Raw genomic sequence first — 57,671 nt, 5'->3', positions numbered from 1 at the left:
GGCGGTAACTGTTCTTTTCCAGGGCCAGGTCCCGGGCATCGCTATTTCATCACTATCGATTCACGAAATAATAACGCGGTTTATGTTCGTGTGGATCGTCTGGTGAATGGCAATATGCAGACAGTTATCGATTGGTTTAATGTGCTATCGAATCCTAATCAAGGTGCGACACCTGAAGAGTTTTTACTTTCTCTTGCAGGCTCAACAGGGGCTTCTGTTAATAACCATGAGATTGAAAACTTTAAGGTTTGTGCCTTGAAGTCTCGTGACGTGGGGGAGCAGGTTGATCATTTTCGTTTTACTTTACCATCGTCAGATGGGCTAACTTGCAACGCCGCTGATGTACAAATACAAGCTTGTGCAAATAGCAGTTGTAGTGAGCTTTACCAACAGCCGATCACCGCGACTTTACTACCAAATTCATTGCCTTCTGCTGGCGGTGGATGGCAAGGTGGCTCCCAAGTTAATATGACGAATGGTATTGCTAATCTGAAGCTTCGTAAAAATAGTGCAGGGAATGTAACTGTGGGGGTTCAGAGCTCAGTACCTAGTGCGAAACCTTTTTCGACCAATCTTTGTCGATATGGTAGTGGGGGGTATTCTGCCCAAAATTGTACACTTAATTTCGTTGATAGTGGCTTCATTTTGGATGTGCCTAATTCCTATGCCAATCAATCGGTAACTGGGACCATTAAAGCGGTACGAAAAGATAACGCTTCACAACTGTGTTTGCCTAGTTTTAAAAATGTACAAAAACCCGTTTCCTTTTGGAGTGATTACTTGAGCCCTAATGGGGGGCAAGGTTTTAGAGCTTTATCGGTTGGTGTGAATAGTGTGGCGGTAGGGCAGTCATCCAATACTGCGACGCCAGTGGTGCTCAATTTCAACCAAAATGGTGAGGCGAGTATTAACGTCTCCTATCGTGAGGCTGGCAGCCTGGCTTTGAATGCCCGTTTAACGGGAAGTGGTGATGAGCAAGATTTGCAACTAACAGGTCAAACGACTTTTATACGAGTTCCTCGTGCTTTAGTACTCAGCGCGACCAGTTATTATGGTGTTAGTGGAGCGTGTCCTAATGCCGATATTAGCTGTGATATTTTTGCTAGGGCGGATGAAAACTTTAATCTCAATATCAAAGCGGTTGCGGAGGCACCGATTGAGGATAATGATTTCACTAACAATTTAGTAGTGACAAATTATCAACAAGCAAACATTGAGCTTAAACATACTCTAATCGCACCAGCGACAGGCGTGCCCGGTGCTCTCGGTGAAGTTGAATATGATCACCAATTAGGTAGCTCGACGACTGTACAACAAAGAGTGAGTGAGGTTGGGGTGTTTGATTTCTCGCTGAACGCGCCAACGACGTATCTTGGACTCGATTTAGCGAGTGAGAATCTGCCGATTGCCGTTGCCTCAACGGGCCCGATAGGTCGTTTTATCCCAGCCTATTTTTCTCCTTCTTCGGTGGTGACCAGCTTACAGGCTGAGTGTGAGGTGACTTCTCCGAATGACGAATCGTTCAGTTATTTAGGACAACCGTTTGGATATAAAGAAAATCCGGGTATTTACTTACACCCAAAATCCGCGTCAGGCAGTGAAACGGTCAATTATTTCGACAGTGCTTGGTGGCGTTATGATCGGCAGTGGGACAATCGAATATATAACGATACTGTGAATAGTTTACCAATCAGCTTTGATAGCGATTTGACGAGTGTGAACCGAGCCAATGGCGTTGATTCTCGCATTGAACTCTCTGGGGAGATATTGATCTACCAAAAGCCACCACAACCAATAGTGCCTTTTAACAGCAAGTTAGATCTTACCCTCTTGGCATCCGATCTTACAGATCTTGATGGAGTTTGCTACCGCGAAACGGCCAGCAGTCCTTGCATAGACTATACGATTACAGATATTGATGATGAGATGAAATTGCGCTGGGGAAAACTGGTGATCCACGACACTTACGGCCCAGAAACGAGTGCGTTAAGTCAGCCAATCACGAGTGAATACTTCACTGCCAATGGCTTTGTTACTAATAGCTTTGATAGCTGTACAAGGTTACCAGATCTTACGAATTTCACTTTAACGCCGACCGATCTAACTTTAGGTTCCGGTGGGGCTCCTGAAGTCTATCCTACTTTAGTCAGTCAAACGCTCGCCTTGGGTGCCGCTAATATCAACTTTACGGCTCCGGGAGCGGGTCATCAAGGATTCATTGATACTTTGCTTGATCTCAATGCTCATGGGTTGCCTTGGTTGCGTCCCTACAATGATCAAAATAGCGCGTTTGAAAATGAAGTCTCAGGCCGAGTACAGTTTGGATTGTACCGAGGCAGCGACCGGGTAATCTGGTGGCGTGAAAAAAATTAACCGGATAATTCACACAAATTCATGGAGATTTTTCTACCTAAGTTAGGAATCTGTTAGAAATTGCGTGTTTCAGTCCATGTTTATGCGTCAACGCCTTGCTGTGATCGCAAGGCATTGGTACATTTAGTGCAATTTTCTATCTTCTAATTCTTGCAGGACGAGCGAAGAATATGTTCAAAAAACTGCGTGGCATGTTTTCCAACGATCTATCGATCGATTTAGGTACCGCCAATACTCTTATATACGTTAAAGGACAAGGTATTGTCCTCGACGAGCCTTCCGTTGTTGCTATTCGCCAAGATAAAGGTCGTGGTGGAAAAAGCGTTGCTGCTGTCGGTCATGCCGCTAAGCAGATGCTTGGTCGTACGCCGGGGAATATTTCTGCAATTCGTCCTATGAAAGACGGCGTGATTGCGGATTTCTACGTGACCGAAAAAATGTTGCAACATTTCATCAAGCAGGTGCATGACAACAGTGTCCTCAAACCAAGCCCTCGCGTTCTAGTGTGTGTGCCTTGTGGCTCAACCCAAGTTGAACGCCGTGCGATTCGTGAATCAGCACTCGGTGCTGGCGCGCGTGAAGTGTATTTGATTGATGAGCCTATGGCGGCGGCCATCGGTGCTGGTCTGCGTGTTTCTGAACCAACGGGTTCAATGGTGGTCGATATCGGTGGTGGTACGACTGAAGTTGCCGTTATTTCCTTGAACGGTGTGGTTTACTCTTCCTCTGTGCGTATCGGCGGTGACCGTTTTGATGAAGCGATCATCAATTATGTGCGTCGTAACTACGGCAGCTTAATCGGTGAAGCGACCGCAGAGAAAATCAAACATGAAATTGGCTCGGCTTACCCCGGCGATGAAGTGATGGAGATTGAAGTTCGTGGTCGTAACCTTGCTGAAGGGGTTCCTCGTAGCTTTACTCTTAACTCCAATGAAATCTTAGAAGCACTGCAAGAACCGCTTTCCGGTATTGTTTCTGCGGTGATGGTTGCGCTTGAACAGTGTCCGCCAGAGCTTGCTTCTGATATCTCAGAAAATGGTATGGTATTAACCGGTGGTGGAGCGCTGCTCAAAGATATCGACCGCCTCTTGACCGAAGAAACGGGAATACCAGTCGTGGTTGCCGATAATCCTCTAACCTGTGTTGCCCTTGGTGGCGGTAAAGCGTTGGAAATGATCGATATGCACGGTGGCGACCTATTTAGCGAAGAATAATGGCTTTGGGAGCCGTAAAGCTCCCATCATGACATCTAGGATTTTTATAGAATGAAGCCAATATTTGGTCGAGGACCATCTCTTCAGCTACGTCTCTTTTTTGCCGTGATTTTATCAGCCAGTCTTATGCTGGCTGATAGTCGTTTAGGTGCTTTTTCCAACGTTCGTTTTTTTCTTAATAGCTTAGTGGCTCCCATTCAATACATGGCGGATTTACCGCGCAGTATGTTTGATGATCTGTATGAGCGATTCGCCACTCATCAAAAACTGATTGAATCGAATCAACGTTTAAAACGAGAAGCGATCACCTTGAAAAGTGATTTGATCTTGTTTGATCAATACCGCGAAGAGAACCAGCGGTTACGTAAATTGCTTGGATCTTCTTTTGTTCGTGATGAAAAGAAGGTTGTCACTGAGGTGATGGCGGTCGATACCTCACCTTATCGTCACCAAGTTGTGATTGATAAAGGGCGAACAGATGGCGTTTACGAAGGGCAACCCGTTATTAACGACAAAGGTATTGTTGGCCAAGTGACTTTTGTGGCGGCTCATAACAGCCGGGTGTTGTTGTTGACTGACACCAATAGTGCGATTCCAGTGCAGATTATTCGTAATGATATTCGAGTGATTGCTTCAGGGAATGGCCAGGTGGATCGTATTCAATTGGAACACATTCCCACCAGCACCGATATTGAAGTAGGTGACTTGCTCGTCACATCAGGTTTAGGGGGCGTATATCCTGAAGGTTATCCTGTCGCACACGTTTCGGTGGTCGACAAAGATACCCAGCGTGAATTTGCGTCGATCACCGCCGATCCCGTGGTGGATTTTGATCGTCTACGCTATTTGCTGTTGATCTGGCCTAACGAAGATAGGCAGCAGAAAGTATTGCAAGTTACGCCAGAGAAAATGTTAGAGGAAGCAACCGATGGCCAGTAGTGTCGTGAAAAGTAAATTGGTGATTGGTGCATCATTTCTCTTTGCTCTGGTTTTACAAACTATCCCTTGGCCGGGTGAGCTGGATCTATTGCGCCCATCGTGGTTACTGCTGGTGACATGCTATTGGGTTTTAGCGTTGCCGCATCGAGTCAACGTAGGGTCGGCTTTGATCCTTGGTTTGTTATGGGATCTGCTGCTTGGTTCAACATTGGGCATTCGTGGCATGATGATGGCCATTGTTGTCTACTTAGTGGCGATTAACTTCTTAGTGCTGCGTAATATGGCGTTATGGCAACAAGCCGTAATTATTGGCGTGTTATCTATGTTGCTTGAAGTGCTGATCTTCTGCGGCGAATATTTAATTCAAGATGTGACATTTAACCCGCTCTCGCTATGGGTTGGTATGATCAATTGCATATTATGGCCTTGGATGTTCCTACTGCTTCGTCGTGTGCGACGCCACTGGCACCTTAGATGATGAATAAAAAAATTGTATTAGCGTCTGGCTCGCCAAGAAGACGAGAGTTACTGACTCAACTGGGTTATCAGTTTGATATTGTGGTGCCCAACGTTGAAGAGTGCCGTAATGAGCATGAAGCCCCAGCAGCGTATGTTGAACGTTTATCACGTGATAAGGCACTGGCTGGTGTTGCTTTATCCAACCCTGCTTCGATAGTTATTGGGTCTGATACCATAGTCGTGCAAGGTGAAACAGTACTTGAAAAACCTGCTGATTTTGCTCAAGCACAACAGATGTTACGCAGCTTATCTGGTACAAAACATCAAGTGATGACGGCCGTAACCGTAGCAACACATGATCATTCTAAATCCGTCGTGGTAACGACGGATGTATGGTTTAAACCTTTGTCAGATGAAGATATAGAACAATATTGGCAATCGGGTGAACCTTGCGATAAGGCTGGCAGTTATGGCATTCAAGGATTGGGTGGACGATTTGTAACGAAGATCGAAGGCAGTTATTACGCTGTTGTAGGATTACCATTATTCGAAACTGACCAGCTCTTGCACGAATTTATATAATTAAAAACATTGAGGTGTACTCATGAGTGCAGAGTTGCTACTAAACGTCACCCCGAGTGAAACTCGAGTGGCGATGATTGAAGGCGGAGTTCTTCAAGAGGTCCACATTGAGCGAGAAGCGAAACGCGGCATTGTGGGCAATATTTACAAAGGAAAAGTCAGCCGAGTTCTTCCCGGAATGCAGGCCGCCTTTGTCGATATTGGTTTAGACAAGGCCGCTTTTCTTCACGCTTCTGACATTGTTCCTCATACTGAATGTGTGGCTGAGAACGAAAAACAGCAGTTTCAAGTTCGTGATATTTCAGAGCTAGTTCGTCAAGGCCAAGATATCGTGGTGCAAGTGGTCAAAGATCCATTAGGCACTAAAGGCGCCCGTTTAACGACAGATATTACTCTACCTTCGCGCTATCTCGTTTTTATGCCCGGCGCAAGTCATGTTGGTGTCTCACAACGCATTGAAAGTGAATCAGAGCGTGATCGTCTCAAAAAAGTCGTGTCTCATTATTGTGATGAGCACGGTGGGTTCATTATTCGTACCGCCGCTGAAGGGGCTGATGAGAAAGAGCTTTCACAAGATGCCGCCTTTCTTAAACGGCTATGGTTGAAAGTGTTGGAGCGTCGAGTTAAATACAAAACACGCTCGACACTGTATGGCGAATTGGGTTTAGCTCAGCGTATTTTACGAGATTTTGTCGGCACCGATTTGACGCGGATCTTAGTCGATTCGCGCCTTGAATTTGAGAACCTCAAAGAGTTCACCTCAGAGTTTGTGCCTGAGTTAACCGATAAGCTTGAACTGTATGAAGGTGACAAGCCTATTTTTGATATGTACGACACCGAAAACGAGGTTCAGCGTTCTCTCGAGCGTAAAGTGGAGCTCAAGTCTGGTGGATACCTTATCATCGACCAAACCGAAGCCATGACCACGATTGATATCAATACTGGCGCGTTTGTTGGCCGTCGTAACCTCGAAGAAACCATTTTTAATACCAATGTTGAAGCGACCCAAGCGATTGCCCGTCAGTTACGTTTGCGCAACTTAGGGGGCATCATCATTATTGATTTTATCGATATGATGTCTGAAGAGCACCGTAAGCGAGTGCTCAACTCCTTAGATGCCGCCCTGGTTAAAGATCGCGTCAAAACGAATATTAATGGTTTTACGCAGTTAGGCTTGGTGGAGATGACGCGTAAGCGCACCCGTGAAAGTATTGAACACGTGTTATGTTCAAGTTGTCCAACCTGTGAAGGCCGCGGCAGTGTGAAAACCGTTGAAACCGTCTGTTTCGAAATCTTACGTGAAATCACGCGTGTCAACCGTGCTTACGATGCGGATAAATTTGTGGTTTACGCATCCCCTGCGGTGGCAGAAACCTTGCAAGGTGATGAGTCTCATGCTCTTGCTGAGTTGGAAGTGTTTATTGGAAAAGAAGTGCGTATCCAAGCGGAGCCACTTTATATTCAAGAACAATTTGACGTTGTGATGATGTAGTAGGGCCTTTGTGATCTCAACTTTTACGCGCCTTTGGCGAATAGTATTGTGGTTTATCGTTAGCGTGCTAGTGGTGCTGGCTGTTGCTGTCACCACCTTGCGTGTGTTTTTGCCACAAATGAATCGTTTCCAAGGCGAAATACAAACCTTGATCAACCAAAATTCAGGTTTTGAATTTGAATTAAGTGAGGTCACTGGTTTTTGGCGTAATACTCACCCGTCAATTGCACTTAAGGGGCTAAAAGCAAAGCTACCTGATGGATCGCAAATTCACTTTTCTGCGCAGCAAATCGATGTTGAATTTGACCTCATTCAGTCAATACTGCAAATGCAACCTGTGGTCGCGGATCTCAGTATTCATCAACTAAAATTGGATATTCGCTCGGTAAACTGGCTTGAGCTACAGGCTGAAGATAACCAACAGAGCCGCACACAAGGCAATGTCATTCAACGTTTAGACAACCTACTGTTGCGGCAATTGGATGATTTTGCGCTACTCGACTCGACGGTTTTCTATCAATCTGTCGCGGGGGAGATTCGCCAGTTAGATATTGAACGTCTTCGGTGGAAAAATAACGCTCAGCAACATAAAGCTGAAGGCGTGGTGAGTATCGCTGATACCAGTATTAACTCTCTGTTAGTGAGTGCTAACTTTGAAGATCATGGTTCACTACGCGATATTTCAGGTCGCTTCTATGTTAGCTCTGACAATATCAAAATAAACCCGTGGTTGACTCGTTATCTCAAAGACGAAACCGGCATTAAGAAAGGACAGGTGAGTTTTAATGCTTGGCTGACCTTAGAACATAACCAACCTAAAGATGGCTATGTCGAACTTAAGCCCTCTGAACTGGTTTGGGGTGAAGAGCGTCAGCATGAATTGCTGTTAGAGTCGGGAATCATCAAACTGTTACCTATTGAAAAAGGATGGCAAGTTAACGCTTACTCACTTCAGTTACGCACGGATGACGAAGTGTGGCCTAAACTTGATGTCGCGTTTGAATGGCAACCGACGCAATGGCGTTTGAACTTGTCGCAGTTAGACATAAAAACTTTGCTTCCCTTTGTGAAAATGATGCCCGATTCCAGCAAAGCGAACGAGCTTTTGCAGCAATTGGATTTGGGGGGCACCTTAGAAGATATTCGGCTCAGCAAAGGAGATAGCCTGCAATCGCTTCGTTATTCGGCTGAACTCAGTGATGGCGCCATGGCGCAATGGCAGTTATTGCCACAAGTACACCATCTCAAAGCCTCCATTGCAGGTAGCATGGAGTGTGCCCGCGCCAAAGTGACGCTGATTGATGACGTGTTACCTTATGGTGATGTTTTCCAAGCACCATTGAATATTCGTCAAGGTGAAGCCGATGTTGTGTGGCAAAAGCAAGACGATGGCTGGTCATTGTGGGCCAGTAAAGTGACTGCGGCGACGCCTGACTTACAAGTGCTTGGATCATTTCGTCTCGATTTTCCTGAAAAACGCAGCCCTTTACTTTCATTTTATGCGGAAGCGGACTTATACAATGCAGGTGAAACTTGGCGTTATTTGCCCACCTTAGCATTGGGGCGCAAGTTAACAGACTATCTCTCTACTGCGATTCAAGGCGGTAAAGCCAACACTGCTAAACTGCTTTGGTATGGTGAACTTGGCGATTTTCCCTACCAACAAAACAATGGTGTATTCCAAGCTTGGGTTGGTTTAAAAGAGGCGAAATTTAGTTTTGATACGGCGTGGCCGCCGATCACCAATTTGCAACTCGATCTGCTGTTTGAAAACGATGCGATGTACCTTGATTCACACTCTGCGACCTTAATGGATGTCACTGCCCAGCGGATCACAGGGCGAATACCTGAACTAGCCGAAGGTGGACACATCGAAATCGAAGCCAGTGCAACAGCCCAAGGCAATGCCGTACGCGACTATATGACCTCAACGCCTTTAGTGGATTCGGTGGGAGCGGCGTTAACGGCGATCCAAGTCAGTGGCGAAGTGCAATCTGAATTTCAGCTTCGTATTCCTTTTGATAGTGAGCAGGAACCCCGAGCGTGGGGTTGGGCGAATTTAAATAATAACCACGTGGAAATTGATGCACCGCCAATGGTGCTTGAGGGTGTCTCTGGCAAAATTGAATTTGATAATGACGTTGTGACGGCAGCCGGTTTGTCGGCTGATCTGCTGACTCAACCGATCGCGATTGATTTTAAAGGTGAAAATGCCAGCCAAGGTTACGCGGTGAATATTGATGTGGTGGGAGACTGGGATATTAAACCCCTGACGCCTTTTGTCGGTGAGCGCTGGCTAAACCGTTTAAAAGGGCATGCTCCTTGGCAAATGGGCGTTGATATTCAGCTCAATGATGTCGGTTTCACTTATCAAATCGACACCTTAGCCGATTTAAAAATGGTAGAAAGTGATTACCCTTACCCGCTAAAAAAAGCCTTCAACGTGGCAGGCAAAGCCCACTTGCAAGCGTCGGGTAACCAAGAGTCGATCACCGCTCGTCTACAATTACCACAAGCGAAATACCAAGCTGAAATCGATATCACATCGAAAAAACCACGCCTGACGGCCACCAATCTCATAGTAGGGAGCGGCAATTTCAAAATCAGTCCAGTGGTTGGCCACCATGCGCAGATCCGCAGCGATACCTTTAATTTGGATGAATGGTTGAGTTTGGCCAACGAGCCTCAGCCGAAGAAAAAATCAGCTCTAGCGGAGATGAATACTCCCGAGATCCCACCACCAGAGAGAGTGGACATCAACGTCAAAGCACTTCTACTAGCGGGAATTGAATGGCACGATGTTGATTTTAATGCCAGACGTAAAAATCTCGGTTGGTACGCACAGCTCGAGAGCCAAGAAGCAAAAGGTCAAGCGAGTTATATTGAACCTTATGATTTGTCCGTCTCGCTTGAACGCTTGCACGTTTACATTCCTGAGCTGGAGGACAGCTCCAAAAAATCACTGTTGGTTGATCAAGATCGCCAGTCTGAGCCGCTTATTACTGATTTTGACCGACAGTTTCATCGATTGGTGCCAAACTTAACTTTGGCCATTGATGATCTTTGGTTGCAGGGTTACAAGGTGGGCAAGATGAATATGGACTTCCAACGGCAAGGTGATACTTTGCAATGGAAGAAGATTGATATCAGTAGTGGTTCAAACCAAGTGACTATCAATGGTGCTTGGACGTTGAATAAAGATGCACAAGGTGATGAGCGTAGCCATACTCAACTGAATCTCACCATGAAAGGTGACAATAATAGCGATTTGATGGAGCGCTTTGGCATTAGCTCTGGTATCCAAAGAGCGCCATTTGAAATGTCGAGTCAAACCGAATGGGATGGCGCGCCTTGGTCAATGAAGATCGACAGCTTAGAAGGCAAGATAGAGACTACTATGGGTAAAGGGGTAGTTTCTGATGTCAGCGGTGCCGCTCGTTTACTCGGATTATTCAGTTTAGATTCCATTATCCGTAAAATGCAGCTCGATTTTAGTGACGTGTTTGATAAAGGAATGGCCTTTAACTCAATTACGGGCAGTGGTGAAATTTCGCAAGGGATTTTTGTTACCAACAACATCAAAATGGATGCTGTTGCCGGTGAAATGACCATTAAAGGCTTAGCGGATCTCAATAGCCGCACCGTCGATGCTGAGGTGAATTTTGTACCAGACATCACATCAGGAATTCCCGTCTTGACGGCTTTTGCGGTGACGCCGCAAACAGCGCTGTATGTCCTAGCTATTACGACCGTGATTGCACCTGTGGTTGAGGTCTTTACCCAAGTCAATTATGAGGTCAAAGGGCCAATCAACTCACCAGTTGTTAAAGAGCTTTCGCGTAGTCGAGGCGAGTTTAAATTGCCAGAAAAACTGAGAAAATTGACTGAAAAATAGGGAAGTAGGCATGGATAGCGTTGGACTTATTCAAATGACGTCAAGCTCTGAACCTGCGCAGAATTTGGCCTATATCGAACAGCAAGTGTCACTACTTGTGGCGCAAGGTGCGAAGTGGATTGTCACGCCGGAAAATGCACTGGTGTTTGGCACGCGACAACAGTACCACCAACATGCCGAGCCATTGGGACAAGGCCCTTTGCAGAGCCAATTGGCTGCTATGGCTCGCTTTCATCGGGTGTGGCTGTTGGTGGGCAGCATGCCTATCCGCCGTGAGGTTGGGGTAACGACCACCTCCTTGCTGTTTGACGCCAGTGGCGATCTTGTCGCGCACTACGACAAATTACACATGTTTGATGTAGATGTCGCTGACGGCCACCAGCGCTATCGAGAATCGGAAACTTTTACCTGCGGCACAAAGCTGAGTGTTGCGTCGACGCCATTTGGTCAAATTGGCCTTTCCATCTGCTATGATGTGCGCTTTCCGCACCTCTATTCCCAATTAAGAATGCAGGGTGCTCAGATATTAGTGGTTCCTGCGGCCTTTACGGCGGTGACCGGAAAGGCACATTGGGAAGTCTTGTTAAGAGCCCGAGCGATAGAGAATCAGTGTTGGGTTGTTGCGGTTGGGCAAACTGGGCTTCATCCATGTGGGCGCGAGACATGGGGTCATTCGATGGTCATCAGCCCGTGGGGTGAGGTTATTGCAAGCTTAAACCAGCAAGTGGGGAATTTAGTCGCCGATATTGACTTGGCTTACGTTGAGCAAGTTCGACAAAAAATGCCCATTGCTGCACACACCCGATTCACCAATCAGTTTATAGATAATAAGAGCAAACTATGAGTATTAACCGCATTGAAGATGCACTATTAAAACCTGCAGGATTAACCGAGCAAGATATTGCGGATACACTAGCGACAATTGCCACTCGTCAAATTGATTATGCCGATATCTATTTTCAGTCGAGCTGGCATGAATCTTTAGTGCTCGAAGACAGCATTATTAAAGACGGCTCATTTAATATCGATTGCGGTGTTGGTGTGCGTGCCATCACAGGTGAAAAAACGGGTTTTGCTTATTCAGATCAAATCCAATTAGAAGGTTTGAAACAGAGTGCAATAGCCGCACGAGGCATTGCACAGCAAGGCAAAAGTGGTTGTGTTCAAGCCTTTAAACGTAGCGATAATCAAGCCTATTATGCGGCGGATAACCCACTAGCCAGTTGGGAAAAAAAGCAAAAAACAGAATTACTGCAAGAGCTGGATGCTTACATTCGTACCAAAGAGCCGTTGATCCAAGAAGTCTCGGTGAGCTTAAGTGGTGTGCATGAACAGATGTTAGTTGCTGCAACCGATGGGACTTACGCAGGCGATATCCGCCCGTTGGTCCGTTTGTCGATCAGCGTGTTAGCACAAAAAGGTGATCGCCGCGAGCGAGGCAGCTCTGGTGGTGGTGGTCGTTTTGGTTATGACTTTTTCCTCACCGAACAAGATGGCCGTAAAGTTGCGTTTCAGTTTGCCGATGAAGCTATCCGACAAGCCTTAGTCAACCTTGAAGCTGTCGCAGCTCCTGCTGGCGCGATGCCTGTTGTGCTCGGTTCTGGTTGGCCGGGAGTCTTGCTTCACGAAGCGGTAGGGCATGGCTTAGAAGGTGATTTTAACCGCAAAGGATCTTCTGTTTTCTCCGGTAAAATTGGCCAGAAAGTAACCTCAACGCTTTGTACGATTGTTGACGATGGCACGTTGAAAGATCTGCGTGGCTCGCTCAATGTCGACGATGAAGGTGTCAATGGTCAATACAACACCTTAATTGAAAATGGCGTGTTGAAAGGCTACATACAAGACAAACTCAACGCACGTTTGATGGGGGTGAACCCTACGGGTAATGGGCGTCGTGAGTCGTACGCACATTTACCGATGCCGCGCATGACCAACACTTACATGTTGCCGGGTGAACATACGCCAGAAGAGATCATTTCAACAGTGAAGAAAGGCGTTTATGCGCCCAACTTTGGCGGTGGCCAAGTGGATATCACCTCGGGTAAATTTGTGTTCTCTGCCTCTGAAGCCTATATGATTGAAAACGGCAAAATTACTTATCCAATCAAAGGTGCAACCTTGATCGGTTCTGGCATTGAGGCAATGCAACAAGTCTCGATGGTGGGTAACGATTTGAGCCTTGATCGCGGCGTTGGAGTGTGCGGTAAAGCAGGACAAAGTGTGCCTGTTGGAGTAGGGCAACCTACGCTTAAGCTAGATTCGCTCACTGTTGGTGGCACCGAATAACGTTGTTACTCGCTCAGAGCTGACATGGTTTGTATCGCGCAGCGTAAGCAAATAAAAAGCGGCGTTTTGATGCGCCGCTTTTTTATCTCTTTTATTCACTGCGTTGAATTGAAAAGGTTAAATATCATCTCGCTCGATCGGGCAGCTCATGCAGCGCGCGCCGCCTCGGCCTCGGCCGAGTTCATTGCCGGGGATGGTTAATACTTTGATGCCCGCCTTATCGTATTTCTCGTTAGTGTAGACATTGCGCTCGTAGCCAATCACAACTCCGGGTTTAACCGTTAGCACGTTGTTGGCGTCATTCCATTGCTCGCGCTCAGCCTCATAGCTATCACCACCAGTGGTGATGATTTTGAGTTTGTCCAAACCTAACGCGCGTTCAATCGCATTAACGTAACTTGGCATTGAATCGACGTTCATCCCGCCATCGCCTTTCGGCGTTAAACGCCATGTTTCTAAATCATGACGCATAATTTCGGGGTAAACAGAAAAGGTGTCGACATCCATATGTGTCATCACCGTATCTAAATGCATACAGGAGCGGTGTTTAGGCAGGTTAACGGCAATCACCTCTTTGGCCTGCCCATGTTTAAATAAACTCGCAGCAAAATTTTCTACCCCTTGCACCGTCGTGCGTTCGGAAATACCAATCAACACCGCACCTTTACCGATCACCAGTACGTCGCCCCCTTCAATATTGGCATTATCGTAGTGCAGATCTTCATCACCGAAATACTTGATAAAACTCTCTCCTGCAAATACAGGATGCCAACGATAAATGGCGCGTAAATGGTTGGTTTCACGTTGGCGTGCTGGTTTCATCATCGGATTAAGTGATACGCCGCCATACACCCAACAAGAGGTATCGCGGGTAAAGAGATGGTTGGGCAACGGTTCAATCACAAAATCTAACGGACGATGCATTTTAGGTAGCATCGAAGAGGAGTGGATAGGCAGTTCGGAATAAGCAAGACCACCGAGTAGCAGAGTGGCGAGGTGTTCGTTATCCATGTCAGCTAAATAGCAGCGCAGATCGTGCGCCAAAGTGGGACCATAGCGAAAATCAGAGATTTGTGTATCGAGCAACCACGCTTTGGCATCGGCAACGGCTAAGGTTTCGACTAAGAGATCATGCAGCAACAGCACTTCAACATTTTGGTCCTTCAATGTGTTGGCAAAGGCATCATGCTCTTTTCCTGCATCTTCTACGGCAAGCACATCATCAAATAACAGTTCATGACAGTTCGACGGTGTGAGATGAGTTAAGGCACGCTCTGGCCGATTGAGTAATACTCGGCGCAGTTGCCCAACTTCAGATCCAACGTACAGCTTATTCATTTTGTATCCCTACTCTTATTTCTCATGTTCTTTATGACAAGCTTAAGCGAACGATGCAAGTCTACTTAGTGGTTATATTAGCTGTTATTTTGTTAATTTATAGTTGTATATGCTTTAAAGTGTGCACTTATTAAAAAATAACTCCAAAACTAGCCAAATAAACCTAATCACGACAAAGTGCTTTGTTATGCGTTTTGGGCTCAGAGGAAGTTGAATTAAGCATGAAGAATAAGTGATTTTCTATGCGGTTATTTACATAAAAAGTGCATAATACGGGCAGGTTTAGCCAAAGTAACCTTTTTTGCTATGCATGAATGTTTGATAAACAGGCAGTTTAATGCGGTGAAAGAGCAAATCATCAGGCAGATAATCTACTGAATTAGCAAAATGAAAATAAATTGTTAAATTAAAGTGTTTTTTTATTTGATCTGTACTTGATTGAGCAGTGATCCTTTAGAAAGATAAAGATCGCGGTACGTTGTTGGTGGCAATTTTAGGCGAACCATGCCATATTTCGTCGAAATTCATTTATACCCTTCCGACGTGAAGTTGCAGCGGTGCTGGCTACGTTTGCTCACCCCAATCACATAGTTTATCTATGTTCATGGGGATGAACTCACTTGCCGCCTATCTGCAACGCCAAGTTGATGGAGTATAGTCTACATTTAGCCAAATCTGGAGCACCTTATGTCTCAACCTCAGCAAGATGACTACGTATCCGTTGAAGAGTTAATCGAAATTCAAAAAGAAGATACTCGCGACATCATTCAAGCCCTGCTCGAAGATGGCAGTGATCCAGATGCGTTATATGAGATAGAGCACCACCTATTTGCTGAAGATTTTGACACGCTAGAAAAAGCGGTTGTTGAAGCCTTTAAAATGGGTTTTGAAGTGCTTGAAGCAGAAGAAACAGAAGATGAAGACGGCAATAAACTATTGTGCTGTGACGCGACTATGCAATCGGTACTGAAAGCCGAAGCGATCGATGAACAGGCAGAGAAGCTTATTCAACTTGCTGAAAAATATGACATTATTTACGACGGCTGGGGCACTTACTACGAAGGCGAAGATGCTCTATACGACGATGAAGAAGATGAAGACGACCAAGAGTGATTAAGCGTTATTTACCTTGATGTGAGATACCAGCCCTTTGGCTGGTATTTTTTTAGCTATGCAAAGCTAGCGGGGCACTTTAGTGACGAATCATCATTTTTGTCAGCACATCTTTATTTATTTTGTATATAATCGCTCAACATTGATCTAGCTCAAGTTTATTATGCGAATTTCTCTTGCTGGCTTTTGGCAGCTTTCACCGTTGACTGATTTATCGATCCCGCAAGATGATCTTTGTTTTCCTGCGCCTCTTAGCCAAGTATTACCTCACGATATGACAGAAGCACAAATTGCCGAGCAAGAGTGGCATTTGATGCATGATGTTGAGGTGGATGAAGTGATGCTTGGTTTTGCTGCAATTGATCTTGTGCTTGAGGGGATCGATTTTTATGCGGAAATACGTTTAAACGGTGTGGCACTATTTGATTGTGATGGTAGCCAAGCGGTGTATAAAAAAGACATTCGGCCTTTGCTGCAACTTGGCCGCAATCGATTCGAAATTTTGTTTGTTGAGCAAGAAGAAGAGTGGTTGCTGGAGGATCAAGATTTACCGCAATTATGCCCATTGGGACACCACTCGGTGAAGAAATACGATGAGCGAATGGGTATTTGGCAAGAGCCTTATCTGCAATGCATTCGTCATGTTCGTTTGGAGCATGTTACTACTGAGCAAATCTGGCACTATGGTGGTGGCTGTGAGTTTTTGGTTCACTTACATTATCAAACCTACGCACCAGGATTAGTTTCCGCGGTGGTGAAATTTAATGGTATGAGCTATCAGTTACCTATTGATGTGCGCCATCAGCACGCCAGTGCTTTATTTCAAGTGGAAGCGCCGAAGTACGCAGATCTTACACAGCTTAACCCGAATGATTTGTATACCTTATCGGTGCAACTTGATGGTCAGCAGCAATCCTTCCATATCGCGTTAAGCGAAGATCTCTGTGTTACCCATTTTCCTATCTGATCAACGTACAGCTAATGAGAGCATTTCATTGCTGACCATTCTTGCGGATGCCTCTTTTGCCAGAACTTCTCGTAGAAGTAGTAAGCACACGTATTAATGCTCGGTTCGATCATGGCTAACACACCACCAATGATAAAACTTCCTGTCATGATATATGCCACGCTAAATGCAACACTAAAGTGTACTACAGCAAAGCTACCTGTTTTAATTTTAGCTGATTGTGAGTAGCGGCGCAGCGGGGCGTAGTGTGCCCATACTTTTTCATGAAAGTAAAAAGCAACGGTATTGACCATCGGCTCAAGCATGGCAATCAGACTACCAAGAATAATGTCGCCCGTAAGTAGATAAACGACGGTAAACGCAATACTGAAATGGATCGCGGCAAAGCTAAGCGTTTTTTTCATAATGTTCACCTAAACGGTTATCGGGTTGATGTAAACATTATTGATAATTATTCTCAACAAGTAAAGATAATTGAACCTATTAGTTTGATAGCCAATTCCTAACTGAGGCGCTTATCGTTGGCATAAAAAAAGCGCCTCATGCGCTTTTTTATGACGATGCAGGGTTTCTATCCTTGCGGTTTGACAACCAGTACATTGATTGGCGAGTTTTGCACTACTTTACTGGCCACCGATCCCAGCATCACTTTATCGATCTTCGATCGTTTATGGCTTGGCATGATAATCAAATCAGCTCCGAGCTTTTCTGCGTAATCTAAAATGGTGGTGTAGGCTTTACCTTCAGCTACATGCAGTTTGTAGATTATTTCGTCAGCGATATGTTGAGCAGCAAACTGTTTTAGCTGTTGCTTGACGTCTTCTTTCATTTTCGCCGCGGCATCTTTCGGGAAGTATGTGGCGACCATCGACATGTGGATACCAGGTAATACATTTAAAAGATGAATTTCAGCATTGGAATGTGTCGCGTGCCAAACAGCAAGTTCAACGGCTTTGTCAGAAAAGCCTTTTTCATTAAGGTCCACTGGAACAAGGATGTGTTTATACATTATGGATTATCTCATCTACGATAGGGTGCTTTAGAGCACCTTGTTTCCGTAAAGTATATGCCTAGCTTGTGCTAGGCATATTGATTAAGCGCGTATTTCTTGTGTTCTCATACGGCGTTTTTGATTCCAAGCTAGCGTCAGCACTAATAATAATGCAGGTAAGAAAACCCACTCTTTCATTGGCCGTTGGCTTTCCAACACAACTGAGCGGATTTCCCAATCAAAATCTATACCTGCGGCTTCAGCTGGACTACCAAACTCAATCATATCCACCAGCATACGATTACTGGTTTCTTTCAGGGTTAGCCCCATTGATTGAATACGCTGTTCTGCCGTTGACGCTTGATCATCAAAAGGGAGTAGTACTGTTTTTGACAAGTAATCACCTTCAATGGTTTCACCAGCGACGATAAGCTCTATCGATTGACCCACATCGAGGTTTTCTACAATTTGCGCTATCTCTGTGCCTGGGTGCAGTTCGGTCGCAGGATAAATCATGTCCCACCAAAAACCGGGTCGGAAGAACGAGAACGTCAGCACCAACAGCAAGACGGTTTCCCACCACTTATTGCGAGTGAGCCACCAACCTTGAGTCGCAGCAGAAAACAGCAGCATTGCGGTAATGGCCGAGAAAATGGTTAACGCTAAGTGCCACCATGTATCAATGCCCATTAGCAGTAGTTGAGTGTTGAATACGAACATAAAGGGCAAAATGGCGGTACGAATATCGTAAGCAAACCCTTGAATACCTGTACGAATAGGGTCTGATTTAGCGATAGCAGCTGCGGCAAATGCCGCCAAGCCAACTGGTGGGGTGTCATCTGCCAAAATGCCGAAATAGAACACAAATAAGTGTACGGCAATCAATGGGATGATAAGACCATGAGCGGCTCCCAGTGTCACAATGACGGGAGCCATTAAGGTTGATACGACGATGTAGTTGGCGGTGGTCGGTAAGCCCATACCAAGAATGAGGCTGATCACGGCGGTAAAAATCAGCATCAGTATGACACTGCCACCGGAGATAAACTCAACAAAATCGGTCATCACTAAGCCGATGCCAGTCAAGGTTACGACACCAACGACGGTTCCTGCGGCTGCGGTTGCCACGCCAATGCCAATCATATTCCGTGCGCCCGAAACCAAGCTTTCGGCAAGATCAACAAACCCAGCCTTCACTTGCGTGTTCAAATCGTTGCTCTTATTGAGTAACGACATGATTGGTCGCTGAGTGATCAAAATGAAGACCATAAATATCGTGGCCCAAAAAGCGGATAATCCAGGCGAGAAGCGCTCGACCGTCAAACACCATACTAGCACCACAATAGGTAGCAGGTAATGAAGCCCTGATTTTACCGTCGGCCCAGGGTCGGGTACTTCTTGGATATCCATATCCATTGCACTTTCTGAGGCGTAGCGAGACGAAATTTTAATCAGAGCGACATAAGTCAGTAAAAGCGCGACCGTAACAATTGGAGTAGCGGCGTCACCAAACACCTCTTTGGTCCAACCAATGCCGTAGTAAACAACAGCGCTGAGAACGCAAAGCCCTAAAATAGTACCCGTAAATGAAAGTAAGCTTTGCACCCATGTCGGTGTATGACGGCGAGGTAGGCCTTTCATTCCTGCTTTGCAGGCTTCCAAATGGACAATATAAATTAAGGCAATATAAGAGATAAGCGCTGGCAGTAGCGCCGCACGGATCACTTCAACATAGGAAATACCGACATATTCCACCATTAAAAATGCGGCAGCACCCATGATAGGCGGGGTTAATTGGCCATTGGTGGAAGCGGCTACTTCAACAGCGCCCGCCTTTGTTCCGGGAAAGCCGACACGTTTCATCAAGGGAATGGTAAAAGTACCGGTGGTAACTACGTTTGCAATCGATGAGCCAGACACTAGCCCCGATAAGCCTGAGGCTACAACCGCTGCTTTCGCGGGACCGCCTCGCATGTGGCCCAGCAGTGAAAAGGCTACTTTGATAAAATAGGAACCTGCGCCAGCTCGTTCAAGCATTGCGCCAAATAGAACAAACAAGAACACAAAAGAGGTGGAAACCCCAAGAGCCACCCCAAAAACCCCTTCAGTGGTCAGCCATAAATGAGACATCGCTTTGTTTAGGCTCGCTCCTTTATGAGCGATCACATCCGGCATGTAGGGGCCACCAAAGGTGTAGAGCAAAAAGAGTGCTGCGACCAACATTAGCGGTGGTCCTAACGCTCGACGTGTTGCTTCAAGTAATAGCACCATTCCTGTGACGGAGACCGCTATATCAATCAAGGTTGGCGCACCAGAGCGACCAGCCAACTCATTGTAAAATAAATAGATGTAAGCAGCAGAGAAACTGCCCGCCAATGCCAAAATCCAATCAATCAATGGAATGCGATCGCGTGGTGAGTTCTTTAACGCAGGGTAGGCAGTAAAGGCGAGAAAGACAGCGAATGTGAGGTGAATGGCTCGTGCTTGCGTATCGTTTAAGATGGCAAAGTTAAAAATAAAGGGCAGCGGTGAAGCATACCAAAGTTGGAATAGTGACCAACATAGTGGGACAAACCACAAAATGCGCCCCGGCAAGCCGTGAGGGTTTCTTGCGCCGGTATCAGATTGCGCTACCATTTCCTGCACATCGGTTGACGGAGTAAGTGTCTTCGTCATGTACGTTATCCTTATTATTGGCTGCCTACGTCTCGGTTGGTCACAGGGTCAATTCACTGCTAATGAGAAGTGGGCTATTGCGGAACAGAACAAAAGGTGGGTTGTTAAATCATTTAAAACCCAAATGTGCCCAGAGAGTCGTTGTAAACGTAAGAGGACAGGCCATCATCGCTGACCATAACGCCAAGGGATAAAGGGCATATCGCTCGTGACTGAAAGGGCAATCAAAGGAGACGTTCAGCCTCCTTTGATTCGGTATCGCTATTGTTGGTTTTCGCGATGCGAAATTATTTTAGCAGACCGATTTCTTTGTAGTATTTTTCTGCGCCAGGGTGAAGAGGAATGGAGATCCCCGCTTTCACCATGTCTTCTTTTTTCAAGTTAGCAAAGGCAGGGTGAAGACGTTTAAAGGTATCAAAATCTTCAAATACCGCTTTGACCAAATTGTATGCGACTTCATCAGACACATCAGTGCTTGATACCAAGGTCGCAGCCACACCAAAACTGGTTACATCTTTATCTGTTCCACGGTACATGCCAGCAGGAATCGTGCTGTAAGCGTAGTAAGGGTTATTGGCAACAATTTTTTCAATTTCAGGGCCAGTAGCAGAGACGAGTTTTGCATCGCATGAGGTCGTTGCTTCTTTGATTGAACCATTTGGATGGCCAACCATATAAATAAAGGCATCTATTTTATTGTCGCACAATGCTTGAGAGCGCTCAGAGCCTTTGAGCTCAGAAGCCAGTTTGAAGCTGTCATTGGTCCAACCAAATGCATCCATCACCACTGCCATGGTAGCCCTGTCACCAGAACCTGGGTTACCAATGTTGACACGTTTACCTTTCAAGTCAGCCACGTTTTCAATGCCTGAATCGGTGCGGGCAATGATATTAAAAGGTTCGGTATGAAGGGAAAATACTGCGCGCAGTTTTTTATTCGGGCCTTGCTCGGCAAATTCACTGGTACCGTTATAACCATGGTACTGCCAGTCAGATTGAACAATACCGAAATCGAGTTCACCTGCACGAATCGTGTTCACGTTGTAGATCGATCCGCCCGTTGATTCTACTGAGCAGCGAATGTTGTGATCTTTACGCCCTTTATTAACCAGCTTACAAATAGCACCACCTGTCGGGTAGTAAACACCAGTGACGGATCCTGTACCAATCGTAATGAACTCTTGTGCGCTTAACGTACCTGTACCCATGACCGCTGCTGCAATAATTCCAACTTTAATCAATTTATTCAATGCCATGAATTTTCTTTCCTTATTCATTATTAACCCCATAGATAATTGTTGTTACACCCTTCCCACCTGAAGTTGCTGTGGTGTTGGCTACGTTCGTTCACCCCAATCACAGAATTATCCATGCTTATGACGACTGACTGACTTGCCGCCTACCCGCAACTTCAAGTTGTTTGGGTATCGGGGGAGTTTCCTCATCTAGAAACGGCATCTTTTTCAATCCGTATGTTGAAAAAGTGGCTAAATAATACCAAAAAATCGACACATAATTACAGGAATGTTAAAAAATGTAGCGAAATTGGCTATCAATAAGCGTCATTGTCAGAGCCAAAATATGGCAATAGCTTGCCTATCAAGGAGTTATTCCTCTTTCTGCTGTGACAACTTATTGCTGAAGATGTGAAGAGAATCACGCCAACTTGACTCAGTGTGATTCTACTAGAGAGTGAGATGAAATGCGTTTAGTGACAAATTACCCTGCGTAATCAAACAGATCACAGACTGAATCAAACAGCTGCTTTGTCGTTACGTTCAGTGTCGGTGTGATAAAAATGGTATCGTCACCGGCCACCACACCCAAGATGCCTTCTGATTTGCCCAGAGAATCAAGTAACCGAGCAATAAGCTGCGCCGCCCCTGGCCCGGTATGAATCACTACCAGCGCGGCATTGTGATCTATATCTAGCACTAATTCGCGCAGTGAACTTGATACGGTTGGTACACCGAGTTCAGCAGGAAGGCAGTAGACCATCTCCATTTTTGCGTTGCGAGTGCGTACCGCGCCAAATTTAGTCAGCATGCGAGATACTTTGGATTGGTTGATATTATCAAACCCTTCATTACGCAGGGCATCGACAATGTCACCTTGAGATCCAAAACGTTCTTCTTTTAATAGATTTTTAAAAGCACGAACCAGATTATCTTGCTTATCATTATTGTTGCGCATAGTTATCGTCTTCGATTAGCCATTTATTGCTGCATATTCTCGCATAGCTATGCAGTCATCGCCAAATTATCGTCCAAAAGTGTCTAAAAGGTCACTGTAAACTTTTATGTAAAACTTTGGTCGAATGGCAACTTAACTCTTTGTCGGTAAAGATAAACAAGGTCATAATTGCCATCGGTGCTGTAGCACGATTTTAGCGAATTGCGCGAGGTCGCAAAGCTAGCGTTAATTGATTGTAATCATATTGTGATTGCTATAGTTTTCTAGCTTAAAAATACCCTACACAAAAACATTTATAAGAGATTTATTCTCAAGGAGAACTACGATGAAAGTAGCTGTTATTGGTGCCGCTGGTGGCATCGGTCAAGCCCTAGCACTTCTACTTAAAAACCATCTTCCTGCTGGTTCCGATCTGGCGCTGTATGACATCGCACCGGTGACTCCGGGCGTTGCTGCCGATCTAAGCCACATTCCTACTCCCGTATCGATCAAAGGCTATGCTGGAGAAGATCCAACACCTGCGCTTGAAGGTGCGGATGTAGTCCTTGTTTCTGCTGGTGTCGCTCGTAAGCCGGGTATGGATCGTGCGGATCTGTTTAATGTTAACGCTGGCATTGTGAAAGCGTTGGCTGAAAAGATTGCGGTTGTCTGTCCAAAAGCCTGTGTGGGCATTATCACCAACCCTGTTAATACAACAGTACCTATTGCAGCGGAAGTCTTGAAAAAAGCAGGCGTTTACGACAAGCGTAAGTTATTTGGTGTGACAACGTTGGACGTGATCCGCTCAGAAACGTTTGTCGCGGCGCTAAAAGATAAAAACCCTAGCGAGATTATTGTGCCTGTGATTGGCGGCCACTCAGGCGTCACTATCCTTCCTTTGCTTTCGCAAATTGAAGGGGTTGAGTTCACGGCCGAAGAAGTGGAAGCCCTAACTAAGCGCATTCAAAACGCAGGCACCGAAGTGGTGGAAGCGAAGGCGGGTGGCGGCAGTGCAACACTGTCAATGGGTCAAGCGGCTTGCCGTTTTGGCTTATCATTAGTCAAAGCACTGCAAGGTGAACCAGGTGTTGTGGAATGTGCCTACGTTGACGGTGGTAGTGAGCATGCTTCATTCTTTGCACAACCGATTAAACTCGGTAAAGAGGGTGTCGAAGAAGTGTTGAGCTATGGTGCATTGAGTGCCTATGAACAAGCCGCGTTAGATGGAATGCTGACAACACTGAAAGGTGATATTCAGCTAGGTGTTGATTTCGCCAAATAAAGAATAACCTTATCTTATACAAAAATGCCGCTTGCTCATCCAAGCGGCATTTTTTATGGTTTTTACCAATATTTTTGTATGATGATGCTTTGAACTGTGTAATATGCGGTTTTTTTTACTGAGCAGTGCATTATTTTCGTCGTGAACTTACAAACTTTTTGATCCCTAGCAATGAATTTGACTATTGACTCACTATCTCAGTGACCGCGATCACATAGGGATTGATGTCTGGTAAATATGTTCTCTAAAATAGCGCCTTCCTCTAATGTGTAAACACTCACTGGATAGTTCCCATGGATAATAAGCTTGGTTTGGGCTCACTGACAGCACTGGTCATTGGTTCAATGATTGGCGCTGGTGTTTTTAGCCTGCCACAAAACATGGCCTCAGTCGCCAGCCCTTTGGCGGTAATGATCGGTTGGGGGATCACCGGCGTTGGTATGATCTTTCTCGCGCTCTCTTTTCAACAACTTGCCATTCATAAACCTCATATTAATAGTGGCGTATTTGGTTTTGCTCGAGAAGGATTTGGTGACTTTGCGGGTTTTTGTTCCGCATGGGGTTACTGGTTTAGCGCCATGGTGGCTAATGTCTCTTATCTGGTAATTGTTTTTAGTACCTTAGGCATGTTGTTTGATACACCAGATAACGTGATGTTTGGGGCGGGTAATACGTGGCTTTCCATTGGGAGTGCATCGGTATTACTTTGGTTGGTGCATGCGTTGGTCAAAAAAGGAGTACAAACGGCCGCATTCATTAATCTGATTACCACCTTTGCTAAAATGATCCCTCTCGTGTTGTTCATCATTTGTGCCGCTTTTGCTTTTTCTTGGGACAAATTCACATTGGATTTTACAGGCTTACACTTCGGTGTTGGCCATGATCTGCTGGATCAAATAAAAAGCACCATGTTGATCACGGTATGGGTGTTCATCGGAATAGAGGGAGCGGTTGTTGTGTCAAGCCGCGCTCGCCACCGTGCTGATATCGGTAAAGCGACTATTCTCGGTTTGCTTACGGCGTTGACCATTTATGTATTGGTCACCTTATTGTCGATGGGCGTGATTAAACCGGTTGAATTGGCGCAATATCAGAACCCTTCAATGGCCAAAGTGCTGACGACTATTCTTGGTCCTTGGGGTGAGTACATTATCGGTGTTGGCTTAATTATTTCGGTGTGCGGTGCTTTTCTTAGCTGGACGGTCCTGGCCTCCGAAGCGCCATTTTTATGTGCTAGAGATAAGATGTTTCCTGCCATCTACGCCCAGCAAAACGAAGCGGGGAGCCCAGTAAAAGCGTTAACTCTAACCAATATTTGCATTCAGGTCTCACTGATTCTGGTGATGTACGCAGGCAGTACCTACGATACGCTGCTGATCTTCGCTTCAGAAATGATCCTTGTTCCCTATTTTTTGATCGGTGCCTTTACGTTAAAGATCGCGATTGAACAGAAGAATAAAGGCAAACTTCTGGTGATAGGTTCTTGTGCCACCATTTATGGGATTTGGCTTTTGTATGCCTCTGGTTTTCACTATTTGATGCTCTCCGCGCTACTCTACTTACCTGGGCTCTATTTCTACATGAAAGCCAAACGAGAGCAGGGCATTCATCCTTTTCAAGGCAAAGAAAAGTTAGGAGCTTGTGCTTTAACGATCGTGGCTGTTTTTGCATTTGGCATGATTTGGCAAGGCGGGTTTTAAATAACGCTTAGAATCAAAAAGAGCCTCAATTGAGGCTCTTTTTGTAGCGGTGCATTTCTAGGCAAAGGTCGATTCTTCGTCCAAGCTAGCTGCTGTTCTACTTTGTCCTATTCACAGCCATATGAGCTAGAGCTATCAGTGCTTGTTTATATTCACTTTCTGGCAGGATAGACAGCTCATTGATCGCTTTATCGGCTTCTTTTAGCGCTTTGTTGGTTGTGTATTCAAGCGAGCCTGTCTGTTTCATTGCCGCTAGAATCTCATCAAGCTGTTCCATGCCATTGGCTTTTTCGATGGCCTCACGGATCATCTCTTTTTGTTCGGGTGTACCATGCTGCATTGCGTACAATAGAGGAAGTGTTGGTTTGCCTTCCGCTAAATCATCGCCCACATTTTTGCCCATTTCACTGCCATCAGAGGTGTAATCCATCACGTCATCAATGAGCTGGAAAGCTGTGCCAAGGTACTTACCATAGTTCTGTAGTGCCGTTTCAATTTCAGGAGAAGCGTTACTTAATATCGCACCAATCTGGGTCGCTGCTTCAAACAAACGCGCCGTTTTCGAGTAGATCACCTGTAGGTAATTTTCCTCGGTAGTGTTTGGATCATTACAGTTCATCAATTGTTGCACTTCGCCTTCAGCGATAACGTTCACCGCATCGCTCATCAGCTCAAGGATCCTTAACGATCCTAGTGTAGTCATCATTTGGAAGGAACGCGTGTAGATGAAATCCCCCACTAACACGCTCGCTGCATTGCCAAATGCCGCGTTCGCTGTTGCCTTGCCACGGCGCATATCCGACTCATCGACAACGTCGTCATGCAGCAAGGTTGCCGTGTGGAGGAATTCAATAAATGCAGCGGCAGTCGTGTGCGCTTCACCTTGATAACCAAGGGCTCGAGCCGACAAAATAGCCAGCAAAGGACGCAGGCGTTTCCCACCCCCGCTGACGATGTAGAATCCTAATTGATTGATTAAAGATACATCAGAGTTGAGCTGAGCTTGAATCGTTTCATTCACTTTTGCCATGTCATCGGCAGTAAGCGTTTGGATAGCTTTAAAATCCATGGTTAATCCGGCTGAAGTTAGAACCTATAAGGTGTTGTGTTCTTCTATAATTCTCGAATAATACACTAAAAAACGTTGATTAATACAAGGCTTAAAGGCATGATTGCGCCACTTTTCATTGGCGATTAGCTTTTCGCCAATTTTTTCAAAATATGGCTTGTCTTGGGGTACTCATTCGCGTAGAATCTGCGCCCTATTGATGATTAGTTTAGCGCACACCCAAATTGCTCAAATAAAAAGCATACGGCTGTGCGGAAAGAGCGGAGTAAAATATGTACGCTGTTTTCCAATCTGGTGGTAAACAACACCGTGTAAGCGAAGGTCAAACTCTTCGTTTAGAGAAATTAGACGTTGAAACTGGTGCAACTGTTGAATTTGATAAAGTTCTACTAGTTGCTAACGGTGAGCAAATCACTGTTGGGGCACCTCTTGTTGAAGGCGGTAAAATTACTGCTGAAGTAGTACAACACGGTCGTGGCGATAAAGTTAAAATCGTTAAGTTCCGTCGTCGTAAACACTCTCGTAAACAACAAGGCCACCGTCAGTGGTTCACTGAAGTGAAAATCACTGGCATCAACGCTTAAGTAATTTAGGAGAGTTTAACAATGGCACACAAAAAAGCTGGCGGTTCTACTCGTAACGGCCGCGATTCAGAAAGCAAACGTCTTGGTGTTAAGCGTTTCGGTGGTGAATCTGTTCTTGCAGGTAACATCATCGTTCGTCAACGTGGTACTAAGTTCCACGCAGGCACTAACGTTGGTATCGGTAAAGACCATACTCTTTTCGCTCTTACTGAAGGTAAAGTGAAATTTGAAGTTAAAGGTCCTAAAAACCGTAAATTTGTTAGCATCGACGCTGAATAAATTTATACCTAACTGAACTCAAAAGCCCTGCCGTTACGGTGGGGTTTTTTATTTATCAGCCGAACAGAAAAGAAGACACTCTAATCACTAGAGTTTCTCCTTATGTGTTCCAATTGTGGATAAAACGAAGGATGATCACGGTCGATCCTGAATGTGTATCTGCTAGAATTTATATCATTGTGTGACAATGATATCGCAACGCAAAGAGCGTGGAGTAACAAATGAAATTCGTTGATGAAGCGATAATTAAAGTCGAAGCGGGTGATGGCGGTAACGGTGTCGTGAGCTTTTGGCGTGAAAAATTCGTGACGAAAGGCGGCCCTGATGGCGGCGATGGCGGCGATGGCGGCGACGTTTATATCCAAGCCGATGAAAACTTAAATACCTTGGTTGATTACCGATTCCAACGCTTTTACGCTGCTGAGCGCGGCCAAAATGGTGGTGGTGCTAACTGTACAGGTAAGCGCGGTAAAGACATTACTTTGAAGGTGCCTGTTGGGACTCGAGCGGTTGACATTCACACCAATGAAGTTGTGGGTGAAGTTGCAGAGCATGGCAAAAAAGTGATGGTCGCTAAAGGTGGCTGGCATGGTTTAGGTAATGCTCGCTTTAAGTCATCCGTTAACCGTGCACCACGCCAAAAAACCATGGGTAAAAAAGGTGAGGTGCGCGAATTACGCCTTGAGCTTTTATTGTTAGCTGACGTGGGTATGCTTGGCTTGCCGAATGCGGGTAAATCAACCTTTATTCGTTCTGTTTCAGCAGCGAAGCCAAAAGTCGCTGATTACCCCTTCACTACGCTGATCCCAAGTTTGGGTGTCGTGAGTGTGGTTCCTGAGAAAAGTTTCGTGATCGCTGATATTCCGGGCTTGATTGAAGGCGCGGCCGATGGTGCTGGTTTAGGTATTCGCTTCTTAAAGCACTTAGAACGTTGCCGAGTGTTGCTGCATATGATCGACATTCTTCCTATTGATCAAAGTGATCCTGCGCAAAATGCGCTGACCATCTTTGATGAGCTAGAGCAATACAGTGAAAAAGTGTCACAAAAACCTTGTTGGTTGGTGTTCAACAAAGTTGATCTGATGCTTGAAGAAGAAGCCGATGAAAAGATCCAAGAGATCTTAGATGCGCTGGCTTGGGAAGGGCGATACTTCAAAATTTCGGCAGTAAACCAACAAGGTACGGCGGATTTGTGCCGTGAGTTGGCTGACTATATGGAAACGTTACCTCGTGAGCAGGAAGAGCTCAGTGAAGCTCAGAAAGTCGATTTCATGTGGGATGATTACCATAAAGATGAGATGAACAGCCAAAATGTGATCACTGAAGATGGTGATGACTGGGATGATTGGGACGACGAAGAAGATGACGGTCACGTTATCTATGTTCGTGATTAATTTTCCTGAATTGATTGAGCCGCAATAATTATTGCGGCTTTTTTATAGCTAAATCATATTTAAAGCACCCAATTTCGGGCACACTATTGGGCTTTTAGGACGTTCGGAAAGGAATCATGACATCCAAACAGAGGCTTGTTTCTCGATTGATCGCCCAAGCTGGGCAAATGTTGTTGGCTCATGGTGCGGAAAGTACACTGGTGGGCGATATTATGCGTCGCATGGGAGCGGCGTGTGGCATGAGTGAAGTGGAAGTATCGCTCTCGGCGAGTTCACTTGTGCTAACCACGGTTTACGATGGCCATTGCATTACGACTGCGCGCCGTTGTCCTGATCGTGGGATCAATATGCGGGTAGTGACGCAAGTCCAGCGCATCTGCATCATGATGGAAAAAGGGATTTTAGATTATTCCCTTGCGCAGAAAAAACTCAATCAGATCAGCCCTGAACGCTACAACCGTTGGTTGGTTGTGGTGATGATTGGTCTTTCTTGTGCTGCATTTGCTCGTTTAGCTGGCGGAGATTGGACTGTGTTTACGATGACGTTCATTGCTTCTGCGGCGGGTATGATTGTGCGCCAAGAGATTGGGCATCGCCAATTTAATCCGCTCGTCAACTTTACGGTGACCTCATTTGTTACTTCGATCATTTCAGCGCAAGCTATCATCTACCAACTAGGCAATAAACCAACCATTGTGATGGCTTCTTCTGTACTGATGTTAGTCCCCGGTTTTCCTTTAATTAATGCGGTCGCGGATATGCTTAAAGGTTATATCAATATGGGTATTGCCCGTTTTGTGATGGCAAGTTTGCTGACGCTGGCAACGAGTTTGGGCATCGTTGCGGCGATGAGCGTGACGGGTGTATGGGGGTGGTAGCGATGGATTGGATGAATTTATTACTCGGTTTAGCCAATGATATGTTTTTTGCTGCAATCCCAGCCGTTGGTTTTGCTTTGGTGTTTAATGTTCCTGTACCAGCTCTAAAATATTGTGCGTTAGGTGGTGCGATTGGTCATGGCTCACGTTACTTAATGATGCAATTTGGAATTCCCATTGAGTGGGCGACTTTTTTTGCTGCAACTATCGTTGGAATGATTGGCGTGCGTTGGTCGCGTAAATTTTTAGCCCACCCTAAAGTGTTTACGGTAGCGGCTTTGATCCCAATGGTTCCCGGGGTTTTTGCCTTTAAAGCGATGATTGCAATGGTTGAAATTAACCATCTTGGTTTTACGCCAGAGCTGCTGGCGATACTGATGGATAATTTTTTAAAAGCGATGTTTATTATCGCGGGCTTAGCGGTTGGCCTTGCGGTTCCGGGTTTGTTATTCTATCGGCGCAAACCCATAGTGTAAGGGCATGGGCTATTTTTCGTGATGACACTTTAGGATCTTATTTATGATCATCAGCATGATTGCCGCGATGGCAGACAACCGGATTATTGGTAAAGACAATCAAATGCCATGGCATTTACCGGCCGATTTTGCATGGTTTAAACGCTGTACATTGGGCAAACCAGTGATCATGGGGCGAAAAACTTATGAGTCTATTGGTCGCCCGTTACCCGGTCGCCATAATATCGTGATCAGTCGTGATGCTTCATTGGCAATTGAAGGGGTGAGTATTGTCTCTTCGATTGAAGAAGCCATTGAGGTTGCGGGTCATGTGGATGAAGTGATGATCATTGGTGGCGGCTCTATCTATCAAGCCTGTATGCCACAGGCCAATAAACTATACCTCACCTTTATTGACTTAAATATTGAGGGAGATACGCAATTTCCCGAGTGGGGGAGTGAGTGGCAAGAAGTTCATCGTGAAATGTATCAAGCGGATGACAAAAATGCTCACAACATGCAGTTTGTGGTTTTTGATAAGCAATAGAGGATTTCGGATCGATATTAAGCAACGATCCGAATCTTTTTATTCGTTAGCCTTTATGGGTTAACGCTGGTTGAGTGAAGTAGTGTTTATCTTCCCAGCGTAGCATGGTCAAACATCCTCCCCACACACAGCCAGTATCAAGCCCTATCACTTCGTCGCTGCGGTAACCTTCTAACGCAGCCCAGTGGCCAAATAGGACTGTTTTATCGAGTTTAAGGCGTTTGGGTAGGGCAAACCACGGTAACAATTCTTCATCTTTTATTTCTTGAGGGGGAAGTTTGCACGCCATATCAAGACGCCCATCAGCAAAGCAAAAACGCATCCGAGTATAGGCATTGATGGTATAGCGATAGCGATCAATCCCTTCTAGCTTCGAGCTCCACATATCAGGTGTGTTGCTGTACATTTGCTCGATAAGCCAACGCCAACGATCACTTTGCAAAATACTTTCGACTTCTTTTGCTGCTTGACGTGCAGTTTCAAGATCCCACAGAGGAGAAATCCCCGCATGGCACATAACAAAGTCAGCATGTTCAGCGAGGAGCGGTTGATGGCGCAACCAAGTGAGCAGCTCTGTTGCATCGTTCGCTTGTAATATGGGTAAGGTTTTATCACGAGGTTTACATGGGTGGATGCCCAGCGAGACGGCCAGTAGGTGAAGATCGTGATTGCCTAGAACGATACGTGCCGCACTACCCAATTGTTTGATAAAACGTAGCGTTTCTAGAGATTTAGGGCCTCTTGCAACTAAGTCGCCAGCTACCCACAGTGTGTCTTGTTGTGGTTGGAATTGCACTTGAGCCAATAAACACTGTAGTTCATCAAAACAGCCTTGAATGTCGCCGACAATATAGTTCGCCACGGCTACCTCTTTTAATTTAAAACATTAGGAATAGCGAGACGAAAAGGCTCAATTTCAACAATAAATTCAGCGTCCGCTTCATCTAACATAATGTAATGACCTTGCATAACACCGACTGGCGTTTCTAACGCCGTACCACTGTTATAGCGGTACTCATCATTGGGCAAGATAATCGGTTGTTCCCCGACCACGCCATCACCTTCCACAGACATCTGTTTGCCATTCGCATCGGTAATTAGCCAACGGCGGCTCATCAGCTGTACCTGCTGGTTGCTGAGGTTACGGATGGTGATCACATAGGCAAAGATATAGCGGTGTAAATCGGGATTGGACTGCTCGGGGAGATACTGGGTATGGACTTGGATTTTGATACAAGGTTCAGAGATATCCATGTTAACTCCTTGTTTTTATAGATGAGCGATAGACATTGGCCGTTTATCGCTCAATCGTTATTAGGCGTGATGAGCGTCTAACCAGTTTGCCATAGCAACAAACTGTTCAAGTGTTAGGTTTTCCGGGCGCATGCCAGGGTTGACCCCAAGTTCTTCTAGCGTTTCCACTTCAATCAAACCTTTGTAGCAGTTACGTACGGTTTTACGACGTTGGTTAAAACCATCTCGGCAGACACGCTCTAACCATTTCATGTTTGTCGTGGGATGCGGCAGTACTTCATAAGGCACCAAACGCACCACGGCTGAATCAACTTTCGGTGGCGGTACAAAAGCCGTTGGCGGAACTTCCAACACAGGAACCACTTTGCAGAAATACTGCGTCATAACCGTTAAGCGCCCGTAAGCTTTACTGCCGGGACCGGCAGCTAAACGATTGACCACTTCTTTTTGCAACATGAAGTGCATATCTTGAATATCTTTATGAAATTCAAATAAGTGGAACATTAATGGCGTTGAAATGTTGTATGGCAAGTTGCCGAAAATGCGCAGTTTATTATTCGGTTTCACCAACTGCGTGAAGTCAAAACGCATCGCATCACCTTCGTGAATCGTCAATTTACTCGATAATTCTGGGTGGTTGCGTAGGCGTTCAGCTAAGTCACGGTCTAGCTCAATAACAGTGAATTTATCCACTTCGCGGCCGACTGGCTCAGTTATCGCTCCAAGACCGGGGCCGATCTCAACCAAATTTTGTCCCGGACGAGGGTTAATCGCAGAGACGATGCCATCAATAATGTATGGATCGTTTAGGAAGTTTTGACCAAAACGTTTACGCGCTTTGTGCCCTAAGTGGACATCATTTCTCATAGTTTTCTCGAAATTAATTAGGTTTCTTTTCTACCAAGTCAATCGCGTAGGCGAGTGCTGTTCTAAAGCTCCCTGTATCCGCAAGCCCTTTCCCTGCCAATTCGAGTGCGGTGCCATGATCGACCGATGTTCTTATAAAGGGTAGACCAAGAGTAATATTTACTGAACGACCAAAGCCTTTGTACTTTAATACGGGCAGGACTTGGTCGTGATACATGCCTAAAACAGCATCGGCATCTTGCAAGTATTTGTCATTGAAGATGGTGTCGGCTGGTAGTGGGCCAATCAAATTAATGCCATCTTGCTGACGAATTTTTTCTAGTGTTGGAGTGATGGTTTCTATCTCTTCACGGCCTAGACAGCCATCTTCTCCCGCGTGTGGGTTTAAACCACACACATAAATTTTGGGTTGAGCAATGGCAAATTTTTCCACCAAATCTTTATGCAAAATAGTGATGATTTTTTCTAACCGCTCGACCGTTACTGCCTTTGATACATAAGCCAGTGGAATATGTGTTGTCACTAGCGCGACTCTCAACCCTTCTGTTGCGAGCATCATAACCACCAGTGGAGTATTAGACTTTTCTGCAAAGAATTCAGTGTGGCCGCTAAATGCAACGCCAGCTCGGTTGATCACCCCCTTGTGCACAGGGCCGGTGACAATAGCATCAAATTCATCATTCATACAGCCTAAAGCGGCTCTTTCTAATGTATTTAATACATAATGTCCATTGGCTTCATTCAGTTTCCCCGTTATCACCGGTGCGCCGAGGGGAATATGATCCACTACTAACCGTCCCGCTTGCTGTGGTTTTGGTGCAGAGGTGACTGAGTAGTCTTCCAATATAACGTCAATATTGAGCTCTTTAGCGCGCTCTGCAAGCAAGCTTTTGTCCGCGCATACCACCAGTTGATGTGCCCAATCTTCTTTTGATAAGGCCAGCACCAAATCTGGGCCAATACCCGCGGGCTCGCCAGCGGTAACCACGATGCGTTTAATTGTCATCTTGGTTGTCCTGTATAATTTCGACAAAGGCGCTGGCACGCATTTCTTGTAGCCATGCGCTGGCTTCTTCATTGAATTTTCGATTAAAAAGAATGCGATAAGCTTTGTTTTTCAGTGCAGAGTCGGTGCGGTCGACTTCACGGCGATCAAGCACTTCAACAATATGCCAACCATGAACGGTTTTAAAGGGTTCGCTGATTTGTCCAACCGATAATGTTTCGATTTGATGTTGAAACTCCGGCACGTACAGATCCGGTGTTTGATAACCCAATTCGCCATTTTGCGCCGCAGAGCCGGGATCTTGGCTGTATTGCTGCGCCAATTCACCAAAGGTCGCTTCACCTGCCTTAATGCGACGAATGAAGTCATGTAGCTCTTTTTGTACGCCGTCATCGCTTAAAATGACCGTGGGTTTGATTAAAATATGGCGTGCATTAACTTCCGTGACCGCGACGGTTTCTAATCCTTTGACGTCATCAATTTTAAGAATGTGGAAACCGACGCCACTGCGAAATGGCCCAATAATAGAGCCTTTGTTTTGCATTTTGATTTGGTCGGCAAAAATTGTCGGCATTTCTTCTTTGCGCATCCAGCCCCAATCACCACCTTGCAGCGCTTTCGGACCTTTTGAATAGGTATAAGCCATGGTGCTGAAATCCGCTCCTTGGTTGAGTTTTTCGACTAAGGTTTTGGCTTGCTGTTCTACTGCGGCCTTATCTTGAGTGTCGTCAACACGCAGTTGGATGTGGCTGATTTTATATTGCACCGTTGCATTGGTTTCTTGCGCAAGAATATTAGCTAAGTTGTCCACCTCGTCCGGTAATATATTGATCCGGCGACGAACTAAAGCATTACGCGCTTCACTTGCTGCAATTTCTTTACGTACTTGTTCGCGAAATTCGGCATAAGTCAGCCCTTCAGCAGTAACAGAAGCGTTAAGCTGTTCTAGGGTTTGATTATTGTTTTTCGCGATGTCGGCGATAGCGTCACTGAGTCGGTTATCGTCAATGCGCACGCCAATGCGTTGTGCTTCTTGTTGCTGAATGGTATCAATAATCAATTTTTCAACCACTTGCTCACGCAGCACTGTGTCTTCGGGTAGCGTTTGACCATTTTTCTTTGCATTAATGGTCAAGGTTTTTAATGCACCATCAATGTCACTCTGTAAAATAACGCCACTATTGACGATGACGGCGACGCGATCGAGCTCAACAGGAGCAGCGTATGCGGTGTTTAGGCTTAATGTTGCCATCAATCCAATCAGTGTGTGTTTCCACAATTTCATTTGTAGTCCTATCAAAATGAGCAAGGGCCTTTACGCTTAAGCAAAGGCCGAATAAATTAGTTGTTTAGGAAAAATGGACGACCATAACTTAATGAATTTCCAGCGCTGTCTACGCCCGTCATTCCGGAACCTGCACCAATCGTGGTGCCAAAACCGACAATACCAAAGTTCAAACTAAAGTTATTTTCGTAGAGTGGCGTAGCATTAGGGTCAGTAACAAAATCACCATCCCATTTCCGCAGTTGATTACTATAAGTAAAACCAATATACCAACAATCTGAGGTGTAGCTTAGGTTAGCCAGCCACTCCAGGCTCTTTTCCGTGGTTAAATCGTAGAAGTACTGTCCGCTAGCATTCCACTTTTTGGAGATCTGATACCCAGCCAGTAAACCGGCTTGTGAAATGCCATCTTTGGTAATGGCATTAATATTGGTAATTGTATCGCCAACGGTATTATCAATATACTCTTTGGTGACGTAACGATAGTTAGTTTGAATGTATCCAGAACCCACTCTGTACTCTAGGGTACTGTTGGCCAGTTGCATCTTACTGCTATCAATGTCGTACTGAACCCCGCCATGGTAGAAGAGTAAATCATCATAGTTGAAGTCCATTTCGACGGCCCAAGCCGAATAGTTGGAAGTGTTGGCTGAATTATCTCCCTCATTAGGGGAGGAATTCTTGAGATCTTTTTTGAGGTAAAAAATCTGGCCAAAAGAGATATTTAAACGTTCTTTATACTGATCGTCGAAAAACCGTGAAGAGGCACCGTAGCTGATCTGATTTGCCGGGGCAATATAATCGACACCACTATATTTACGGCTGCGGAATAAACCATAATAATCGGTTTGCAGTAGCGTTGTATCGTACAGCCCGATATTGCGCTGATCTTCTCTCGGTACGTACAGGTACTGAATCTGCGGCTCAAGTGTCTGCGTATAATCATCAAACAGAACCGTATCTCTTTCCAGTACTAATCCCGCATGAGTTCTAAATTCCGGAATGATGCGTGAAACGCTCTCTTTTAGGTCTTTATAATTATCCGAATTGAGGTCAACACCGCTGAGATCTTGTTGGTAATAAGTACCAAGCACTCGCGCTTCGGTTGTCCAAGTGCCCCAGGTGTTACTGAGAGGAATAGTAAAGCCCGGTTCAATGTGCGCTCGGGTGGCTGCAGGTTTTCCTCTTGCATCGGTTTCAAAACGCGATAGATGGCTCACCATATCAAAGTTCAAATACGGTAATAATTCGGGCGCATAGTAATTAAACGCAATCTGTGGCATCAAGCGATAGGGTTGGTTGGTGCTAGTTTTGTCTTCTGTAAGCAGCTGAAAGTCGCGAACCAGTATCGATGAATCCCAATTGTGGGTCCGGTAGGTGGCTTTACCTTCTTGGATAAGCTGACCATCTTCTCGGTTACCGATACCTGAGTCTAAGTCACTAAAGTAGCTAATGTCACTGACTTGAGAGTAGTCAATTTCAAACTTCCAAGCTTGGTTGAAAATACCACTGTGTTGGTATTGGAAGCCCCAGCGGCTGCCCTTTTCCGGATGTTTTTGATCATCAGGTAAATATTCAGATTTAATGTTACCTGTACCAAAATCATTCAGATAACGGAATTCACTGTTTAATTGCGTACCGCGTTCTTGCATATATTTAAAGGTCGTTTCTAGGTCATAGTTTGGCGCTAAGTTCCAATAAATAGGTACTTGGGCTTCAAAACCATCGCTAGAACCGTAAGAAACGGTAGGGTATAAAAATCCCGTTTTACGTGTGTCGCCAATCGGCACCGTAAGAAATGGCAGATAAAAAATCGGAATATTTTGAATCTCGAAGCGCGGATTATAAAAAGTGGCTTGCTCTTCATTTTGGTCAATATCAATGCTGGATGCTTTCAATCGCCATGCATTATTACCTTCAGGGCAAGAGGTAATAGAACCATCTTCTATCTCATAAACGGCCTTACCCGTTTTGGAAATATACACAGCTTCACCACGGCCGGGTTCACACAAAAATTGATATTTTGTGTTCTCTAATGTCATTAAATCCGTATTAAGATTGTTGGTTGCTTTATCAGAAATGGTCCTTACTTCACCGTCACTGAAGTTGACATTACCTTGCGCAACTACAATATTATCTTTCTGATGCAGGGTAACGGTATCCGCTAGAATGCGTTTTTTACCTTGAACAACGACCACATTGCCTGAGTAGTTTGCGCGTTCACCGTTCACGGCTTCTAGCGTATCAGCCTCGACATTAATCGGTTGCTGACTTGAGTTTTCTGCTTCAGGTTCGTTGATCAAACATTGATCTATAGCGGGCATTTCCTGCACACTATTGTCTAACATAGCTTCTGCTTGAGTCTGTGGCACAAAAAGAGCTGCGCTAATTGAAGCGGCTAACAAGGTGCGGGAAAAACATGACATCGAGTTGTACTATCCTGTTTGAACTTGATTGATTCGGAAGATGGATGGCCGAATGTAAAATAAAACGTTTCTTATCATAAAGGAAATTGAAGCTCCCGGCACTATCAGACCGCTTTACTCCTGAAAAATTCATAGATTGAGAGCACATAATGCATATTTTTGGCAAAATTCTTGGCGCTTTTTTTGGCTTCTTATTTGGAGGACCGTTTGGCGCATTTTTTGGTTTGTTTCTCGGGCATCAATTTGATAAAGCTCGTCGTTTGAATCAAGCGGGGTTTAAAACTAGCTCATTTGGTTCTGGGCCAAGCCAAACTGAGCGACAAGACGAATTTTTTAAAGCCGCTTTCGCGGTCATGGGCCATGTTGCTAAAGCGAAGGGGCAAGTCACCAAAGAAGAGATCCAGCTAGCTACCATCATGATGGAGCGTATGAACTTACATGGTGAGCAACGTAAAGCGGCTCAAGATGCGTTTCGTGAGGGGAAAGAGAGTGGCTTTCCTTTAGAGGAAGTGTTGGAGCGTGTGCGCCTTTCGACGGGTGGACGCTTTGACTTGTTGCAATTTTTCCTCGAATTGCAAATATCAGCCGCGTTTGCCGATGGGGATGTTCACCCTAGCGAGCGCAATGTACTGCACAAAATCGCTCGTAGTTTGGGTTTCTCATCCGATCAACTGGAAAGACGCTTGCGTATGCAAGAAGCGGCCTTTCGTTTTCAACAAGGCGGAAATTTTGGTGGCCAACAACAAGGCTACCAGCAATCTGGGCAGTGGCAACAAGCCGCGCAAGCTGAACGCCTCACTGATGCTTACGATGTGTTAGGCGTGAGTAAAGATGCGGATGCTAAAGAGATTAAACGTGCCTATCGCAAATTGATGAATGAGCATCACCCAGATAAATTGATGGCCAAAGGCTTACCACCAGAGATGATGAACGTTGCGAAAGAAAAATCGCAAGAGATCCAAAATGCGTACGATTTGATTAAGAAAGAGAAGGGTTTTAAGTAACCGGCTATCGTGAATTACCGCGAACGTTCCAATCGATTGAGCTGGTGCAAACTGGCTCTTTTTATTATGAGCATACGCAAGACACAAAAAAAGCCAAGTTTGAAAACTTGGCTTTAGAAAGTGGCTCCCCCTGCAAGACTTGAACTTGCGACATACGGATTAACAGTCCGCCGTTCTACCGACTGAACTAAGGGGGAACGAATGTTTGCTTATCTTATGCAGATAAATGGTGCCGACTACCGGAATCGAACTGGTGACCTACTGATTACAAGTCAGTTGCTCTACCTACTGAGCTAAGTCGGCGCCGAATCAATAAGCAGTGCTCATTGATGAAAAGTGGCTCCCCCTGCAAGACTTGAACTTGCGACATACGGATTAACAGTCCGCCGTTCTACCGACTGAACTAAGGGGGAACAGGTTTTAAAGAATGGTGCCGACTACCGGAGTCGAACTGGTGACCTACTGATTACAAGTCAGTTGCTCTACCTACTGAGCTAAGTCGGCACATTTTTATCTTTAATTTTATTGTCTGTGCTAGGCACCAACAATTTAGAAACTGTGGTGCCCGGAGGCGGAATCGAACCACCGACACGAGGATTTTCAATCCTCTGCTCTACCGACTGAGCTATCCGGGCGACGGGGTGTATTAAAAGGTTTTTCGCATTTAACGTCAACAGTAAAATGCAAAAAAAATGTCGTTTGTTGTTTTTCTATACTTAGTGACTCGTTTTTGCCCATTTTCGTTAAAAATTAGTGTCAGATTAGATAGGGAAAGAGGCGTTGAAAAGAAAATAGGAGCTTTGAATGGAGCAAATAGCGAATAAAAGCGCGTTGAAAAACACACGTTTATCCGCTTGGTTACACTAAAGGAGCAAACTCACCAGACTGGTTTTAGTTTTTGACGGAAAATGGACTGACCCATAATTCAATCGTTGTAGAGGTAGAGGGAATTGGATAAATATGACAGGTAATAAAAAAGCCAAGTCGTTAAACTTGGCTTTAAAAGTGGCTCCCCCTGCAAGACTTGAACTTGCGACATACGGATTAACAGTCCGCCGTTCTACCGACTGAACTAAGGGGGAATTATCTGTGTAAGTCTAAGACTTCGCACCAAATAATGGTGCCTCGAGGCGGAATCGAACCACCGACACGAGGATTTTCAATCCTCTGCTCTACCGACTGAGCTATCGAGGCAATAAATGGTGCCGACTACCGGAATCGAACTGGTGACCTACTGATTACAAGTCAGTTGCTCTACCTACTGAGCTAAGTCGGCGCACTTTATTTATTGCTTGCTGCTACTTTAACAAAAGCACCAACAATTTAATTTGTGGTGCCCGGAGGCGGAATCGAACCACCGACACGAGGATTTTCAATCCTCTGCTCTACCGACTGAGCTATCCGGGCAACGGAGCGCTATTAAACGGATTTTCCCTTCAATCGTCAACTGCTTTTTGGAAATATTTTGAAAAAACGGTTTGTTTGCTGCGAATTTAGACAAAGCTGCGCTTTTTTATCCACCTGCGTTAAATTCCTTTTTGAATTTTGTTACTTTTTCTAAGTACCTTCTCGATTCAGCATTAGGGTGTTTTTGGGTCAGCGCCCAATAGACTTGATTGGGTTGCAGTGAATTTAAGTCCCTCATCGCTCGTTTCCTATCTTTGCTAAAGGTATTCAGTACTCCTCCTGTGCCGCCGTTGTAGGCCGAAATCATACTGTATTCGAGTGACGTTGGATGGCTGACCTCTTTGAGGTAGCGGTTTTTCAGAATATAAAAATAGGCCGTTCCCGTATCAATATTTTTTTCGGGATCAAACAGATATTCAGGACTGGGCTCACCAGATTTATTTTTGACCAGTTTAAAAACATCTCGACCTGCGGTTTTAGGAACCACTTGCATCAGGCCATACGCATTGGCCCAACTGACGGCGTAGGGGTTAAAGCTACTTTCAGTTTTTATGATCGCGTAGATCAGATCTTCGGGAATGTTATATTTTTTCGAGGCTCGGTGCACGATGTCGGCGTATTTATAACCTCGTTTAGAGGCATGATCCGCTACCATAGGAATTTCCACATAGTAGGCTTTTTTGAAATCAACGTTCTTAACTTTTAATTTATTTTCAATAAGATAATCAGCAAATCGATTCGCGCGCCAACCCCACTGGATCGGTTGTTTATCTTGATCAAGCACTTGGTTGTACAAAAATGGCTGACCATTCAATTCGATATTTTGTGAAGAGAAAAGGTCAACGTGCGCTGGATCATCAGGCGTCAGTAAGGTGGTAATAATGGCATTGCGTAGGTGCTTTTTGGGGTCGGTTGGGGAAACCGTTTCGATAATGATGGTTCCTTCGGCAAAATTGACTTCGGAACGACTAAGGTAATTATCGATATATTTTACGTAGTTGCTTTTACCGGCCACTTTGATCTCTTTGCTGCCCCAGCGTTTTTCAATATTGCCAGAAAAACTGCCGATCAGTGCATCTAAGGCGGCGGTATCTTTGACAAATTGCCCGGGTAATTGCGCTAAGTTTTTGGCAAAACGGTTGGTCGGCTCATAATCGACGCTGTATATGCGTTCAACTAATTCTCGGCTACAACCGGCCAGTAGCATTGCAATAAAAAAGTAAGTCAGCTTTCTCATTATCTTCCCAATACAAAAATGACATCAGAGCGTTTACCATGATGTCATTGATTATCCTCGAAATAAATAAGGTATCTCTTATTTGCTTGGTGGCGTGTAGCCTTCGATATGGACCTCTTTTCCTTCAAATAGGAAGTTGGTCATTTCGGTTTCCAGCAATTTACGATGTTCAGGGTCCATCATATTGAGTTTTTTCTCGTTGATCAGCATGGTTTGCTTATGCTGCCATTGTGCCCAAGCCTCTTTTGAGATGTTGTCAAAAATACGTTTACCCAATTCACCTGGGTACAGTTGAAAATCCAAACCGTCGGCTTCTTTATTTAGTCGAGCACAAAATACAGTGCGGCTCATGGTCACTTCCTCTTCGGTGTTTTAAGGGTTAATTTCAAATGGAAGGCTTTCTAGCAACTGTTTTACAGGAGCGGCTAAGCCGATTTGTTCCGGTTGGGCTAAGTTATACCAAAGACCTTTGCTTGCTTCCATGATGATGTTCGGTTGTTGAGATAACTCCACCAAGATCGGTGTGATCTCTAAATGATAATGGCTAAACGTGTGGCGAAAAGCGATGAGTGGGCGAATAGAGCGGATAGCGCTCTCTTTGATGGCTCTGTGATCAAGTTGATCTTCGATGGCGCTATTGGGGTTTTCAGGGAAGCAAAATAATCCACCCCAAATTCCACTTTGAGGGCGCTGTTCTAACCATACTTGATGGTTATGGTGTAGCATCACAAACCAAGTTTGCTTGGTTGGTTTGTCTGTTTTTGGTTTTTTGCCCGGATAATCGAGTGGGTTATTTTGTTTATTGGCGATGCAAAAAGATTCAACTGGGCAGAGCGTGCATTTCGGTTTGCTGCGTGTGCAGACCATCGCCCCCATATCCATCATGGCTTGGTTATATTTATCAACATCTTGCGCTGGCGTATTTTGTTCGGCATGTTGCCACAACTGAGTTTCAACCTTTTTTTGCCCCGGCCAGCCTTCGACAGCAAAACAGCGGGCTAAAGTACGCTTTACGTTACCATCTAAAATGGCGTGCGGCTGCTTATAAACCGAAGAAAGCACCGCCGCAGCGGTTGAGCGGCCAATACCCGGTAGAGCATTCATCTGTTCGATATCAAGGGGAAACTCACCGCCATATTCGCTGGCCACTATTTTGGCTGCTTTGTGTAGATTGCGCGCACGCGCGTAATAACCAAGGCCGGTCCATAGGTGCAGTACCTCGTCTTGTTCTGCATTGGCTAAATCAATCACGGTTGGAAAACGTTGCATGAAGCGTTCGAAATAAGGGATTACCGTTGCGACTTGAGTTTGTTGGAGCATAATTTCCGACAGCCAAACGCTGTAGGCCGTTTTGTTTTGTTGCCACGGCAAATGTTTGCGCCCATAGGCGTCATACCATTTTAAAATGGCGTTAGCGAAAGGTGTCACGACAGGCTCTTTGGTTTATAGTTTTAGTGGAGCAAAATTGCACCACATAAATGTGACGTTGTAAAACGGACAAATTGTGTGGATTTATCCAACAAGTTTATTTCGATAACACTTGCACCGAGAATAATTCTTTGGATAATCCCCGCTTTGATTAATCAATGTGCAGGCAAGATCAATGAGTGAAGTAACCACCAACGAATATACCGAAGAAGGCAAAATACTGCGTCGAATCCGTAGTTTCGTTCGTCGTGAGGGTCGATTAACCAAAGGCCAAGAAGCGGCAATGAATGAATGTTGGCCAACAATGGGTATTGATTTCCAGCCACAATTGCTCGATTGGGCGGCGGTTTTTGGTAACGATAACCCGGTGGTTTTAGAAATCGGTTTTGGTATGGGCGCTTCATTAGTTGAAATGGCTAAAAATGCACCGCAAAAAAACTTCTTTGGTATTGAAGTGCATAGCCCAGGTGTTGGCGCCTGTTTGTCAGCCGCTCGTGATGCTGGCGTGACTAATTTACGCGTGATGTGCCATGATGCAGTGGAAGTATTTGAACACATGATCCCTGATGGCAGCCTGCATACACTGCAACTGTTCTTCCCTGATCCTTGGCATAAAAAACGTCACCATAAGCGCCGTATTGTGCAGTTAGAATTTGCGGAAATGGTGCGTCAAAAACTAAAAATGGAAGAGGGCATCTTTCATATGGCGACGGACTGGGAAAACTACGCTGAGCATATGATTGAAGTGATGAATCAAGCGCCGGGCTTTGCCAATATTGCCGCAGAAGGTGACTATATTCCTCGTCCAGAAGAGCGTCCTTTGACTAAATTTGAAGCGCGTGGTCACCGTTTAGGTCATGGTGTGTGGGATATCAAATATAAACGCACCGCGTAACGACTCACTTTTGTTGCTGCAACAAAATTAGCGATTAAAGAAAAGCCAACATTGTTGTAATGTTGGCTTTTTCGGCCTTAGCGCCCTACGAAAATCATTATAAAAATAGAGAAAAACATTTCTCACCCGAGGTAAGGTCACCCATGAAGCTAACACCCAATCTACTTGCTGATATTTTGTGTGAGGTTCGCCCACTGATCGGCAAAGGAAAAGTCGCCGATTACATTCCTGCTTTAGCCAAAGTACCGAATAACAAGCTGGCGATCGCGGTTTACACCAATCAAGGTGAAGTGATTTCGGCTGGAGATGCCACGGAAGGATTCTCAATTCAATCCATCTCTAAAGCTTTGAGCTTAACGCTCGCTATGATGCTTTATAAACCAGAAGAGCTATGGCTTCGTGTCGGAAAAGAGCCTTCAGGCCAAGCGTTTAATTCGATGATCCAGCTTGAAATGGAGCAGGGCATTCCGCGTAACCCTTTTATCAATGCTGGAGCTATTGTGGTGGCGGATATGCTGCATAGCCGTTTATCAGCCCCTCGGCAGCGCTTACTGGAGTTTGTACGTCAGTTGTCCGGTGAAGAGGGCATCGTATACGACAAAGTGGTAGCGGCTTCAGAAATGATGCACAGCGATCGCAATGCCGCCATCGCCTATTTGATGCGATCGTTTGGTAATTTCGATAATGACGTTATCCCGGTACTGCACAACTATTTTCACGCTTGTTCACTTAAAATGAGCTGTGTTCAATTAGCGAAAACCTTCAGTTATCTGGCGAATAAAGGGGTGTCCGTGCATACCAAGGAAGCGATAGTAACGCCGACACAAAGTAAGCAGATCAATGCCTTATTGGCGACTTGCGGTTTGTATGATGGCGCAGGAGAGTTCGCTTATCGTGTTGGCATGCCGGGTAAATCGGGCGTAGGTGGCGGTATTATTGCTGTTGTTCCTGGGGAGATGACGATTGCGGTTTGGTCGCCAGAGCTTGATGCGTCAGGTAATTCTTTAGCGGGCACTAAGATGTTAGAACTCTTGGCTGAGCGTATTGGTCGCTCTATCTTTTAAGTTCAATATTTTCTGACAGCCCGTGTTTTTGGCAAAAGATTGGCTACCGATTAGGTTAGCCAATCTCTGTTGGGTTTATCTTTTTAGTCGTCAGCCATAAAGGCTTCGAGCAAGTCATTAAGAAACAGTTTTCCTTTTTCTGTGATTTGCCAGTGACTTGCGGTTTGCGTTAAATAGTGTTCGGCTAGTGCCCAATCTATCGTTGACTGAATCACGCTTAAACTTAATCCAGTTGTTTCAACAAAGTCTTGTTTCGGACAAGGTTCCATCAAGCGAAAGCGGTTCATGAAGAATTCAAAAGGGCGATCCGCAGCGGCGACTTCAAATTCGTCATCCAAGTAAGGTTTGAGTAAATTGAGATAGCCACGCGGATGCTTCACCTTAGTGGTGCGTACAATACGCCCATCGTTAAAGCTGAGCTTGCCATGCGCGCCACAACCAATCCCCAGATAATCACCAAAGCGCCAGTAATTTAAGTTGTGTTGGCATTGATAGCCGGGTTTGCTATAGCCAGAAATTTCATATTGCACGTACCCAGCGGCGGCCAATTTTTGGTGACCCAGCTCAAAAATATCCCACAGTGCGTCATCATCTGGCAAAGTAGGCGGTTTAAAGTAGAAAACCGTATTAGGTTCAATGGTCAGTTGATACCAAGAAAGATGAGGTGGGTTTAGTGCAATCGCTTTGTCTAAATCAGCCAGCGCTTGTTCACAGTTTTGATCGGGTAAGCCATGCATCAAATCTAAGTTGAAGCTGTTTAAGCCAATTTGATGAGCTAATTGAGCGGCATTAACCGCTTCTTGCTGACCATGAATTCGCCCTAAACGTGCCAGTTTTTGTGGCTCAAAACTTTGTACACCAATCGAGATGCGCGTCACCCCTGCTTGTCGATATCCAACAAAACGGTCAGCTTCTACAGTGCCCGGGTTGGCCTCCATAGTGATTTCAATCCCAGGCTTAAACGCAATACGCGCTTCAATGCCTTGTAGCAGGCGAGCAATACCTTCAGCAGAAAAAAGACTCGGTGTACCACCGCCAATAAAAATGGAATGCAATGGGCGAGGATGGTCTGCAAGGCGATATTTGGCGATATCGGTATCGAGATCCTCCAATAGCGCATCAATGTATTCACGTTCAGGAATATCGTGCTTTAGCGCGTGAGAGTTAAAATCACAATAGGGGCATTTTTGTACACACCACGGGATGTGCACGTACAAACTCAGCGCGGGTGGTTGCAACATTATGAATTTTGCTCGCTTAAGGTTTTAAATAGCATTTTTAGCGCTTTGCCACGATGTGAAAGCTGCTTTTTACGTGCAGGTAGCAGTTCAGCTGAAGCGCAGTTATCTTCAGGGACAAAGAAGATCGGATCATAACCAAAACCGTTACTGCCGTGAGCTTGGTGCAAGATGCGACCTTGCCACGTACCATGGCAGACCAATGGTGTTGGGTCATTTTCGTGACGCATGAAAACCAGCACGCAATGAAAACGAGCGGTGCGTTGTTCGTCTGGTACGCCTTCCATCGCCGCTAATAATTTTTCTAGGTTTTGTTGGTCACTGGCATTTTCACCAGCGTAGCGCGCCGAGTAAATCCCCGGAGCACCTTGCAGATAATCCACTTCTAATCCTGAATCATCGGCAATCGCAGGTAAGCCAGTGATTTTGGCAGCATGTCGTGCTTTGATGATCGCATTTTCAATAAAGGTGGTGCCAGTCTCTTCGGCTTCTGGGACGTTTAATTCTGTTTGCGCCACCACATCAAAACCGAAATCAACCAGCAGATCAGCCATTTCGCGCACTTTGCCTTGGTTTCCTGTGGCTAATACTATTTTTTTCATTGCACTATTTCTCTATTCTTCGACGTAGAATTTTTGGGTGAATTTAAGCTTACCGGTGCCTTTTAAGCCCGCATCAACCTCAATGTCAAAACTCAAATTCTCTTCATTGGTAATGGGGAATTCAGCGAGGTAATAAATCGCGTTGCCCTCTTTGAATTGTTTAAATTCAAGTTCACGTACCTGACCGATTAGGTTTTTTGCGTTGCCTTTGAGTTTCGCCTCTATAGCTGGTTTACCTAAGGCCGAGTTATCTAATACGCTGATGTTTAAAATAGCCGAGTAACCATTACGTTTTAACTGATAACTGCGCGCCACTTGTGGCGTTAAAAATGTTGAGTTGAAAGCTGAGTAGTGCACTTCAACATTCTTGATGGTTTGAAACTGCTCGGCGAGTGTGGGTAGCGAAATAAAGGCTATAACAAACGCTATCATCCATTTACGCATGTGGTGCTCCTTACAAAACAGAGTGGGCTAAATAAAAAGCCATCACAAGATGGCTTCAATCGGCTCTGGTATCACTTGAGGTGAATGAATTCGGACTTGTTTATGACGTCCCAATTCCCCTTTTTCTATCTCGATTAAACCTTTGGCGACTTTAAATTGTTTGGCCAAGAATTTGGTTAAATGCGCGTTGGCTTTGCCATCAACAGGCGGGGCTGTGATGGCAATTTTGAGCTCCTCACCATGCAAGCCGACGATACTATCGCGGCTTGCTTTGGGTTGGATATAGAGCTTGAGGATTAGATCCTCTCCCTCTTGCCAAACAGCAGATGACATTACAACTGATACCATACTGGGCCAATAAAATCGCCCATTAGGAAGTTCGCAAACTGCAGCACAATAAACAGCACCAATACACTTAAATCAAAACCACCCATCGCTGGTAGGATACGGCGGATCGGCGCAAGCATCGGCTCTGTTAATTGATGAAATACGTATTCAATCGGGCTGCGGCCTTGGCTAACCCAACTGAGAATAGCGCGGATCAACAGCACCCAGAACAGCAAACCGCCAGCGGCTTTGACTAACGAGAGTAAGCCTAAGAATAAAAAGTAGACGCTAAAACTAACCGCACCACCTGATGCCACCAGCATTAAGGCAATAAATTTCAATACGCACAGCACGTACGCAAAGAGAACCGTGGCCAAATCTAGGCTACCAATGGATGGAATCGCTCGGCGCAGTGGGCCAACCACAGGTTGCGTTGCTTTGACGATAAACTGGGAGAATGGGTTATAGAAATCGGCACGCGCTGCTTGTAACCAGATACGTAAAATTACGACCATGATGTACAGATCAAACAGGGTGGAGATCAAAAAACTCATTGAATTCATAGCTAGCCCTTAATATGAGTAGAGTGTCGTTTGCGCTTTTGCGCTATAGCTTAGTGAAACGCCACTAGGATTAAAACAGTTTTTCCATTTCTTGTGCACGAGTTACGGCCGCTTGCATCGCTTGTGCAACGATATTGGCAAGTTGATGCTCGTTAAAGGTGCGAATCGCCTCGGCGGTGGTGCCGCCTTTGGAGGTCACTTGTTCACGCAATGTCGAGAGTTCAATCTCAGGGTTTGCCACCACCATTTCGGCTGCGCCTAACGCCGCTTGTTGTACTAACAAACGGGCCGTTTCTTTATCAAAGCCTTGAGCGATGGCTTCATTTTGCATCGCTTCCATAAACAAAAAGAAGTAGGCAGGCGCACTGCCTGCGGCGGCGATGATGCCATTAATGGCGGACTCGTTTTCAACCCAGCACACTTCACCAACGGCTTGTAGCAATTGTGCGGTAAAGCGTTTGTCTTGCTCTGATACGCTTGGAGTGGCAAATAGACCGCTCATGCCTCGATTGATCAGCGAAGGTGTATTGGGCATGGCGCGTACTAGTTGTAGTTCGGTTGCCAGCATCTCATTAAGGCGCGCCGCAGAAACACCTGCTGCAATGGAGATCACCAACTTATTTCTAAAATCAATGGATTGCAAAGGTTGACAGACACTGGCCATCAACTGCGGTTTGACCGCCAGTACCACCACATCGGCTTGCTGCGCTGCGGCAAGATTATCGCTGGTGGTGTGAATACCATAAGCACTTTCCAGTGGTTTGCGTCTTGTTTCTGACGGTGCGGTCACGGTAATTCTATCAGCTGGATAACCGCTGGCGACTAAGCCTGCAATAATTGCTTTGGCCATATTGCCTGCACCGATAAAAGTGATGTTTCTCTGCTGCATCTGCTGACCTCTAATTGCTTGTCGCTGATTGATTATTATGTGGTTGATAGATAAGCCAGTGCTAAGCGTAATCACGCGCACCAAAAATAGCGGTGCCGATCCTCACCATAGTGCTACCAGCTTCAATCGCCGCTTGCATGTCGCCACTCATGCCCATTGAGAGCGTATCTAACCCTGAAAAACGTTCAGACAATTGCGCTTGTAAGCTCGCCAGTTTTTGAAATGCGGCAAGTTGCGCAGCGTAATCGGGGACATTCTCAGGAATAGACATCAGTCCTCTTAACGTGAGGTTGGGTAGCGCGGATATCAACTCTGCCAACTCAACTATTTCGTGTTCACCAATGCCCGATTTCGAGCTTTCACCGCTGGTGTTGACTTGAATCAAGACCTGTAGTGGTGGCATGCCTGCTGGGCGTTGATCATTTAAACGCTGGGCAATTTTACTTCGATCCACCGTATGCACCCAAGCAAAGTTCTCGGCCACAATGCGCGATTTATTGGACTGAATTGGGCCGATAAAGTGCCATTCTAAATCCAGTTCGGGGTGCAAGGTATTGAAGTATTGAACTTTATCCGCGCCCTCTTGCACATAGTTTTCACCAAATAAACGTTGCCCAGCGCGCGTTGCTTCTAGAATCGCCTCGACAGGTTTGGTCTTACTGACCGCTAAAAGTTGCACTCTCTCTCGAGCGCGTCCACACTTTTGTTGTGCACTTTCAATTTGTGAAGTGATCTGTTCAATGTTTTGTTGAATACTACTCATAGCCTGACTTTACTAAGGAAATTAAATGGATATCGCTGAGCTACTGGATTTTAGTGTAAAGCACAACGCTTCGGATCTACACCTATCTGCAGGTGTTCCACCTATGGTACGGATAGATGGTGAAGTAAGAAAGCTCGGAGTGCCTGCTTTTACTCATGCTGACGTGCATCGTTTGATTTTTGAGATCATGAACGATGCTCAGCGTAGTGAATTTGAAGAGAAACTGGAAGTGGATTTCTCATTTGAGCTGCCTAATGTAGGGCGTTTTCGTGTCAATGCTTTCCATCAATCTCGTGGCTGCTCTGCGGTTTTTCGGACGATTCCTACGGTGATCCCAACCTTGGAAGAACTACAAGCGCCTGACATTTTTAATAAAATCGCCAATTATGAGAAAGGATTGGTGCTGGTGACTGGGCCAACAGGGTCGGGTAAGTCGACCACACTGGCAGCAATGGTTGATTACATTAATTCTCATCACAACAAACACATTTTAACCATTGAAGACCCAATTGAGTTTGTGCATAGCAACAATAAATGTTTGGTTAACCAACGCGAAGTGCACCGAGATACCCACAGCTTTAAAGCGGCGCTACGCTCGGCGCTGCGCGAAGATCCGGATGTAATCTTGGTCGGTGAGCTGCGCGATCAAGAAACCATCAGCTTAGCGTTAACCGCGGCTGAAACCGGGCATTTAGTGTTTGGCACGTTACATACCAGCTCTGCGGCGAAAACCATCGACCGGATCATTGATGTGTTTCCCGGTAGTGATAAAGAGATGGTTCGTTCAATGCTCTCTGAATCATTGCGAGCAGTGATTGCGCAAAAGCTGCTAAAACGTTTAGGTGGGGGCCGCGTCGCATGTCATGAAATTATGCTTGCCACTCCAGCGATTCGTAACTTGATCCGCGAGGATAAGGTTGCGCAGATGTACTCCATCATCCAAACGGGTGCGGCGCATGGCATGCAAACCATGGAACAGAATTCCAAACAGTTGATTGCGCAAGGTATTGTCGATCAAGAAGAAGTGCAGAAAAAACTGGAAGTCAATTCATCACCATTTTAAGAGAGAGCTCATGGAACTGAACCAATGTCTTGAGGGTATGTTGACTCAAAAAGCTTCCGACTTGTACCTCACCGTAGGAGCGCCAGTGTTATTTCGCGTCGATGGAGAGTTAAGAGCTCATGGCGAAAAGTTATCCCAAACGCAGGTGATGGCGTTGTTAGATGCCATGATGGATGAGGATCGCCGCCGTGAATTTCAACGCACACGTGAAGCCAATTTTGCAGTGGTGAGAGAGATTGGCCGTTTTCGTGTCAGTGCTTTTTTTCAGCGTGAGCTGCCCGGTGCGGTGATCCGCCGTATTGAAACTCATATCCCCACTTTTGAAGAATTAAAGTTACCGGGCGTGTTGCAAGATCTCTCGATTGCAAAGCGTGGGCTGGTGCTGGTGGTCGGCGCGACGGGGTCGGGCAAATCGACCACCATGGCGGCCATGACGGGTTATCGTAACTCGCACCGAACTGGGCATATTTTAACAGTGGAAGATCCGATTGAGTTTGTGCATGAGCATCAGCGCTGCATTGTGACCCAGCGAGAAGTGGGGTTGGATACCGAGAGTTACGAAGTGGCGCTGAAAAACTCGCTGCGCCAAGCCCCTGATATGATTTTAATTGGTGAGATCCGTTCACGTGAAACGATGGAATATGCGATGACCTTTGCCGAGACAGGTCATTTATGTATGGCAACGTTACATGCTAACAATGCCAACCAAGCGCTTGAACGAATTTTGCATTTGGTCCCTAAAGAGCAAAAAGAGCAGTTTTTATTTGATCTGTCGATGAACCTCAAAGGCGTCGTGGGGCAGCAGTTGATACGCGATAAAAATGGCAAGGGACGACATGGTGTGTTTGAGATTTTACTCAACAGCCCTCGAATTTCCGATTTGATCCGCCGCGGTGATCTGCACGAATTGAAAGCGACGATGGGCAAATCAAAAGAAGTGGGGATGCAGACTTTTGACCAAGCACTGTATCAACTGGTCGTTGAGGACAAAATCAGTGAACAAGATGCACTGCACAGCGCTGACTCGGCTAACGATTTACGTTTAATGTTAAAAACAAAGCGTGGCGAAGGGATCAGCAGTGGCACATTGGATAACGTGCAGATTGATATGGAATAGTCGCAGTTTAAGACGAACAATCCCGAACTCGATTCGGGATTGTGCTGCATCGCTGTATTAAAGTTAAGTTGCGTGAGGTTAAGTTACGCGCCCCATTGCGCTTCAAACCAGCTCTCTAAGATCACTACAGCTGATTGGCAATCGACATTGCCTTTGCTCAGCGCTTTATAGCCGCCCATGGCAAATAAGTCGGCGCGGGCTTCCCGGGTTGAAAGCCGTTCGTCATGCATCTCGACGGGTAAGCCAAAGCGCCCGTGTAAACGCTGCGCAAATTTTTTGGCTCGCGGAGTAATGGTTTCCAACGCTTTGCCGTGCAAATCTGTTGGTAGGCCTACCACCAATAAATGGGGTTGCCACTCTTTGATCTGCTTTTCGATCTCTTGCCAATGTGGAATTCCGTCATTGGCTTTAAAGGCTTTAAGTGGCGATGCGGTGCCTGTAACTTCTTGGCCAATCGCACTGCCGATGCTTTTGGTGCCAAAGTCAAAAGCCATAATGGTTCTGGATGTCATAATCAGTATCTTGAATGGTGCAACGAAGGCTCTAAAAATGCACGTTGCTTAGTTAGAGCCGTAAAGGTTAGAGCCGTAAAGGTTAGAGCAGTAAAAGTTAAGCATGCCCAGCTTGTGCTGAGAGTTGGATAGGATCAATGCCGAGTTTTTTAATCGCCTGATTCCACTTATCGTGAATGGGCGTATTAAAGATAACATCTGGATCGGCCTCAATGGTTAACCAAGAATTTTCAGCCAGCTCTAACTCAAGCTGACCGGGCTCCCAGCCTGAATAACCCAGAGCCACAAGATAGTGACTTGGTTCGGCATCCGTGCCCAGTACCGCTAAAATATCTTTCGATGTGGTGACGGCAATGTCATCGCTCATACGGATGCTGGATTCATAATGATCTTTCGGTCGATGTAGAATAAACCCACGATCTTCAGAAACAGGACCGCCATTCAATACGGGCCTTTTTAGGCTATCAAGTTGAAGCTTCGGGTAGCTTGGCTCAACATCGACTTGGTTTAACATGCCGCCCACGGTGATATCAATCGGCACATTAATCATCAAGCCCATCGCCCCCTCTTCATTGTGCTCACAGATGTAAATAACACTGTGCTTGAAGTAAGGGTCTCTCATACTTGGCATGGCGACTAAAAAATGATTTGTAAGATTCATACTGCCTCCAACCTATCGCAAATTACTGGGCAAGAGTTTGCCCAGTTCAGCATGACTTGTTGATTCGACGCTCAATCGCGTCCATCAACTTACCGGTAATTGAGATATCAAAGGCGGCCTCTATTTCACGAATACACGTAGGGCTCGTCACGTTGATCTCAGTGAGCTTGTCGCCAATAACGTCAAGTCCGACAAAGATTAAGCCTTTTTCTTTCAATGTTGGAGCAATAGTTTGAGCAATTTTTTTATCGGTTTCGCTCAGCGGACGCGCTTCACCACGGCCACCAGCTGCCAAATTGCCACGGGTTTCACCTTGTGCCGGAATTCGCGCTAGGCAGTAAGGCATTGGTTCACCATCGACCACTAAAATACGTTTATCACCGTTGCTGATGTCAGGTACAAAAGTTTGCGCCATACAGTAGTTTTGGCCGTGGTTAGTTAATGTTTCGATAATGACAGATACGTTTGGATCACCCTCTTTAACGCGGAAGATAGATGCCCCGCCCATACCGTCTAACGGTTTTAAAATCACATCACCATGTTGCGCGCGGAAGGCTTTAATTTTTTCCGCTTTACGCGTCACTATGGTGGTTGGCGTTAGTTCAGGGAACCATGCCGTAAACAGTTTCTCATTGCAGTCACGTAAGCTTTGCGGCTTATTGACGATTAATGTTCCTGCTTCTTCTGCTCGTTCTAGAATGTAGGTTGCGTAGATATATTCAGTGTCAAACGGCGGATCTTTACGCATCAACACTGCATCGAGATCAGCCAGTGGAATAGTTTGCTCAGATAAAAACTCATACCAACCGTTCGGATCTTCTTTCAATGTCACCACTTTGGTATCGGCAAAAGCGACACCTTGATCTAAGTGTAGATCATTCATCTCCATATAGTGGATTTCATAACCACGACGCTGCGCTTCTAGCAACATGGCAAAGCTGGAATCTTTTTTGATGTTAATGGACGAGATAGGGTCCATGACGATACCAAGTTTAATCATTGTTTTTCTCCGGTTAGCCAAGATCGCCAAAGCGAACTTGAAGAGCAGTAATAGCCGTTAAGGCCGCAGTTTCAGTACGCAGTACGCGTGGGCCTAGCAAGGTTTCTTCAAAATGGTACTGTTCAGTCATGCTAATTTCTGATTCTGATAAGCCCCCTTCAGGGCCAATCAACAAACGGACTTTATTGATAGGTTGAGGCAGGGTATTAATCGAATACTTCGCACGTGGATGTAAGTTGAGCTTGAGCGCATCACTGGGTTCGGCACACCACTCTTGCAACTGCATAATTGGGCGGATCAGCGGCACAATATTGCGGCCGCACTGCTCACAAGCGCTGATTGCAATTTTTTGCCACTGTTCAAGTTTTTTCTCAAAACGTTTGGCATCTAATTTCACGCCGCAACGTTCAGAAATCAAAGGTGTGATGGTATTGATGCCAAGTTCGACCGATTTTTGAATGGTGAACTCCATTTTGTCACCGCGTGAGATCACCTGCCCAAGGTGTAAATTAAGAGGCGATTCACAGCTGCTTTCGACTCTTTTCAACACATTGACCAGCACATTTTTTTTGCTGACCTCGGTAATTTCCGCTGGGAATTCCGCGCCACTGCCATCAAAAAGCAGTACTTCTTGGCCCGCTTGCATGCGTAACACCCGGCCAATATGCCCAGCCGCATCATCATTGAGAGCAATAATGCTTGAGGGTTGAAGAGGAGTCGGATGATAAATTCTAGGGATACGCATGGATAGTTCCTACCTGACGTTTAATAGCCATTAACATGGATGCTTTACACTGAAAAAACAAGGGGCAAGGGCGAGTTTCAATCACGAAAATGGCCCACAAAAAGTACCTTATGAACGGCACTGTTGCTGTACAAATGGGTTGTGATTGCCTTGAACTTTGGCAATTCGCTGATCGCGTTTGCATTCCCACTCATCGGCTGGGTATTGGCGATTCCAAGCTTGCATTAGCTGTGTTTGAGACTTGGATAACTGAAAGCCATAGTTTTGGCTCATGTACAGATAGGTACGAGCAATTGAGCCACGTGCTCTATCGGGTGGCATGACTTTGCGTTGTTTAAAATCGACCTGCATTTCACAACGGCCATAGCTTTCACCTTCTACGCCATTCCACTGACTGAAATTGTAGTTTGAACGGTCGCCGTTGACTTCGCCAATCGCCGGCGTCAGATTGTGGAGGTCAGCTTCCATCGAACGAAAAATAGTATCATTTTTGGTGCAATTTTTACGCCCACCTTGTTGCCAGCACTGACGCTGGTGGCCAAATTGCCAAGCCGGGACGACGTGTTCCCATTCAATGCGGCTGGCGCGAGTTTGCTGTTTGCGAACTTGGTAACCACAAGCTTGTAAGTCGGGCGTGCCTTTCTTACCTTGCCATGCTATGTCACAACCGCAGTAAAAGCTCACTGGATGATCATGATAGATTTTCAATGCTTCTTTTTTAGCTTGAGAAAAGGAAGCGGGAGGCGCAGCTAGGGCACAAAACGAGAACAGAGCTAAGCTGCTATTCACAAGCAATAAGCGAAAATAGGACATCATTTAGACTGATATAAGTATGGTTTTTATAAGTCTAACACTCAGATTAAAGAATAATAAATGATGTTTTTGTTGTTAATTGCAGATGAGTGTAATCACACCGCTGTGGATTCAAGTAGCAGCAACCAAAGTTTATTTAGGAAAGCTGCACGCCAGTAAAATGGAGCGTTTGTGCACAGTGTTGGCAGCGGTAGGTGGCTTGATTGCGCATCACTTTATTGTGGCGACGGACAGTGAGCGGGTAATGCGCACAGGCGCAGCGATATTCAAAGGTTTTACCTTGCACTGAAGAGACTTCAAAGCGATGAGTGGTATTGGCTGGTAAATGAAACACTTGATTCATCACAGCCTGCCACTCTTTACCGTGTGGAGGAACGCGACCATAGCGCTGGTAGGTAATTAGGTGGGCGATTTCATGTGGGATCACTTCATCGAGAAAGGCGCGTTGATTTTCAGCAAACAGCACTGGATTCAGTCTGATTTCCCAACGTTGTAAATAAGCCTTACCTGCCGCCTTTCCCCGCAACTGATAGTTGATACTCGGCATAGGGAAGTCGTGTTGAAAATAGTGACGAGCGGTTGTGATGCACTGCTTTGCTTTTACTTGCGCACGGTAATGTAGCTCAAAATTAGGCACAGATTCATTCCTAGAAAAAAGCCCTTGCGAATGAGCAAGGGCTTACAAATTTAAACTAGGTTGAAAATTACTTCAAGCCAGCAAAGTCACGTAGGATGGCGGCTTTGTCAGTCGCTTCCCAAGGAAACTCTTCACGGCCGAAGTGACCGTAAGCGGCAGTTTTCTTGTAGATCGGTTGCAGTAAATTGAGCATTTCTTGTAGGCCGTATGGGCGTAGGTCGAAGTGCTGGCGTACCGCTTCAATGATGATCTCTTGTGATACTTTCTCAGTACCAAAGGTTTCGACCATGATTGAGGTTGGATCTGCAATACCAATCGCGTATGACAACTGAATTTCACAACGATCAGCAAGGCCAGCCGCCACGATATTTTTCGCCACATAACGCGCCGCGTAAGCTGCACTACGGTCTACTTTTGATGGATCTTTACCAGAGAATGCACCACCACCGTGACGCGCTGCGCCGCCGTAGGTATCAACGATGATCTTACGACCAGTTAAACCACAGTCGCCCATTGGGCCGCCAATCACAAAACGACCGGTTGGGTTGATGAAGAATTTGGTCTCTTTGCTAAGCCACTCGGCTGGCAACACAGGCTTAATGATCTCTTCCATGACGCCTTCGCGTAGGTCAGCTGTCGAGATAGAGTCGCAATGTTGCGTTGAAAGAACGACGGCATCAATTCCAACAATTTTACCTTGGTCATATTGGAAGGTAACTTGAGATTTTGCATCAGGACGTAGCCAAGAAAGCGTGCCATTTTTACGCACTTCTGCTTGTTTTTGCATCAAGCGGTGAGCGTAGGTGATCGGTGCTGGCATCAGGATTTCAGTTTCGTTGGTCGCGTAACCGAACATAATACCTTGGTCACCGGCGCCTTGTTCTTTAGGATCGGCCTTATCAACACCTTGGTTGATATCAGGTGACTGTTTACCAATGGTATTCAAAACAGCGCAAGAATTGGCATCGAAACCCATCTCTGAGTTGACGTAACCAATTTCACGAACGGTTTGGCGAGTAAGCTCTTCAATGTCCACCCATGCAGAGGTCGTGATTTCACCACCAACCATGACCATGCCGGTTTTCACGTAAGTTTCACAAGCAACGCGCGCTTTGATGTCTTGTTCTAGAATCGCATCCAAAACTGCATCAGAAATTTGGTCTGCAATTTTATCTGGATGGCCTTCTGAAACGGATTCAGAAGTAAACAGGTGCTTAACCATGAGAGCTCCACTTTTAATCGTTGGACTATGGCAAGCTTCGCTCACCATCGTTATTCATTAGTTTATGTAGGTGTTTCTACATCTAGACGTCTATTCTAGTTTTGAATGGTCGAATTACAAGTTATTTTTACGCCTGTCTGTAAACCAAACGTTTGCTTAAATTTAGATGAAAAATTGGAGTTTGGTTTTTTATCCTAAAAATAAGCGCTAAAGAGCACTATTTCTCCAGTAAAACGTTTGCAGTGAGAAAAGTGCTTTGAGAGAATAGCCGCGCTATTTTCAGCCCATTTCCGTTAATTTGAATTCGCTTAATGCACTCAGGAGCAGACATGTCTTCCCGTAACCTTGTTTCTAATAAAGAACTCGCCAATGCCATCCGTGCTCTTAGTATGGACGGTGTTCAACAAGCTAACTCTGGTCACCCTGGTGCACCGATGGGTATGGCGGATATCGCTGAAGTGCTTTGGCGTAGCCACTTAAACCATAACCCACAAAACCCACAATGGGCTGACCGCGA

55 protein-coding genes and 9 tRNA genes (1 of these 64 running past the window's edge) are annotated in these 57,671 nt (G+C 45.5%); 25 read left to right on the top strand and 39 right to left on the bottom strand.

The genetic code is table 11. The features are described from left to right. The 9 genes from AACQ42_RS01175 to tldD form a co-directional block, all read left to right on the top strand. On the top strand, positions 1–2,373 hold the 3' portion of the coding sequence (locus tag AACQ42_RS01175) for a DUF6701 domain-containing protein (protein ID WP_254918603.1). The gene continues 1,296 nt to the left of window position 1, outside the view; 2,373 of the gene's 3,669 nt are visible here — the last part of the coding sequence; the start codon falls outside the window, past its left edge; its stop codon occupies positions 2,371–2,373. Between the two features lie 170 nt (positions 2,374–2,543). After that, on the top strand, positions 2,544–3,587 hold the full coding sequence (locus AACQ42_RS01170) for a rod shape-determining protein (RefSeq protein WP_013857874.1): 1,044 nt from the start codon (positions 2,544–2,546) through the stop codon (positions 3,585–3,587). Positions 3,588–3,638: 51 nt separating this feature from the next. Continuing rightward, the gene (gene mreC, locus AACQ42_RS01165) at positions 3,639–4,526 is read left to right on the top strand and encodes a rod shape-determining protein MreC (protein WP_013857873.1); all 888 of its coding nucleotides are present in this window, start codon (positions 3,639–3,641) and stop codon (positions 4,524–4,526) included. After that, the gene (gene mreD, locus AACQ42_RS01160; RefSeq protein ID WP_013857872.1) at positions 4,516–5,004 is read left to right on the top strand and encodes a rod shape-determining protein MreD; all 489 of its coding nucleotides are present in this window, start codon (positions 4,516–4,518) and stop codon (positions 5,002–5,004) included. Before mreC ends, mreD begins: the two co-directional genes overlap by 11 nt. Continuing rightward, positions 5,001–5,567: a Maf family protein gene (locus tag AACQ42_RS01155; protein ID WP_088731599.1), complete on the top strand. Its 567-nt coding sequence runs from the start codon at positions 5,001–5,003 to the stop codon at positions 5,565–5,567. Before mreD ends, AACQ42_RS01155 begins: the two co-directional genes overlap by 4 nt. 22 nt (positions 5,568–5,589) lie before the next feature. Further along, positions 5,590–7,059 (top strand): ribonuclease G, encoded by a 1,470-nt coding sequence (gene rng / locus AACQ42_RS01150; protein WP_019281135.1) that lies wholly within the window; start codon positions 5,590–5,592, stop codon positions 7,057–7,059. Between the two features lie 10 nt (positions 7,060–7,069). Continuing rightward, positions 7,070–10,954 carry a YhdP family protein gene (locus AACQ42_RS01145; protein WP_094166184.1) on the top strand — a complete coding sequence of 1,295 codons (3,885 nt, stop codon included), beginning with the start codon at positions 7,070–7,072 and terminating at the stop codon, positions 10,952–10,954. Between the two features lie 10 nt (positions 10,955–10,964). Next, positions 10,965–11,798 carry a carbon-nitrogen hydrolase family protein gene (locus AACQ42_RS01140; protein WP_094166183.1) on the top strand — a complete coding sequence of 278 codons (834 nt, stop codon included), beginning with the start codon at positions 10,965–10,967 and terminating at the stop codon, positions 11,796–11,798. After that, a complete protein-coding gene (gene tldD / locus AACQ42_RS01135) occupies positions 11,795–13,240 on the top strand; it encodes a metalloprotease TldD (protein ID WP_013857867.1) in 1,446 nt (481 codons plus the stop codon). The genes AACQ42_RS01140 and tldD overlap by 4 nt, the downstream gene beginning before the upstream one ends. A 117-nt stretch (positions 13,241–13,357) precedes the next feature. Here the strand turns inward: tldD and arcA are convergent, their stop codons facing one another. Continuing rightward, positions 13,358–14,578 carry an arginine deiminase gene (arcA, locus tag AACQ42_RS01130; RefSeq protein WP_094166182.1) on the bottom strand — a complete coding sequence of 407 codons (1,221 nt, stop codon included), beginning with the start codon at positions 14,576–14,578 and terminating at the stop codon, positions 13,358–13,360. Between the two features lie 687 nt (positions 14,579–15,265). Between arcA and rraB the strand changes: the two genes are divergently transcribed. After that, entirely contained in the window at positions 15,266–15,691 is a 426-nt protein-coding gene (rraB, locus tag AACQ42_RS01125; protein WP_017046663.1) for a ribonuclease E inhibitor RraB, read from the top strand. Between the two features lie 163 nt (positions 15,692–15,854). After that, on the top strand, positions 15,855–16,658 hold the full coding sequence (locus tag AACQ42_RS01120; protein ID WP_013857849.1) for a glycosyl hydrolase 2 galactose-binding domain-containing protein: 804 nt from the start codon (positions 15,855–15,857) through the stop codon (positions 16,656–16,658). A gap of 11 nt (positions 16,659–16,669) precedes the next feature. On the opposite strand, the gene AACQ42_RS01115 is transcribed toward AACQ42_RS01120, so the two are convergent. The 5 genes from AACQ42_RS01115 to argR all read right to left on the bottom strand — a co-directional run bounded on the left by AACQ42_RS01115 (position 16,670) and on the right by argR (position 22,518). Further along, positions 16,670–17,062 carry a DUF2061 domain-containing protein gene (locus AACQ42_RS01115; protein WP_029388185.1) on the bottom strand — a complete coding sequence of 131 codons (393 nt, stop codon included), beginning with the start codon at positions 17,060–17,062 and terminating at the stop codon, positions 16,670–16,672. Positions 17,063–17,229: 167 nt separating this feature from the next. Beyond that, positions 17,230–17,667: a universal stress protein gene (locus AACQ42_RS01110; RefSeq protein WP_094166181.1), complete on the bottom strand. Its 438-nt coding sequence runs from the start codon at positions 17,665–17,667 to the stop codon at positions 17,230–17,232. 84 nt (positions 17,668–17,751) lie between these two features. Then, complete coding sequence (locus AACQ42_RS01105; protein WP_013857846.1) at positions 17,752–20,325, bottom strand: TRAP transporter permease; 2,574 nt, start codon at positions 20,323–20,325, stop codon at positions 17,752–17,754. Positions 20,326–20,612: 287 nt separating this feature from the next. Then, positions 20,613–21,581 (bottom strand): TAXI family TRAP transporter solute-binding subunit, encoded by a 969-nt coding sequence (locus AACQ42_RS01100; RefSeq protein ID WP_094166180.1) that lies wholly within the window; start codon positions 21,579–21,581, stop codon positions 20,613–20,615. 463 nt (positions 21,582–22,044) lie between these two features. After that, positions 22,045–22,518 (bottom strand): transcriptional regulator ArgR, encoded by a 474-nt coding sequence (gene argR / locus AACQ42_RS01095; protein WP_013857844.1) that lies wholly within the window; start codon positions 22,516–22,518, stop codon positions 22,045–22,047. Between the two features lie 325 nt (positions 22,519–22,843). On the opposite strand from argR, the gene mdh reads away from it, so the two are divergent. After that, entirely contained in the window at positions 22,844–23,779 is a 936-nt protein-coding gene (gene mdh, locus AACQ42_RS01090) for a malate dehydrogenase (protein ID WP_017043806.1), read from the top strand. Positions 23,780–24,072: 293 nt separating this feature from the next. Further along, on the top strand, positions 24,073–25,479 hold the full coding sequence (locus tag AACQ42_RS01085) for a basic amino acid/polyamine antiporter (RefSeq protein ID WP_094166179.1): 1,407 nt from the start codon (positions 24,073–24,075) through the stop codon (positions 25,477–25,479). 97 nt (positions 25,480–25,576) lie between these two features. On the opposite strand, the gene ispB is transcribed toward AACQ42_RS01085, so the two are convergent. Further along, a complete protein-coding gene (gene ispB / locus AACQ42_RS01080) occupies positions 25,577–26,548 on the bottom strand; it encodes an octaprenyl diphosphate synthase (protein WP_094128145.1) in 972 nt (323 codons plus the stop codon). 272 nt (positions 26,549–26,820) lie between these two features. Here ispB and rplU point away from each other — a divergent pair, with 272 nt between their 5' ends. The 6 genes from rplU to folA all read left to right on the top strand — a co-directional run bounded on the left by rplU (position 26,821) and on the right by folA (position 30,685). Next, entirely contained in the window at positions 26,821–27,132 is a 312-nt protein-coding gene (rplU, locus tag AACQ42_RS01075) for a 50S ribosomal protein L21 (protein WP_010320620.1), read from the top strand. Positions 27,133–27,153: 21 nt separating this feature from the next. After that, on the top strand, positions 27,154–27,411 hold the full coding sequence (gene rpmA, locus AACQ42_RS01070; RefSeq protein ID WP_010320621.1) for a 50S ribosomal protein L27: 258 nt from the start codon (positions 27,154–27,156) through the stop codon (positions 27,409–27,411). A gap of 221 nt (positions 27,412–27,632) precedes the next feature. Next, a complete protein-coding gene (gene cgtA, locus AACQ42_RS01065; RefSeq protein ID WP_010320622.1) occupies positions 27,633–28,805 on the top strand; it encodes an Obg family GTPase CgtA in 1,173 nt (390 codons plus the stop codon). Between the two features lie 116 nt (positions 28,806–28,921). Continuing rightward, a complete protein-coding gene (locus AACQ42_RS01060; protein WP_013857840.1) occupies positions 28,922–29,683 on the top strand; it encodes a threonine/serine exporter family protein in 762 nt (253 codons plus the stop codon). After that, positions 29,671–30,159 carry a threonine/serine exporter family protein gene (locus AACQ42_RS01055; RefSeq protein ID WP_013857839.1) on the top strand — a complete coding sequence of 163 codons (489 nt, stop codon included), beginning with the start codon at positions 29,671–29,673 and terminating at the stop codon, positions 30,157–30,159. The genes AACQ42_RS01060 and AACQ42_RS01055 overlap by 13 nt, the downstream gene beginning before the upstream one ends. Positions 30,160–30,202: 43 nt before the next feature. Next, the gene (gene folA, locus AACQ42_RS01050; RefSeq protein ID WP_017045398.1) at positions 30,203–30,685 is read left to right on the top strand and encodes a type 3 dihydrofolate reductase; all 483 of its coding nucleotides are present in this window, start codon (positions 30,203–30,205) and stop codon (positions 30,683–30,685) included. A 46-nt stretch (positions 30,686–30,731) separates the two neighbouring features. On the opposite strand, the gene apaH is transcribed toward folA, so the two are convergent. From apaH to lptD, 6 genes are read right to left on the bottom strand one after another with little or no spacing between them, the layout of a single operon-like run. Further along, positions 30,732–31,547, bottom strand: a complete 816-nt coding sequence (gene apaH, locus AACQ42_RS01045; protein WP_094149204.1) for a bis(5'-nucleosyl)-tetraphosphatase (symmetrical) ApaH — start codon at positions 31,545–31,547, stop codon at positions 30,732–30,734. An 11-nt stretch (positions 31,548–31,558) separates the two neighbouring features. Then, positions 31,559–31,939 carry a Co2+/Mg2+ efflux protein ApaG gene (apaG, locus tag AACQ42_RS01040; protein ID WP_013857836.1) on the bottom strand — a complete coding sequence of 127 codons (381 nt, stop codon included), beginning with the start codon at positions 31,937–31,939 and terminating at the stop codon, positions 31,559–31,561. A gap of 60 nt (positions 31,940–31,999) precedes the next feature. Then, positions 32,000–32,806: a 16S rRNA (adenine(1518)-N(6)/adenine(1519)-N(6))-dimethyltransferase RsmA gene (gene rsmA / locus AACQ42_RS01035; RefSeq protein ID WP_013857835.1), complete on the bottom strand. Its 807-nt coding sequence runs from the start codon at positions 32,804–32,806 to the stop codon at positions 32,000–32,002. A 13-nt stretch (positions 32,807–32,819) separates the two neighbouring features. Continuing rightward, positions 32,820–33,812, bottom strand: coding sequence for a 4-hydroxythreonine-4-phosphate dehydrogenase PdxA (gene pdxA / locus AACQ42_RS01030; RefSeq protein ID WP_017050645.1), 993 nt, complete (start codon positions 33,810–33,812; stop codon positions 32,820–32,822). Next, positions 33,802–35,097 carry a peptidylprolyl isomerase SurA gene (surA, locus tag AACQ42_RS01025; RefSeq protein ID WP_064624316.1) on the bottom strand — a complete coding sequence of 432 codons (1,296 nt, stop codon included), beginning with the start codon at positions 35,095–35,097 and terminating at the stop codon, positions 33,802–33,804. Before surA ends, pdxA begins: the two co-directional genes overlap by 11 nt. Positions 35,098–35,153: 56 nt before the next feature. Then, complete coding sequence (gene lptD / locus AACQ42_RS01020; RefSeq protein ID WP_026028946.1) at positions 35,154–37,523, bottom strand: LPS assembly protein LptD; 2,370 nt, start codon at positions 37,521–37,523, stop codon at positions 35,154–35,156. A 149-nt stretch (positions 37,524–37,672) separates the two neighbouring features. Here lptD and djlA point away from each other — a divergent pair, with 149 nt between their 5' ends. Next, the gene (gene djlA / locus AACQ42_RS01015; protein ID WP_017043798.1) at positions 37,673–38,527 is read left to right on the top strand and encodes a co-chaperone DjlA; all 855 of its coding nucleotides are present in this window, start codon (positions 37,673–37,675) and stop codon (positions 38,525–38,527) included. A 121-nt stretch (positions 38,528–38,648) separates the two neighbouring features. Here djlA and AACQ42_RS01010 read toward each other — a convergent pair. The 12 genes from AACQ42_RS01010 to mutY all read right to left on the bottom strand — a co-directional run bounded on the left by AACQ42_RS01010 (position 38,649) and on the right by mutY (position 42,599). Beyond that, positions 38,649–38,724 (bottom strand) — tRNA-Asn (locus AACQ42_RS01010). A 30-nt stretch (positions 38,725–38,754) separates the two neighbouring features. Then, positions 38,755–38,830 (bottom strand) — tRNA-Thr (locus tag AACQ42_RS01005). Between the two features lie 34 nt (positions 38,831–38,864). Continuing rightward, a tRNA-Asn gene (locus AACQ42_RS01000) sits at positions 38,865–38,940 on the bottom strand. Positions 38,941–38,955: 15 nt separating this feature from the next. Further along, positions 38,956–39,031 (bottom strand) — tRNA-Thr (locus AACQ42_RS00995). Between the two features lie 55 nt (positions 39,032–39,086). Continuing rightward, positions 39,087–39,162: transfer RNA gene (locus tag AACQ42_RS00990), tRNA-Phe, on the bottom strand. A gap of 371 nt (positions 39,163–39,533) precedes the next feature. Beyond that, positions 39,534–39,609 (bottom strand) — tRNA-Asn (locus tag AACQ42_RS00985). 36 nt (positions 39,610–39,645) lie between these two features. After that, positions 39,646–39,721 (bottom strand) — tRNA-Phe (locus AACQ42_RS00980). A 6-nt stretch (positions 39,722–39,727) separates the two neighbouring features. After that, positions 39,728–39,803: transfer RNA gene (locus tag AACQ42_RS00975), tRNA-Thr, on the bottom strand. A gap of 55 nt (positions 39,804–39,858) precedes the next feature. Then, a tRNA-Phe gene (locus AACQ42_RS00970) sits at positions 39,859–39,934 on the bottom strand. A 106-nt stretch (positions 39,935–40,040) separates the two neighbouring features. Further along, a complete protein-coding gene (gene mltC, locus AACQ42_RS00965; protein ID WP_094166178.1) occupies positions 40,041–41,171 on the bottom strand; it encodes a membrane-bound lytic murein transglycosylase MltC in 1,131 nt (376 codons plus the stop codon). A gap of 78 nt (positions 41,172–41,249) precedes the next feature. After that, positions 41,250–41,522 (bottom strand): oxidative damage protection protein, encoded by a 273-nt coding sequence (locus AACQ42_RS00960; RefSeq protein ID WP_010320634.1) that lies wholly within the window; start codon positions 41,520–41,522, stop codon positions 41,250–41,252. A 21-nt stretch (positions 41,523–41,543) separates the two neighbouring features. Further along, the gene (gene mutY / locus AACQ42_RS00955) at positions 41,544–42,599 is read right to left on the bottom strand and encodes an A/G-specific adenine glycosylase (protein ID WP_013857828.1); all 1,056 of its coding nucleotides are present in this window, start codon (positions 42,597–42,599) and stop codon (positions 41,544–41,546) included. 175 nt (positions 42,600–42,774) lie between these two features. On the opposite strand from mutY, the gene trmB reads away from it, so the two are divergent. Both trmB and glsB read left to right on the top strand, forming a co-directional pair. Next, positions 42,775–43,494: a tRNA (guanosine(46)-N7)-methyltransferase TrmB gene (gene trmB / locus AACQ42_RS00950; protein WP_026027213.1), complete on the top strand. Its 720-nt coding sequence runs from the start codon at positions 42,775–42,777 to the stop codon at positions 43,492–43,494. Positions 43,495–43,637: 143 nt separating this feature from the next. Then, positions 43,638–44,558, top strand: a complete 921-nt coding sequence (gene glsB / locus AACQ42_RS00945; protein ID WP_026028230.1) for a glutaminase B — start codon at positions 43,638–43,640, stop codon at positions 44,556–44,558. Positions 44,559–44,641: 83 nt separating this feature from the next. Here glsB and hemW read toward each other — a convergent pair whose 3' ends face one another. From hemW to AACQ42_RS00910, 7 genes are all read right to left on the bottom strand, one after another. After that, positions 44,642–45,799 (bottom strand): radical SAM family heme chaperone HemW, encoded by a 1,158-nt coding sequence (hemW, locus tag AACQ42_RS00940; protein WP_094166177.1) that lies wholly within the window; start codon positions 45,797–45,799, stop codon positions 44,642–44,644. Continuing rightward, complete coding sequence (locus tag AACQ42_RS00935) at positions 45,799–46,398, bottom strand: XTP/dITP diphosphatase (RefSeq protein ID WP_017042394.1); 600 nt, start codon at positions 46,396–46,398, stop codon at positions 45,799–45,801. Before AACQ42_RS00935 ends, hemW begins: the two co-directional genes overlap by 1 nt. Positions 46,399–46,410: 12 nt before the next feature. Continuing rightward, the gene (locus AACQ42_RS00930) at positions 46,411–46,842 is read right to left on the bottom strand and encodes a DUF4426 domain-containing protein (RefSeq protein WP_094166176.1); all 432 of its coding nucleotides are present in this window, start codon (positions 46,840–46,842) and stop codon (positions 46,411–46,413) included. A gap of 42 nt (positions 46,843–46,884) precedes the next feature. Further along, positions 46,885–47,175, bottom strand: coding sequence for a DUF167 family protein YggU (gene yggU, locus AACQ42_RS00925; protein WP_026028959.1), 291 nt, complete (start codon positions 47,173–47,175; stop codon positions 46,885–46,887). Next, positions 47,175–47,732, bottom strand: a complete 558-nt coding sequence (locus AACQ42_RS00920; RefSeq protein ID WP_010320643.1) for a YggT family protein — start codon at positions 47,730–47,732, stop codon at positions 47,175–47,177. Before AACQ42_RS00920 ends, yggU begins: the two co-directional genes overlap by 1 nt. Positions 47,733–47,802: 70 nt before the next feature. Continuing rightward, positions 47,803–48,621 carry a pyrroline-5-carboxylate reductase gene (proC, locus tag AACQ42_RS00915; protein ID WP_094166175.1) on the bottom strand — a complete coding sequence of 273 codons (819 nt, stop codon included), beginning with the start codon at positions 48,619–48,621 and terminating at the stop codon, positions 47,803–47,805. A gap of 61 nt (positions 48,622–48,682) precedes the next feature. Further along, positions 48,683–49,384: a YggS family pyridoxal phosphate-dependent enzyme gene (locus tag AACQ42_RS00910; RefSeq protein ID WP_094166174.1), complete on the bottom strand. Its 702-nt coding sequence runs from the start codon at positions 49,382–49,384 to the stop codon at positions 48,683–48,685. Between the two features lie 25 nt (positions 49,385–49,409). Between AACQ42_RS00910 and AACQ42_RS00905 the strand changes: the two genes are divergently transcribed. Both AACQ42_RS00905 and AACQ42_RS00900 read left to right on the top strand, forming a co-directional pair. Next, positions 49,410–50,447, top strand: a complete 1,038-nt coding sequence (locus tag AACQ42_RS00905) for a type IV pilus twitching motility protein PilT (protein ID WP_013857819.1) — start codon at positions 49,410–49,412, stop codon at positions 50,445–50,447. A gap of 10 nt (positions 50,448–50,457) precedes the next feature. Next, positions 50,458–51,564: a PilT/PilU family type 4a pilus ATPase gene (locus AACQ42_RS00900; RefSeq protein WP_017048293.1), complete on the top strand. Its 1,107-nt coding sequence runs from the start codon at positions 50,458–50,460 to the stop codon at positions 51,562–51,564. Between the two features lie 83 nt (positions 51,565–51,647). Here AACQ42_RS00900 and ruvX read toward each other — a convergent pair whose 3' ends face one another. The 7 genes from ruvX to metK all read right to left on the bottom strand — a co-directional run bounded on the left by ruvX (position 51,648) and on the right by metK (position 57,154). Beyond that, the gene (gene ruvX / locus AACQ42_RS00895; RefSeq protein WP_010320648.1) at positions 51,648–52,076 is read right to left on the bottom strand and encodes a Holliday junction resolvase RuvX; all 429 of its coding nucleotides are present in this window, start codon (positions 52,074–52,076) and stop codon (positions 51,648–51,650) included. A 97-nt stretch (positions 52,077–52,173) separates the two neighbouring features. Further along, positions 52,174–52,737 (bottom strand): YqgE/AlgH family protein, encoded by a 564-nt coding sequence (locus tag AACQ42_RS00890; RefSeq protein WP_013857816.1) that lies wholly within the window; start codon positions 52,735–52,737, stop codon positions 52,174–52,176. Between the two features lie 46 nt (positions 52,738–52,783). Further along, on the bottom strand, positions 52,784–53,737 hold the full coding sequence (gene gshB / locus AACQ42_RS00885) for a glutathione synthase (protein WP_040122940.1): 954 nt from the start codon (positions 53,735–53,737) through the stop codon (positions 52,784–52,786). Between the two features lie 13 nt (positions 53,738–53,750). Next, positions 53,751–54,482: a 16S rRNA (uracil(1498)-N(3))-methyltransferase gene (rsmE, locus tag AACQ42_RS00880; protein ID WP_094166173.1), complete on the bottom strand. Its 732-nt coding sequence runs from the start codon at positions 54,480–54,482 to the stop codon at positions 53,751–53,753. Between the two features lie 108 nt (positions 54,483–54,590). Further along, entirely contained in the window at positions 54,591–55,298 is a 708-nt protein-coding gene (endA, locus tag AACQ42_RS00875) for a deoxyribonuclease I (protein WP_013857813.1), read from the bottom strand. Positions 55,299–55,431: 133 nt separating this feature from the next. Beyond that, positions 55,432–55,932, bottom strand: a complete 501-nt coding sequence (locus tag AACQ42_RS00870; RefSeq protein ID WP_010320653.1) for a SprT family zinc-dependent metalloprotease — start codon at positions 55,930–55,932, stop codon at positions 55,432–55,434. A 67-nt stretch (positions 55,933–55,999) separates the two neighbouring features. Beyond that, positions 56,000–57,154 carry a methionine adenosyltransferase gene (gene metK / locus AACQ42_RS00865; protein ID WP_026027375.1) on the bottom strand — a complete coding sequence of 385 codons (1,155 nt, stop codon included), beginning with the start codon at positions 57,152–57,154 and terminating at the stop codon, positions 56,000–56,002. 329 nt (positions 57,155–57,483) lie between these two features. Between metK and AACQ42_RS00860 the strand changes: the two genes are divergently transcribed. Next, positions 57,484–57,671 (top strand): hypothetical protein (locus AACQ42_RS00860; protein WP_141195670.1); only part of this gene is annotated, 188 nt, incomplete at its 3' end.

Origin of the sequence: Vibrio sp. V12_P9A6T4 (assembly GCF_963874835.1) — a bacterium.
GTDB classification, from domain to species: domain Bacteria; phylum Pseudomonadota; class Gammaproteobacteria; order Enterobacterales; family Vibrionaceae; genus Vibrio; species Vibrio anguillarum.
This window is presented reverse-complemented; position numbering and strand designations above follow the sequence as displayed.

Coding starts and splice junctions, on each gene's coding strand:
- AACQ42_RS00930 (WP_094166176.1), bottom strand. CDS start 46,842: ATGCGTAAATGGATGATAGCGTTTGTTATAGCCTTTATTTCGCTACCC.
- AACQ42_RS01100 (WP_094166180.1), bottom strand. CDS start 21,581: ATGGCATTGAATAAATTGATTAAAGTTGGAATTATTGCAGCAGCGGTC.
- cgtA (WP_010320622.1), top strand. CDS start 27,633: ATGAAATTCGTTGATGAAGCGATAATTAAAGTCGAAGCGGGTGATGGC.
- mdh (WP_017043806.1), top strand. CDS start 22,844: ATGAAAGTAGCTGTTATTGGTGCCGCTGGTGGCATCGGTCAAGCCCTA.
- AACQ42_RS01085 (WP_094166179.1), top strand. CDS start 24,073: ATGGATAATAAGCTTGGTTTGGGCTCACTGACAGCACTGGTCATTGGT.
- mltC (WP_094166178.1), bottom strand. CDS start 41,171: ATGAGAAAGCTGACTTACTTTTTTATTGCAATGCTACTGGCCGGTTGT.
- lptD (WP_026028946.1), bottom strand. CDS start 37,523: ATGTCATGTTTTTCCCGCACCTTGTTAGCCGCTTCAATTAGCGCAGCT.
- rpmA (WP_010320621.1), top strand. CDS start 27,154: ATGGCACACAAAAAAGCTGGCGGTTCTACTCGTAACGGCCGCGATTCA.
- metK (WP_026027375.1), bottom strand. CDS start 57,154: ATGGTTAAGCACCTGTTTACTTCTGAATCCGTTTCAGAAGGCCATCCA.
- djlA (WP_017043798.1), top strand. CDS start 37,673: ATGCATATTTTTGGCAAAATTCTTGGCGCTTTTTTTGGCTTCTTATTT.
- mreD (WP_013857872.1), top strand. CDS start 4,516: ATGGCCAGTAGTGTCGTGAAAAGTAAATTGGTGATTGGTGCATCATTT.
- hemW (WP_094166177.1), bottom strand. CDS start 45,799: ATGTTGCAACCACCCGCGCTGAGTTTGTACGTGCACATCCCGTGGTGT.
- apaG (WP_013857836.1), bottom strand. CDS start 31,939: ATGGATATCTCTGAACCTTGTATCAAAATCCAAGTCCATACCCAGTAT.
- gshB (WP_040122940.1), bottom strand. CDS start 53,737: ATGATTAAACTTGGTATCGTCATGGACCCTATCTCGTCCATTAACATC.
- argR (WP_013857844.1), bottom strand. CDS start 22,518: ATGCGCAACAATAATGATAAGCAAGATAATCTGGTTCGTGCTTTTAAA.
- AACQ42_RS00960 (WP_010320634.1), bottom strand. CDS start 41,522: ATGAGCCGCACTGTATTTTGTGCTCGACTAAATAAAGAAGCCGACGGT.
- pdxA (WP_017050645.1), bottom strand. CDS start 33,812: ATGACAATTAAACGCATCGTGGTTACCGCTGGCGAGCCCGCGGGTATT.
- rraB (WP_017046663.1), top strand. CDS start 15,266: ATGTCTCAACCTCAGCAAGATGACTACGTATCCGTTGAAGAGTTAATC.
- trmB (WP_026027213.1), top strand. CDS start 42,775: ATGAGTGAAGTAACCACCAACGAATATACCGAAGAAGGCAAAATACTG.
- mreC (WP_013857873.1), top strand. CDS start 3,639: ATGAAGCCAATATTTGGTCGAGGACCATCTCTTCAGCTACGTCTCTTT.
- glsB (WP_026028230.1), top strand. CDS start 43,638: ATGAAGCTAACACCCAATCTACTTGCTGATATTTTGTGTGAGGTTCGC.
- yggU (WP_026028959.1), bottom strand. CDS start 47,175: ATGTCATCTGCTGTTTGGCAAGAGGGAGAGGATCTAATCCTCAAGCTC.
- AACQ42_RS00905 (WP_013857819.1), top strand. CDS start 49,410: ATGGATATCGCTGAGCTACTGGATTTTAGTGTAAAGCACAACGCTTCG.
- AACQ42_RS01140 (WP_094166183.1), top strand. CDS start 10,965: ATGGATAGCGTTGGACTTATTCAAATGACGTCAAGCTCTGAACCTGCG.
- ispB (WP_094128145.1), bottom strand. CDS start 26,548: ATGGATTTTAAAGCTATCCAAACGCTTACTGCCGATGACATGGCAAAA.
- AACQ42_RS01105 (WP_013857846.1), bottom strand. CDS start 20,325: ATGACGAAGACACTTACTCCGTCAACCGATGTGCAGGAAATGGTAGCG.
- endA (WP_013857813.1), bottom strand. CDS start 55,298: ATGATGTCCTATTTTCGCTTATTGCTTGTGAATAGCAGCTTAGCTCTG.
- AACQ42_RS01060 (WP_013857840.1), top strand. CDS start 28,922: ATGACATCCAAACAGAGGCTTGTTTCTCGATTGATCGCCCAAGCTGGG.
- ruvX (WP_010320648.1), bottom strand. CDS start 52,076: ATGACATCCAGAACCATTATGGCTTTTGACTTTGGCACCAAAAGCATC.
- surA (WP_064624316.1), bottom strand. CDS start 35,097: ATGAAATTGTGGAAACACACACTGATTGGATTGATGGCAACATTAAGC.
- tldD (WP_013857867.1), top strand. CDS start 11,795: ATGAGTATTAACCGCATTGAAGATGCACTATTAAAACCTGCAGGATTA.
- AACQ42_RS01115 (WP_029388185.1), bottom strand. CDS start 17,062: ATGAAAAAAACGCTTAGCTTTGCCGCGATCCATTTCAGTATTGCGTTT.
- rsmA (WP_013857835.1), bottom strand. CDS start 32,806: ATGAGAAATGATGTCCACTTAGGGCACAAAGCGCGTAAACGTTTTGGT.
- AACQ42_RS00900 (WP_017048293.1), top strand. CDS start 50,458: ATGGAACTGAACCAATGTCTTGAGGGTATGTTGACTCAAAAAGCTTCC.
- AACQ42_RS01120 (WP_013857849.1), top strand. CDS start 15,855: ATGCGAATTTCTCTTGCTGGCTTTTGGCAGCTTTCACCGTTGACTGAT.
- AACQ42_RS01155 (WP_088731599.1), top strand. CDS start 5,001: ATGATGAATAAAAAAATTGTATTAGCGTCTGGCTCGCCAAGAAGACGA.
- rng (WP_019281135.1), top strand. CDS start 5,590: ATGAGTGCAGAGTTGCTACTAAACGTCACCCCGAGTGAAACTCGAGTG.
- AACQ42_RS00935 (WP_017042394.1), bottom strand. CDS start 46,398: ATGAAAAAAATAGTATTAGCCACAGGAAACCAAGGCAAAGTGCGCGAA.
- AACQ42_RS01170 (WP_013857874.1), top strand. CDS start 2,544: ATGTTCAAAAAACTGCGTGGCATGTTTTCCAACGATCTATCGATCGAT.
- arcA (WP_094166182.1), bottom strand. CDS start 14,578: ATGAATAAGCTGTACGTTGGATCTGAAGTTGGGCAACTGCGCCGAGTA.
- folA (WP_017045398.1), top strand. CDS start 30,203: ATGATCATCAGCATGATTGCCGCGATGGCAGACAACCGGATTATTGGT.
- rsmE (WP_094166173.1), bottom strand. CDS start 54,482: ATGCGTATCCCTAGAATTTATCATCCGACTCCTCTTCAACCCTCAAGC.
- AACQ42_RS01110 (WP_094166181.1), bottom strand. CDS start 17,667: ATGTATAAACACATCCTTGTTCCAGTGGACCTTAATGAAAAAGGCTTT.
- AACQ42_RS00920 (WP_010320643.1), bottom strand. CDS start 47,732: ATGAATTCAATGAGTTTTTTGATCTCCACCCTGTTTGATCTGTACATC.
- rplU (WP_010320620.1), top strand. CDS start 26,821: ATGTACGCTGTTTTCCAATCTGGTGGTAAACAACACCGTGTAAGCGAA.
- AACQ42_RS00890 (WP_013857816.1), bottom strand. CDS start 52,737: ATGAATCTTACAAATCATTTTTTAGTCGCCATGCCAAGTATGAGAGAC.
- AACQ42_RS01055 (WP_013857839.1), top strand. CDS start 29,671: ATGGGGGTGGTAGCGATGGATTGGATGAATTTATTACTCGGTTTAGCC.
- AACQ42_RS00910 (WP_094166174.1), bottom strand. CDS start 49,384: ATGAGTAGTATTCAACAAAACATTGAACAGATCACTTCACAAATTGAA.
- proC (WP_094166175.1), bottom strand. CDS start 48,621: ATGCAGCAGAGAAACATCACTTTTATCGGTGCAGGCAATATGGCCAAA.